The organism is Paenibacillus sp. P13VS (genome assembly GCF_015143645.1).
GTDB classification, from domain to species: domain Bacteria; phylum Bacillota; class Bacilli; order Paenibacillales; family Paenibacillaceae; genus Paenibacillus; species Paenibacillus xylanilyticus_A.
Map to the genome: position 1 here is coordinate 865,072 of NZ_WYEV01000004.1, position 57,671 is coordinate 922,742.

Genomic DNA, 57,671 nt, shown 5'->3' on the forward strand with positions numbered 1-57,671 from the left:
AATCTGGGAATCATCCGTATCTTGAAACTCGTCAATAAATAAATAAGAAATCCGTTTAGCGGTATTTATAAACGCCTCTTCTCGCCGGCTTACAAGTTCTACCTGTCGGGTCAAGTCGCTGAGGGAAACCGCATTTGCATCGCTTTTGAGCCGATGAAATTCATCTTCGCATCTTTCAAATAAGCCGGTAAAGAAATCATGCAGATCCGAACTGTCCCCTTTCGCTTCTCCCCAGGCAATGTGAGCTGTTTCCTCACGAGTCAGCCCCTTGCGTTCCAGCTCCGTCCAAAAACTGTCTGTAATACTGATCATTTTATATAAAGGAATCTCTTTAAACTTATCCATAATGGCATGGTGATCCAGCCACTGCCTGGCTTTGGCATCTATCTGTCTTTCAATAATTTGTCTTCGCTCCGTACGAAAACTACGGATCTGCACATTTTGTCCATAACCGAGTTCTGACCCCAGTTCACGTATAAGCTGTCTGGCAAATGAATGTATGGTGCTGATACTCATAAAGCGAAGATCTTCCATTAACTGCAAGTAACGAACAGCCCCCGTTGCTTGAAATCGCTGAAAGAACGCTCTGCGCAGCTTATGAAACATGTTTTGTGCCGCTTCACGCGTAAACGTAATCATGGTCATTTCACTGACAGGTACGGATGCCGTATGTATGAGAAATAATATGCGGTCGATCATAACCGTCGTTTTTCCTGTCCCCGCTCCCGCCTCTACGCACAAATGTGATTCTGGCGGGGCATGCTCTACTACGTACTGCTCTTCATTAAACTCTGGACATTCCTGCGCAAGCTGTGAAAAAAACAGTTGCTTGTTATCCTGAATGTTTCCATCCACGATAAAAAGCCCCGAAAGCTGATGCGATATTCCGGACGGCACTTTATACTGCTGGAACAGCCGAGATGACTGAAAGCTAGTCAGGACTTTAGGAATTTCTTCAGCTGCTGCATCCGTAAAAAGAAGGACTTTGACACCTTTTTTTAGCAACGTTGCCAAAGAGGATGCAATTATTTCGATTTCTGTCTGATTGTAAACGGCAAGCAGGGAGTGTTTCGGTTCAGCATCATTTGCGAACATGTTAGAATCTAACCTTTCAGTATTAATTTCCACAGTGTTTTTAGTTCGACGAAATGTGGCAAAATCCTCCATAGATCCGTTGTATTCCAGGGTATCGGGACCTAGTTTTTCAGACACTGAACCTTGTTTACCTGTGTGATTCATCTCTGCGGGTACTGCTTCCCGCCGCAATATATCCGTAAAATCTCCCCATTCCCGTCTACTGCTTCGCAGCCAGCTGTGAGGCAGACCTAAATTCATCTTGCAATCCAGCCGCGGCCCAATAAATTTTTGTTCTTCTGGCATTCCGGATAAAAGAAGACTTAATTTTTCATGATACTCACTAGCCGGAACCTGGCAGATTACGTCTTTTAATGGGGTAAGTATGTGAGGGTTGAATAGACGGTCTCCCTTTTTAAACTCAAACCACCCGGTTTCGCTGTAAGTCTCCATTAAATCTGAAACCAAAGCAAACCCTTCAACTCTTGCATTCCAAGGTCTCCCCCTATAAGTATACGGATCATTCTCAAACTTTTTCCCATTTGGAAGATCCATCAGACGAACGACGACATATGCATGTGTTTTAAAACTTGTAGTTTTATGTTTTTCCACAACCAGCCATTTGGCATGTTGTCGGGTCCCTTTGATATCTACTTTGAAAGGCAGATGATGTGGTTTCCCGTTCAAATAAATGACAGATAAATCATTGCCCTCATCATGAACCAGCGGATCATTCCAAACGTTCAGGTCAACTTCAAACAGTATGCCAAAAAAACTGCTTAAAAATCTGCTTAATGCATATTCTGCGGCTTTCCCAAGCACGTGATCGGCAATGAAATCATTTTTCTGGCGTATGATATCTCCGCGGCCAAACTGTTTTTGGCTGGCAGCCTTCTTGTCATAAAGTTCTTCAGCGAAAGTAAAACAAGATTCAATTTCTTCCGCTGTCACTATCTGGGCAGTGTTTAGCTCCATCTTCATTCTTCTCCCGCACTGTCTATTTTTGTTAGGCATCTTGTTCAAATTTCTTATAGTAGTTAAGGCCTATTTCCCTGGGACATCTCTCTTATTATATCGGTTGCAGGCCCTGTTTTTGAAAATAAAGCAACCGTGCAAAGCCTTAACTCAAACAAAAATATCCCGTACGATGATTTATTAGCTAAAAGTTTGGTATATTTAGAAAAAAATAGGTTAACGCTGTTAAGAACCAGCTCATGGCTTATTACGACAAAGTCCGCTATAATAAGAACATCTACCAAAAAGCGCTTCAGTCCTTATCTTACATGTACAAGCATATTTCACAATGGGAACGCACGTTCTGAAAAATATCGATTTTTTTTGTAGAAGATGCTATAATGTATTCAGGGTTTGTGCAAACAGGAGGACTTGTTTATGATCTTTCGTAAAGGTGAATTGTTTAATGGCCCGGGCGGATTTGCCCTTGGTGCGAAAATGGCAAGTGTGGAGGTAAATGGCCAAACATATACGGTACAGCATGAGTGGTCAAATGACTACAGCCAGGAAGCGTGTGAAACATATATTGCAAATATTTGTCCCGACAAGCCAGAGTCCGTTTATCATGGGGATATTCGCCAGTTTAAAGATTTGAAAAACTTGGGCGAAATCGATGCATTTATTTATGGGTTTCCCTGCAACGACTTTAGTCTCGTTGGTGAAAAAAAGGGGTTTGATGGTGATTTTGGCCCGCTATACACGTATGGCATTCGGGTACTCGAACATTACCGACCCCAGTGGTTTATTGCAGAGAACGTCGGTGGACTGCAGAGTGCTAATGAAGGCAGAGCATTTATCAAGATTTTGACAGACATGACAAATGCCGGTTACCGAATTACGCCGCACCTATATAATTTTGCTGATTACGGCGTCCCTCAAAGCCGTCAGCGTATTCTTATCGTTGGTTACCGTAACGATCTAAACATGGAATTTAAAGTGCCGGCTCCAACCCACGGACCCGGACGTGAAAATCCATACAAAACAGCATACGAAGCGATTATGTATCCCCCGATTCCGGAGGACGCAGACAACCATGATATGCCTGTCCACCATGAAAGGGTAAAAAAATTCCTTTCCTATATTCCCGAGGGACAAAACGCCTGGTATGAAGGCATCCCTGAGGAGCTTCGTCTAAATGTAAAAGGCGCAAAAATGAGCCAGATCTACCGCCGGCTAGATAAAAACGCTCCTTCCTATACCGTCACAGGCAGCGGCGGTGGCGGAACTCACATGTACCATTGGTCTGAGGACCGAGCTTTATCAAATCGGGAACGGGCCCGTCTCCAAACCTTTCCTGACCATTTTAATTTTAAAGGTAAAAAGGAAAAAGTCCGTCAGCAGGTTGGAATGGCCGTTCCACCGGAAGGAGCGAAAGCTATTGTTGAAGCCGTTCTTAAAACCTACGCTGGTGTAAAATACGATTCCATCCGCCCCAAATGGGATATTGATCAGTTGCTAAACCAGCAGACGATGGAGTTGGTCACTGTCTAAGTAATGTTAAAAAGTGCGCTTCTCTTTTCTGAAGCGCACTTTTGTTATATTCTGACCACTCTTGATGCACATTAATTACCACCCACACTTTAATGAATCGCTGGTAAGGGGGATCTTATGGATAATTTATCACCGGAAGACAGACGAAAAAATATGCAGAATATTCGTTCCACTGGTACTAAAATGGAACAGCGCGTACTCCATGAGTTGTGGAAACTTGGACTGCGATACCGCAAAAATGTACGCAACCTGCCTGGAAAACCTGATATAGCCATAAAAAAATATAAAATTGTCGTTTTTTTGGATTCCTGTTTTTTTCACGCCTGTCCTCAACATTTCATCATGCCAAAGAATAATCGGGAATACTGGGAGAAAAAGATCAAACGGAATATTGAGCGCGATTATGAAATTAACCAATATTATTTAAATAACGGATGGACCGTGAAGCGTTTTTGGGAGCACGAAACCAGAAAAGAACTTGATAAAGTAGTAAATCATATCATGGAGACCATTCAGGAAAAAAAAGAGTTCACCAAAAAATAAAAAACTGACCAAAAAGCAAATATTTGCTTCAAGAGCTAATCCGCGGCCCGTTATCGGGATGAATCCCAATGCGTTGCTTCCTCCTCTAAAAGAGCTAGGCTATCACAAGGCCCGCTGAATCAACCCGGATGCATGCTTGCCCTAGAAGGACGGCCCCATCTGGAAGTCAATGACTTCACGGTCTAATCATCAAACACGAACAGCAAGTAGAAGAAGCCTAGTTTTCCTTCGAAATACCCGTATTTAATGTCCATTTCCCATAGCTCGTTCGAAGCTTAACTTCAGGGTTATTCGCCAATTTGCGCGGGTATTCCAATCTGCTTACGACGTCGCGGTTGCAGCCTCTCAATCTCATCGATCATTCGATCTCTTGAGATTCTTGAAATACTTGCCGTTTAACTCGATCCTAAACCGTATCCGTTGAATAAAATACCCATCCGCTGGTTCTACATCTAGTTACTACGTTAAGTAAACTAAATCAATTTCTGGCTTAAGAGAAAGCACATCATCAGGATCTAGACACGTCAACTGTTTCATAGGTAAGTTATTAATATTTTGTACGTAAAGTCCTGTTCATAAAGCACCAACCATATTATGTTCAACTAAATAAAATATAGGTCATTGAACAATAAAGGAACACATGGAGCGTAGTGAGCAATAGAGAAGTGTAATAGGTCTTCATAAAAATTGGTTTTCATGAAGAAAAACGGGGCATAAGCAAGCTAAGGAAATTGAAAGCTTAAACGATGGTATCTAGGAATAATCAGTCGTTGAGATGAGGTGGAGGTTTTATGATTAGGGGTACTTTCTAAAGCATTTTATTTTGATTGGAAGAAAAAGTATATTATCTATCCTCATGTTAATAATTGAACCATCACGCTCCTTATCTTGCCCCACCGATATGGTTGGGGCTTTCTTTGTGCGTACAGAAGATGTTCGCTAAAATTTCAGGCGGGTATTATAAGCCTTAACATCGTCTGTAACGTAATGACTAATACGTCTGCACTGGGGTGGGGTACAACAAAGGACGGCTGTCAATAGCCGCCCCTGACCTGAACTCATGATCAAAAAAGAAGCGAGACTAAACCCGCTCCTTTGCTATATACGCCAATACACCTCAACTATGGGTCTTTCCAGACCAACGATGAGTGGTTAATGCGGAATATTCCTGAATAGGCATTATTGGGTAAACCTTCTAACTATCACTCTTCATCTATATCAGTATCGCCTATTTCTCCGTATACTGGTATTTTGTATAAAGCTACTTTTATTCCCAGTCTTCTAATAAGACTAACATGATGCAAAAGATTAACTTTACTAAAGAACGGCAATGTCATTCTAATATCAGACGAATTCGCAGAAGAAATTGCATAAACTAGGGTACTTTCGTTGTAAGGAAAGTTTTCGATGCTGTAATTTTCCTCGGGAAATTTCTGTGTAGCTTGGCTTACCACATACTGCCGATAATCAGACGAGTCCTTTAATAAAACCATTGACACAGAACCTTGTGCAAAAAGATGACTTAAAGTCGCTGAACGTGTACCTCTTTTAACGCAAACAAAATGTTTATCCTTCGACAATAGATCACAAACTTCAATTTTGCTTCTCGTATTTGTTACCTGAAAATTACGCTTATCCAAACATAGAAAATATTCTGAGTCCTGTCGTTCGTTATAGCTACCTTCCGACTCATTAGGTTGAATTACAGTAAGAAAATTATTATTTTCAACTAACGGTATTTCCATTATTTCATTATCAATTCTTGCAATATAATCAGTGTCAATCTTATACCAATTATTAAGTGAAAAAATATAGGTGTTCTGATCATGCTCAGTTTGATAAATCAAAAAATGATTTAGTGATACTGGGGTAGTAACGGGACTGTTCGCATCGTCAAAACCTATTATTTTTATTTTCTCAATATCATTCGGTGAATCGAATCTAACATTTTGATCATCAAGTAGTGCATACAAATCTTCTAAGGTAACCTCAGTAGTATCCGTTTTCCTATATCCCCGTTTAATTTGGTAAGAAGAGCACCTTTCATATTCGATCATATCTGGGTAAGCCAAAGAAAGATTATCACCTTGGCGATTACGAATAGCAGTAAATAAGTTATCATTTAAAACATTAACTATTTCAGGGTCTTTAATTATTTTAATATTATCAATAAATCCGAAATTCTCCTTGTAATCTTCGCTTAAATATAAATCCAATATTTGCAGACATTTCTCACCTAGCCTCGAAAAAGTTATATCACTATTTAAACTTAAAGACGATGTAGAACCCCTTACTGAAGTGCCGAATTCCTGATCTCTTGATTTTCCCGAAACCAGATTTATAAGGTCTTGCTCAAAATCCAAATCAAACTCTCCGATCTCACTCCCCTTATTAAAGAGTACTCTCTTTTGTCTCGTTTTCAAATCAATATTCCTTACATCAAAAGCCTTAAGTTCCTTAGTATCAATGGAATTTAAGGCTACCTTTAATCCAAAGTTGTTTTCTAAATTATTTTTATTTATTGCTGTAAACCCAAATCCACCAGTGATAGCGAAAAAGTATGACGTGTTATCTTTTAATACTTTAACTAAAATGACAAATGAGTTAACTGTATTTTTAATTTCATCCCTATTAGGAATTTGTAAATCCCTTTCAAGAAAGCTTATCCATTTTGGCTCTTTTGATCTATTTCTTTGAATAAAAACCTTAAACTCGAAATTCCTTTCTGCTTCTGTCGGTTGTAATTCAAAGTAGTTATTCTCCTCATTAACTTTATTAGGTAGAATCAACTGATTAAAATTCCTTACATTCTCATTAAAGAGATAGTATGATAGCTTCAAAACAAGTCCCCCCCATGAATTGGAAAATGTATATTTCTACAGTTTTCTACAAAATTACATAAATTCCTTTATTATAACTATCGTGAATTAACAAGAATGAGATTCAAAGAAAAAAATTACCCTCCGTACTTGCGATTCAAGTTGAAGATTACCCTTTTTAGGACTTTTAAGTTGGGTACAGAAAGGACATCTATCTGCACAGCCCAATTAAGCATAAAAAAAGAAGTGGGCTATTAACCCACTTCGTTTACTTTTCCCGCCAATACACCTCAACTATTAATCTTTTCTGATCAACAGTGAACAGCACTCCACATGCACGGTATGCGGGAACATGTCCACCGGCGTTACCTCAACCGTCCGATAACCGCCATCCTCCAATACACGCAGATCACGTGCCAAGGTGCTTGGATTACAGCTCACGTATACCACTCGCTCCGGCTTCATCTCCAGGATTGTATCCAGCAATCGTGGGTCACAGCCCTTACGCGGCGGATCGACAACGATGACGTCTGCTTCGATGCCTTGCTCCTTCCAGCGAGGGATGACATCTTCCGATGCCCCGACTTCGAACTTCACGTTCTTCATCTCGTTCAGCATCGCATTGCTGCGAGCGTCTTCGATCGCTTCGGGCACGATCTCTACCCCATACACCTGATCCGCATGCTGCGCGAGGAAGAGAGAGATCGTACCGATGCCGCAGTAGGCATCAATAACTGTCTCTTTGCCGCTCAGCCCGGCGTATTCTACTGTCTTACCATACAGCACTTCCGTCTGTACGGGGTTAACCTGATAGAACGAACGTGGAGAGATCGCAAACTGCACATCTCCGATATAATCGTAGATCACATCACGACCCCACAGGACGCGGGTTTCATCGCCGAAGATGACGTTGGTCTGTTTCTTGTTCACGTTCTGGCAGATGCTCTCCACATGCGGGATCGCTTCACGAATACTTCCAATCCATTCATCCTTATGAGGGATATCCCGGCCATTAGTGACCAGAACAAGCATCATCTCACCTGTGCGGAAAGCCTTCTTCACGACCACATGACGCAGCAGGCCGCGGCCTGTCTCTTCGTTATACGCGCTGATGCCCAGATGGCTGCCGATCTCCTTCACCTTCGCTACGACTTCGTCGTTATGCTCATGCTGAATAAGGCAGGTCTCCATGTCAATGATCCGATGGCTTCCTTTGGCATAAAATCCACCCACTAAGCCACCTTCAGTCACGCCAATAGGCACCTGTGCCTTGTTGCGGTAGCGCCACGGCTCGTCCATACCCATGGTAGGCAGTACACGAATACCTTCCTCAGCAGCTTCTTCGTTCATGACACCTTCCAGCCGAAGACGAATACGATTGCTGCCGTTCCCTTGTTCTTCTGTAATAGCTGATTCAGCTGCCTGATCCACTTTCTCTTCAGACAGTCTATTCAGGTTCGCTTCTTCATCACCCTGAACGTCTGCATCCTCCACCATCACGTTCAGCTTCCCGATCCGCTGCAAGTTATCGACCACCAGCTGGCGCTTCCACGCAAGCTGTCCGGCGTAGCTCATATGCTGGATCTGGCAACCGCCGCACTGATCATAGATCGGGCACGGCGCGGATACGCGATCCGGACTCGCCTTCACGATCTCCAGCAGCTTGGCGTAGCCGTACTGCTTCTTGGTTTTCATCACGCGTACGCGGACGGTTTCACCTGGGAGCGCACCTTGTACGAAGAGGGTGTATCCATTCGCACGGCCTACACCCTCACCGTCATGGTTCATGCCAATGATGTCGATGACGGTCTCTTCGTTTTTGCTGACCGGAAGTCCTTCGATTGGCGCGGATTCACGTGCACGTCCCTTCGGACGAACGGCAGAAAGAGATGCGCCTTGTGGCCGCACCTCTTTCCCTTGCTGACGTGATGATGGACGAGATGATTTACCTGGCTGACGGGATGCCATCGCATTCCCTTGCCCCTGAGAGGCAGCCGAATTCCGGCGGTTTTTTCCACGACCGCTGCGGTTCGTATTAGACAACGTACATTCACTTCTTTCTTCTTATATATCACCCCACGTATGGGGAGTTCATTCCACTTCATCTTTTCAATTTCACCCTGAGATTATACGTGATCCACACGCAGACGGCAACTGGAAAAACGCACTGCCACCAGCGCCATCACCTATTCTCTTAACGATACAGCAGCAGGTGATGCTGCAGGTTCTGGAACGTCGCAGGCAAAGTACCGCCAAGCTCCCCATCCAGATTTAGCTGTACATAGCCCGGCGATGTCACTTCCATATAATCCGTCTGGAAATGAAGCACTTTCTTATCATTCAGATGTTCCCCGCGCAGCGCGAGCGTAACGAGGCGGATCATGTCGGCCAGATTACATTTGCGCACACCGATGACATCGAACATTCCGTCGTCTATCGTTGCTCCTGGTGCAAGCTTCTCGAAGCCCCCGACAGAATTCGTGTTAGCGATCAGGAACAGCATGAATTCGTCATGAATCTCTTCCTGGCCTGCAGCGCGGATAATCAGCTCCTGCGGAGACAGGCTGGCCATCTTCTCGATACCCTTCATATAATAGGCGAGCTGTCCGATCATCGTTTTCAGACGACTTGGCACCTCATATGTCAATTCGGTCAACGAGCCGCCGCCTGCGATATTAATGAAGTATTTATCATTTGCCTTACCCAGATCGAGCGGACGAGTCTGCTGATTAATGACCAGATCCACATAATCCTCCCACTGTCTCGGAATCCCGAGCGCACGCGCAAAATCATTCGTTGTTCCCAAAGGGAATACACCCAGCGGCGGACGATTCTCCCGCTCGGCCATGCCGTTGATGACTTCATACAGCGTACCATCGCCGCCAGCGGCAATAATCATGTCATAACCACGCTCGATTGCGAGCTCCGCTTCACGGGTTGCATCTCCCTCGCCCGTTGTTGCGTGTACTGAAGCTTCGATGCCACCTTGATCCAAACGCTGCAGCACATCAGCCAGACGTTTCTTCATTTCTTCCCGGCCTGAGGTCGGATTATATATTAAGCGAGCCTTTTTCATCTCATACGCCACCTATTCCACATTATCCATGAGTCTGAACGACCTCATTCTCTTTCACTTGCGAGCGTCCACAACCGGGGAACCTTTAACATGATCACCCACGTCCGTTAATCCTGCCCGAATCTTCATCCATACTTATATCTATGCATAAGGAATTCCATCTCATTCCAGAGCCTTTATATTCTATCATATCATCAAATGTGAAGATGTCCTAGCCTGTAACGTATTTACGCCATCCGGCAAGCAGGTTCCCTCTCATTTTACACATTCAGCGATTTTCTCTTCAACTGTATTTAACCCATTTCATAGACACCCATTCTGCCCGTCTGACAGGAATTTAACCTTTATCTCCTTCAAAAAGCACAAAGAAACGGCTCCGAATCACGAAGCCGCATCCACGTTACCTTATATTTTACATTCATCCATCCGTTTAGAAGCCGATTCGTCTGCCTGCACGAAGCTGTTTGTACCAGAAATATACGGTGCAGCCCACACAATAACCGAGCAGAGCGGCACTTGCTGCAAGCAGGAGCATTCCGGAGAACAGATAACCGGCTACCTGCCAGCTCAAGGAGAATGAGATGAGAGCCAGTGACAGGAACATAACAGCCAGAATATTATTGAAGCGCTGCAGCTCTACTGCTTGGGTTTCCGTACCTTTTCCCTTAAGCACAGCCTTCCCGATCTGGACAAATAGATTCAGCTTCCCGCCAGAGACGAGCCCGACCACCTGAATGATCCACAACGCACCCAAGATCAGCGGTTGATTGAACCCAAACGATAGGAGTACAAACAGCACGATCCCGACCTGATTCGCTTTGACATAACGCATAGGCACTTCCCGCATCCTCATATCTCCTTATCCCCATTTTATTAGTTGGTTTTATTGTAATCGGGATTGAAGTTTTGAGCAACAGAAAGATGATTTTACCATGTACATATCTTATTATAGGATGGTAAAATCCCTTCGAAGTGCATCCCAATGGGGGGTAGGTACATTCGTGATGCTTTTCCAATCGGTAAATGCCCGGTCCATTGCCTCTATTTCGCCATAAGAACCTGCAACCAGTTTATGCACCGGAAGCATGCTGTAGATCTTCAGCAAAAGATACAGCAACCGCTTATGCTTGCGGATCAGCTTCGCCTGTGCTCGGGGAATCATGTCGATGCCCATCGCCTCCAGTACGGCAATCCCCTCATCCATGGCACCGATCATATGCAGGAGCTGCTCCCGGTTTCCCTCCAGCTTCTTCAGCTCTCGCTCTTCATCGAAGCTCACCGCATTCAGCATCAGAATCGGGATGAGATGACTCTTCAGCCAAGCGTCGATATCCTCAATCACATCCAGCTTATACTTTGCTTTTGCAAAGGCCTGATCCAGCAGAGGTTGAAAAGGGATCTCACCGTCCAGTGCGCCAATCACCATCAGTCCCTTCCCCCCACCTATGGACATCATCCGATCCTTGTGACGCTTCCCGCCGCTAACGTGAAAACCAAACGCGACTCGCTTATCCACTGGGCTGTTGTCTTCGAGATAAGTCTGCATGCTTCGTGCATCTGCATTGTTGCCTACAATCACGATGTTGGTGCTCCGGTTATTCGCGAGAATCGGTAACACCGATGGAAAATCATTATATTTCATGACCACGAAAATGAGATCGTAAACATCTTCCGCTCTTAGTTCTCTTGTTACCCGAACCGAATCAACCGTCGTTCTAAACTGAAATACATGCCGAATGACCACCCCATCCCTCTCCAATTCCTCAGCTCGTTTCCCTCTCGCCAGAACGGTAACGTCATTTCCTCCACGTACCAGAACATGGGCCAGCTGACTGCCTAGCACACCCGTACCATAGACCAATATTTTCATTAGATTCCCCTCAGTTTCGTTATTTATGAATAATCGTTGCTTTATGAACAGTTGTTGATAAAATAAGAGTATCAAAGCCCCTTCCGAGCTTCAATCGCTAAAAAACCCGCTTTCGTTGAATAATCAACGAAATACTCCTTTTTGTTGAAAAGCGTAAGCCATTTATAGAGAGATATACAGAAAACGAAGAAGCAGGTAGAGGAGGCGCCATGGACAGACGCGTGCTTAAAACCAGAAAGGCTATCATGGAGGCTTTTGTCGGATTGCTGAATGAGAAGGATTTCGAGCAAATGACGATCAATGATATCGCAGATCGCGCCAATGTTAACCGGGGAACGATCTATCTGCACTATACAGACAAATTCGATCTGCTGGACCGCTGTATCGAGACGTATTTGCAGCAATTGGTGGACACCTGCATGATCGATCATTATCCAACACCTATGACGGCAAAAGACGCGCTGCTGCGAACCTTCCAGTATCTCGAGGAACATGCAGCCATCTATACCACCCTCCTCACGAAAAAGGGGATTCCCGCGTTTCGAAGCAAGCTCATGACGATCATGGTTCAGGGCGTTGAGGAACAGATGGATGCGTGCGGCGTTCAGGGAGGCATGAGCAAAGAGGTCACTGTACAGTTCCTCGCTTCTGCTGCCGTGGGTCTGCTGGAATGGTGGATTATGAATGCCATGCCTTATTCTGCAGAGGATATGGTCGACCAATTAATTGCATTATTGGAGCTTCATCTGAACTTGCCTTCGTTAGTCGATTAAATTAGTTATTATTATGAGACAGACTACATAACTGTGCTCTTGCATTTGAGTTTTCTCCTATATTCAATTCAAAAAAATAAAGTCCATTTCATCAGTAAAAATAGTTCTTAAGAAATAATTTACAAGCCTAATTCAACAAAAGGCACTTCCGCCTTGAGCGGAAATGCCTTCGTTAAATTAAAGATTTAAGAATGAAAATTGTCGATAATGTTATAAAGATCATTAATTGTAAAATCTGTAGGTGCTTTTTGAATCATTTGATAGACAGCGGTTATTTTTTTTATAAGAGTGTGTTTATTCTCCATAATATAACTCTCACTAATTTTATCTAATAAAATCCATAAAAAATAAAAGTTTTGATCTGTACGACTAGAATTCGATTTTGACTTATGGCTAAATATAACATTAATAAGGCTGTTGTCATTATCAGTAAGTTTATTTATTTTATCAATAAATACCAGCACTTTTTCTACAGACTCTTCAAATACAGTAGCATCCTTGTTAGTTATATCACTAAGGATTTTAGTTATATCTGCTTTTTCTTTAATTCTCGCACTAACTCTTCCTGATCTTATATAAACAGTTAGTACGCTTCTTAATTCATTGCCTGTTAATTTTCTTTTGTAATCCATATACGCTAGAGAAGTTATCAGTTCCTCATTTCTCATTCTTGTGTCTTGTGCTCTAAAAATTTTTCCGGAATACTCATTAGAAATTTTCCGAATTGACATAATTATATCCTTATCCACATATGCATTCCATAATTCAAATGTATTAGGTTTGATTGGATAAGGTTTAGTGTTCAATCTTAGGAATAGATCAATATTATTGAAATGTGGGTTTTGTTCCGCATCAATTTCTACTACATCTAATTGAAAATCAAGTATTTTGTCAATAAATTTTGCATCAATACTTTTAGAATCACCTTCATTCAGCTCATCTAAAATTTTTAGCCCTTTTAATTTGTACATATTCTTTTGAGAAGTTTCTTCATTACCCTCTTCATTTAAATAGGATTGACCCAAAAAACCTATAATCGATAACAATCGTTGTTGCCCATCAACCACTTCACTTACTTTATCTTGTCTTTTATAAATAAAAATTGGTGGAACTTTGATACCTAGAATAATACTCTCCATAAGGTATGCAGACTTAATCGGATTTGTTACCTCAGAACGTTGATAGGAAGGTCTTATTAAAAATTTTGATTTTTTTATTTTTTGCATTATATCCTCTATAGTCATAGAGGTAGGGTCCGTTTTATTTAGTCGGAAATGTTTGATTTCATCGTTTATATCGAGTTTTTCATTCATAATTTTGTTAAAATCATTTGAATTCCTTAAATAATTCTCTAAGTGAATAGAATATTCTGCAGAAAAATAATTAGCTATAAAAGTATATCTGTTAAGTATAGATTTATAATAATGGCTACCAGATGTTTCGAAAATTTCTACACTATCTCTTGAAGGAATATCAATATCATTCCAGAAAAATTCAATTTCATTGCTGTTTTCTAGGTCTATGCTAAATTTTTCTAAATCAATTTTTTCAAAAGTAAGACGGTAATTAGAATAAAGAATAGAAAAAATCCAATAGCAACATTCATATAATAGACCTGAATCGAAGAATTTGTTTGCATTTTTGCTAAGTATTTTTTTCAATTTCGAAACATAACTCATAATAATCTCAAATTCTTTTAATATTGCATCCGTATCTTTTGTAGCAATCCTTTTATTATAGTAAACACTAATAACATCATTTTTATAGCTACTATGTGCATAATTTCTTATAGGTATAAGAGGTAGTGTTATTAATCTTCTTATCCTCGTCACAAGAATATTTAGTCTATCTCTTTTTTGAGCTTTGTTTTGACTTTTAGGAAGGAATATCTTGGAAACACTTTCGTATAAACTTTGCTTGTTTTTCAACAAATTATTTAGGGCTAAGGTAATGGGATCATCAATAAATTCTGCTCTATTAATTTCTTCTTTTTTTAGAGGAATTATTCCAGAGTTATATCTTCTGAAAATTTCTTTTTTAATTTTATCTTCTTTATCTTCTTCAAGGGTAGGTTCATTTACCACACTATATTGAAGGATTCTCAACTTTATTTCTTCGAACCGCTCCTTATCTTCGTCTGAAAGATCTACAAATCTTTTTCCTGCCAAACCTTTTAGAGATTTTAGTCCATCCTCTTTTAGAGTTATTTTATTGGTCAAAAATCTTTCAATTGTTTCGTAGCGTTGTCTCCCATCAATGACTTCATTTTTGTAATGGTTGTTAAATAGAACAAGGGGAGGAATTTCAGTTCCAATCAAGACGCTTTCTATAAAATAAGTCGCCTTCGATTCATCCCACACATAATTTCTTTGAAAATACGGTTTATAATTAATTTTTTGTGAGAAACGTTTATTATTAAATATTGAAGAGATAGATTTTAATGTATTTTCAATTTTTAAATTGTTTTTTAAGATACTACTTATATCTGAATAGTCTAATTCAATATCGTTATCACTCATAGAGGTCAACTCCTAATCGATAATTTCTCTATCACATATCTCACTATTTTCAAATCCAGGTGTTTCTTTAGATATTACGGAGCCTTGAAAGAAATACTCATTATTATATCTCATTCTTTGCTTTACAAGTCCATCTAAAGCAAATCTAAATACATACTGCCAACTTATATTTGTAAAAGCATGTTTGATTTGATGTAATGAAGGAAGCCATTCGTAAATATACCTACATTCATCTAAAACAATAACATCCATAAACATATCAGTTTGTTTAGCTCTATACTGAAATCTTTTAATTGCCCTACTATTATAGTGAAGCGGATATGCAAATTGATTTGTTATCACATCCACTATCAAGCCACTATTAGGTTTGTCTAAGAATTGATAAATATCTAATCCATGTTCGAAGTGGTCTATTATCTCCTGGAATTCTTTTTTCAAATTATAGCTGTTAGATTTATTTTTTGCTTGTGAAGCTAAGCTATCGTAAAGGCTCTTAGATAGTTCATCAACTCCCGAGAAACCTTTAATAAACGATCTCTTTTTCTTGTTCGGCTTAGTTACTAAATTTTGTAAATTAACAAAGTAAAAATATTTATAAATTGAATTATTTTTTATCTCATTCAAACCGTTTAAGGTCATAATTTCAGTTTCCTTTGAAACCGGATCGATTTCTACCATTGTTTTATAAAAACTTGAGTTAACAAATCTTTGTATTGGTACGGCTAATGCAGCTATATCTATTACCGAAGTTGTAATCAAATCACTATAATAGCTTTTAAATTCATTTTTAACCTTACTTTTAAAAGTATCATATTCTGTACTCTTTAACGGGGATACAGATTCAATTGAATCATTAGGATTCTGTTTAAAAAACAGATATTCTGCCACCAACTCCGAATACTCCTCAAGTATTAAATCTTTTGATAAGTCTGGGCATGCAAAATTCGTTACGATAATACCTGGTGAATTTAATCTATGGTACTTACAAAGAGTCGCGATAATTCTAAGACATTGTTGCTCTGAAGCAATAGTTCCACATGCGTCAATATAAACAATATCAAATTTTTTCGGGGTGTGTACGAAGAATTGCTCTATAGATTGTTTAACTATTTTAGGCTGGGGATATTCATTTTTAAAATTTAAAAGAGCAGTATTATAAGTATTTTGATCAATCTCAAATGCCCAGATATTTTGGGGATGGATCCCCAATGAGATAAGTTCTTTAAAGTCATTTTGAGGTTCCGGACCAGAGAGGTAACATACGACTAGCTCTTCAATACGTTTAATGCCAACACAAGAATCGTGAAGCGACTCCCAACTTTTAATATATTCTAAATCAATTTTCAAAGCCTCTTCTTTTTCTTTAGAATCTTCTAATTCCAAAAAGTAGTCCACCATTCTTCTAACATACGACCGCTCTACACAACAAGATTTGTTTCTATTTGTTGTTAGTAAGTCTACTACATAGGAGAACATCTTATGTCTCGCATTGATTTTACTAGCCTGTGTATATGTATACATAAACTATCGCCTACCTAATCATAGTGTTAACTTAATTTTTAAAATATATTTTTAAAGAAAAATTATACAAGTACAACCAAGAAAAAGATTCATAAAAAAATGTAAATCAAAATTATATTGTTATAGTTTTGATTTACATTAAGGTAGGATATTATTTTAATTGATGCCACAATAAATACTTTACTAAATTACTCGACCATTATTACATTTGTCCAGTAAAAGTTGAATTTGACGCTCCAGCCAGTTCCCCAGAAGCGGATGCGGCAGCAGCGTCTCACCGCTGTACGCATAGTCCAGTTCCTTCAGCCTGCCTGGAATGACGTTCATGGTAAAATAGCCGGCACTCAAAAACAGCGGCGCCACAATAACGCGGGTTCCCTGCTCCTGGCTCCAGTATTTCGCCTTGTCATATACACTCTCCGGATTGAGGAGTGCATAATCCGTATGGGCAACGCCACTGACATCCTGTACCCGCTGTGCGAGTGAGGAGATGCCTGTCTCCCAGCGCTGACGGAATCCATCGTGAATGCTCCCGTGCCCAACCAGTAGAATCGTCTCCTGCTTCGGCTCCCGGGACAGCGATTTCACCTTATCCCACACCATCACGGCAATATCCGGGTCGTTATCCACAGGATAACCGAAATGTACCCTTGCAGTTACCTGAAAGGGTTCCAGATCCGTTTCCCGTTCCGGTGCTTCCTTCGCGCCGATCGCATATTCAATTTCATCCACATGAGTGCTACCAGATGAAACGAATAGCGGTACGACCAATATATCGGTTACGCCCTGTGCTTCCAGTCGGTTGATACCGTCCTGGATCAGGCGTCCTTCCACAAGTTCAAGAAATGAAGCTTCAACAGGCAGATCGTCAGGCAGATTAAGCCGGGAGACCGCGTCATCGACGGATTCTACCCAGGTCTGCTCCTGAGAACCGTGACTAATGATCAGTACACCCGGTTTCTTCATCTTAGCGACCCAGACGTTCTAATGTCATTTTATAACCATCATTGCCATAGTTCAGGCAGCGCTTCACGCGGGAGATCGTAGCTGTACTAGCTCCTGTCTCTGCTTCGATCTGATTATACGTGTTGCCTTTACCAAGCATACGGGCAACTTCCAGCCGCTGGGACATGGATTGAATCTCGTTTACCGTGCAGAGGTCATCAAAAAACACGTAGCACTCCTCAATATCCTTCAGAGTGAGAATGGCCTCAAATAGTTGTTCAATACTTTTATCATTTAGCTTTTTCAGCTGCATTTCATCATCATCCCCTAGCGGTTACTGTGTACCTTCATTGTACTCACACTGAGTTGGTATTTCAAGCGTTAACGATTTCACGCACTACAGAATAAAAATACATGTTACCGCTTCCATTAGGTACTATTGTCCTCCACACGTGGACACCTACCATAATTCCTGCGATATATCCCATTTTCCACCTGTATATTCCCGATTACTTATGTAGGGATTTAACCCTTCTAATTGTTACAATTTTGTGTACACGCTTCCCTTTTCTATGATTATGATCCTCCCTTGTCCCCTGCGCCCAATTCCGCAAATATCCCGTTTTCCGTGACACCCGCCTACGCCGTCTCTCCGCGAATGACATACAGTATAGCAAAAGGGAGTTCCATCAAGGTCTGTTCATGCCTATTTGGACCTGACAGTTGAAGGAACGCATTTCCGAAATCCACTATAGAAGGAACGTGATCGTTCATGCCACAGCATTATTATCATCGCCCGCCCACACCACGGCAGCGTCCGTCTTCCTCTTCACAGCGACAGGCGCACACTTCTGCCTATGCTCCACCCGGTGCGGTACAGCGTTCATTGAATGAAAACCCGGTTCAGCCGATGTACCCCGGAGTAGAACCCTACTATCCGGTCTACGGTGAAGTGGAGGCATCTGCACTTGTACCTTACGGGCAAGGCGCACCTGGAGGTAACCTGTATGGCGGCGCCCCTGTTGCGCCTCCATTACCTGTTGAGACACCTGCGGCTTCCAGCAGTTCCGGGTTCTCACTGGCCAATCTTGGTGAATTAAAAGGAATGATCGACCGCTTCGGCGGAATCGACGGTATTATGAGCGGCATTGGTAAAATGCAGAAGGTTGTCGGCGGCATTCAGCAAATGGCCCCCATGATGAAGCTTGTTATGGGCATCCTGCCTTTTGGAAAAGGGAAAAACAAGAGCAGCCCTGCTGAGACCGACTATGAGGAATACACACCGCCCCGGCCGCGCAAGCGCCGCAAGAAGTCTACTACGACTACACCTCGTCGCCGCAGCAGCAGCACCACTCGTCGCAAAACAACTTCCACCAAGCGCCGTCCCTCAAGCAGCAAACGTTAACCATCTCCCCAGGCACCTCTCCCTTGAATAAGGAAGGTGCCTTCACCTTCTTTGCGAGCAGGCCCGGTTATTGCCTTAGCTGTACAATCCTATCTGATATAAAGTATCTTAAATAAAAAAATTCAGGAACCTATGTTCTTATTTCTGTAAATTAAGGTATACTGTGTAGTAGATAAAGGAGGCGGACCATGGAACTGTTTAAGGATAAATATACGCCCGGATTAATTGATCGGACCGGCGAACTGCTGCATCAATATTACCCTGCCCTGGATAAGGCTCATTTTCGTGATCTCGTGTTTGCCGAAGGCTGGGAACAGGCAGAATTCAAGGCACGTATTCGCCGCATTACACAGGCCCTGACTGAAGTACTGCCCTCTTCCTATGAGGAAGCGCTGCATGTCCTCGAACAGGCGGCACCACAGCTGCGAGGTGTTGAGTATTTGTTTGTCCCTGATTATATCGAGGTGAACGGACTAGCGCCTGAACATTATGAATTGTCCATGAAGTACCTGACGGTCTTCACACCTTATTCCAGCTCGGAGTTTGCGGTGCGCCCGTTTATTGAACGGTATCCGATCGAGACGTTGAGACGGATGATGGAATGGACAAGTAGTGACAACGAGCATATTCGCAGACTTGCCAGCGAAGGAAGCCGCCCTATCCTGCCATGGGGTTCCAAGCTGCGCAGTTTGATTGCAGATCCAACACCAACACTTCCCATTCTCCATGCCTTGAAACAGGACGAGTCCCTCTATGTACGGAAAAGTGTAGCCAACCATCTCAACGATATCTCGAAAGACCATCCTCATCTGGTCCTGGATCTGGCTTCCACCTGGTACGGTCAGCATCCACATACCGACTGGATTGTCCGCCACGCAAGCCGCTCACTGCTCAAAAAGGGGCATCCCAAAGCCCTCGCCCTCTTTGGTTATGTTGAGCAGGATGCCGTGCACGTTGAGCAGCTTCAGCTTGCACGGGATACGATTGCCGTTGGTGAAGAGCTGGAATTCTCGTTCGATGTGGTCAATGAGAGTGGGCAGCCTCAAATGCTGCGGATTGAATATGAGATTGGATATATGAAGGCGAGTGGCAAGCAGGCCCCCAAACGTTTCAAATGCTCGGATAAAACATATCCTGTGGGGAGAAGCAAGGTCGCTACGAAGCAATCGTTCAAGGTGATTACCACCAGACGTTACTATGCCGGACTTCATACTTTGACGATCGTGGTCAATGGACAAGCTACTGCTTCGGCAACTTTCGTTCTTGAAGAATAACAACCGGATTGCGTCAATGAGTTATTCACAGCCCATAACCCCGGATAAAAAGATATTCACATGTGGATATCGTTGATATCCCCCTTAACCGAATGCCTGTCTGTCATAGACTCGCTTCGTTTCATGATCGTTTTCGGTACACCCAACTATAGAAGATACGTTCTGCAACCACAGTACTTGAGGCTTCAACACTCACTTTCTTGAACAGACAACAAGCGATGATCTCTTTGGCCCGGTTAAAACAAGGCACAAAAAGATCATCGCTTCGTTACATCCTATTTCTGTATCCTTATTACCACTTCTACGATTAATCTTTTATTTAAACCATCCGCGCTTCACAAACCAGGCCACCATGCTCCCTCCGAGCACAAACATCAGCAGCAGTACGGCACCATACCCGAACTTCCACTGAAGCTCCGGCATATAGGCGAAGTTCATGCCATAAATGCCGGCAATCAGCGTCAGCGGCATAAATACCGTTGTAATAACGGTGAGTGTCTTCATGATCTGATTCATCCGGTTGGAGTTCAGGGAGATATAACTGTCCCGTAGGTCCGAGGTCATCTCCCGGTCCGCCTCGATCATGTCCGTCAGCTTCAGCAGATGGTCATAGATATCTGTAAAATACGCCGTATGCTCCCCCGTCCGCTGCACATGCTGTGAGTTAATAACCCGGTAGAGCAGATCCCGCATGGGTACCACGGTTCGTCTAAGCTTCAGCAGCCGGCTGCGCAGGTCAAACACCTGATTCATCAAGTCTTCCACGGATTCCTGCCCGCCCCGGTTCTCCAGTTCTGCGAGCTCATCCTCAATCGCAAACAGCGACGGGAAGTAATGATCGACAAGCTTGTCCATCACGGTATAGGCAGCAGCCACCGGTCCACGTGCCCAGATGGTACGTTCATGTGCATGATGCAATATGCGCTCCCATGCCTCATCCACCTCTTCCAGTACACCATGATGAAAGGAAACGAGGAAGTTGGCCCCCAGGAACAAATCCACTTCTTCCGCTTCCAGTGTAGTTGGATTAAGCGCATGTAACACAAGAAACTGTAAATTATCGTAGTAGTCCAGCTTCGGGCGCTGCAGCACATGCAGACAATCCTCGATCGCCAACGGGTGAAAATGAAAATATGTATCCAGCAATCGGCTTTCTTCCTCCGAAGGCTGGTTGAAATCTGCCCAGACCCAGGCATAATCCTGCAGGTCCAGCTGTGTCAGGGGAGTATTGATGGAGACCTGATGATCTCGTGTGATGGCGAGTGTACGAATCATAAATTAGACCACGTCCTTGTCCTATATCCTTTACGCTATTGTATAACTTAATCCTCGAACCGTCTCCTGCCAACACATAACATCCATATTATCCACACAATTCGATTGCTGCAGAGACAACAAAAAAAGCCAACCCTGTTGGCTTCTCTCATTCCCTATCCACAGTTCCCTGTATCCACAGGATAATCTAACGTTTGGTTTATCATTCCACGGATGGCTATCCACATATCCAGCCTGTCCACACGTTCATGCACAGGCTTCTCTATCTTATGATTAAAAAATTGTCCACATATCCCGATATTCACACAGTTATGAACAGCTGTGCCAATCTGTTTCGAATGGCTCTTCAGATCACTTTCTTAGAAAATAATCCAGTACAGCAAGCCTGCGAGTACAGCTGTAATCGGAATGGTAATGAACCACGTAATAATGATACGTCCGGCCAAGCCCCATTTGACAGCAGAGAAACGCTTCGCGGAACCTACACCCAAGATGGCGGATGTAATAGCGTGCGTTGTACTTACTGGAAGATGCAGCAGTGTTGCCGTGAATATAACGGAAGCCGCGGACAAATCGGCAGCAAAACCGTTAATCGGTTCAATTTTGAAGATCTTGGTCCCCATCGTTTTGATGATTTTCCAACCACCAATGGAAGTACCCAGTGCCATCGCCGTTGCCGCAGAGATTTTAACCCAGAGCGGAACTTCAAGATGATCCTGCACACCTGCTGCGACGAGCGCAAATGTAATAATCCCCATGGCCTTCTGCGCATCATTCGTACCATGCGTGAACGCCTGCAGTGCAGCCGTGAAAATCTGTACCGTACGGAAACCCTTGTTCACGGTGTGCGGACTGCGTTTGGCAAAAATATATTTGAGAATGGTCATGACCACATAACCTATGGCAAATGCAATCAGCGGGGATAACAAAAGCCCCTCGACGATCTCGATGAATCCGCCCCATTTTACTTTATCGGAACCTGCACCAACAAATACTGCGCCGGCAAGTGCCCCGATCAATGCGTGTGAGGAAGAAGAAGGAATCCCAAACCACCAGGTCACGAGGTTCCAGATAATCGCGGCAATCAAGGTGACTATGACGACCTCTATCCCGTTATCCAGCTTCGTGGGGTCTGTAACACTTCCTCCGATCGTCTTCGCTACTCCCGTAAACATCATCGCACCGACAAAGTTCATGACCGCTGCGAGAATGATCGCCCGTCGCGGGGTTAGTGCCCGAGTGGAGACCGAAGTTGCAATGGCATTCGCCGTGTCGTGAAAACCGTTGATGAAGTCAAACGCCAGTGCAAGGAAGACGACTATACCTAATACCCAAATCGTTGTTTCCATTATTCTCTGGCTCCTTAAGAATTACGCATAATGATGGATTCCAGCATGTTGGCTACATCTTCACAAGCATCCGTAGTTGTCTCAAGACGCTCGTAAATTTCCTTGCGCTTGATCAGTTCAATCGGATCAGACACGGTAGCGAAGAGATGCTTGATGCACATGCGCAATACTTCGTCGCCCTGGTTCTCCAGATCGTTCAGACGAATTGTATATTCGCGGATCGCCAGCAATTTTTTCTGGGACAGCAAATGGATCGCTTTTTGAATTTCGTAAGCCGATTGGCGCAAAATCTCAGCGAACTGCACGATGAATTCATCCGGGTCAGTCAGTTGGTACATATAGAAACGGGAAGCTGTTGCTTCAAGCCCGTCCAATACGTCATCAAGTGTTGTTGTCAATTCCATGATGTCATCACGCTCGATCGGCGTAATGAATGTTTTGTTGAGCTCCATAATGATCGTATGCACATAGTCATCGCACTTGGACTCATATTTTTTCATTTCATTGGTAAACAGAGTTACATCCTGAAGGTTGGAAACATGCTCAGAGAAATAGTCAGCCGCCTGTACGACAGTATCCGCCATATTCTCTAATGTTTCGAAAAATATATCCTTCTTCTTTATCTTCATCGTCCTATCCCCTTTACGAGAAATTGCTGATAACCGTGAAACATGAAATGACAACCTTTGATATCTTATCATATTTGTTTCATGGTTTGTACAAAAGCTGCGATCCTTTTTTATATTCTTATCACATTAATCTGAAATGAATCTTAATTATTTGGAATGGATGGAAAAATGATGCTCAGATTTTACACTGCGTTTACAAAACACGAACCGACAGGATCCGACTTTCGATTTTGGTCCGCTTATTAATGAAGCAAGCGAAGGAATTTGCTCTTGCATTCAACCTTAATTTTGAACTTGATTTTGGACTTCAATATGACTTGCAAAGTCAGGTTGGTTCGGAACGATACTGATAAAGGTCTGGCCTGGAACCAGGGCTGCCTCTGTCCCATTTTGCATAAAACGAATAATATCACCTGGTTTCTTCACCCACTCACCGCGAACCATCCTGCCTTTTTGAAACAAAATTGCTTCCCCGCCCTGGTTCACATTGACGGACAATCGGCCAACGCTGTCGAGCACCTTGTGATCTGCACCCGCTACAATAATATTCGCTGCTCCAATCTGCTCTCCATTATCCTGATCCTGATCGGGCTTGCCATTCACCAGTCTCATATATCGTCCGCTAACTTCATCATAATCATACGTCACCCGGTAACTATCCAATAAATAATGAATATCGAATTGAGCTGCAGGTTCTCCTGCTGTAGTGGAGCCTTCCTCATTATAGATGTAGACGGGAGACTCGGTATCGTGGCTGTACCCTTTGATGTCTGCTCCCTCTCTAAGCTTGTCCACTGAAGTATAAAGATTGTGCGGTGCCTTCCGATCCGAAGATCGCCAGAAGTAAGGTCCGCTGTTCGAAATTTCATCCATGTGCTGCTTCTGCTGCTTTTGCAAAATGGAATACGCCTCTGGGCTGCCGCCCGCATGTACAAGCACACCATCATAACTCTCGCCCAGTTCAATCAGATACGGACGAATACTCCGTACGGGTCCTACGGTCTCTGCACCACCCTGACTCTGGAAGATCGCTATGAACCGGGTAATTCCCCCCTCTGCGAGCACCTCAATAATGATATCTGCCGAGCTCAGACCGGACTGGGGCCGAGCCGCAGGTGCATTGTTAATCATGACTGCAAGCGGTCTCTGCGTAACAGCCTCCTCAACCGGCAAGCCAGTCAGCGGTGCGGTGAACTTCGGAACTGCCGGTTCTTGGTTCTCTTGTTCCACTTCTACAGGCGCAGGGACCGCTTCCTGCTCCGGCGGCTGCGGTGCTTCCTTACTTTGACAAGCTACCAGGCTTATGGCGAGAATCAGTAATGATGCAGCAGTTGCTACCTTCTTCCATTCGAATGACTTCAATCGTTGTACCTCCTGTACAATGGCCCAGGTCTAAGGTGTGGTTGTTTCTGGATGCGGATAACCATTTCACGTTTTTCTTTCCATTTAATCACACGTACCACCATTTGTCTTTGATATAAGGGCATTTTTCTACCCCACGAATAAGAATTTGAAACGATGAATTGGTCATCATATATGTCTTAAATGTGAACTCATCAAAGCTTACTTAAAATTTGAACTAGATTGTGATTTTTATCACAAACAAAAAGACTGTTGAACTATACAATAAAGACATCAAAGGTGATCACTTAGAAAAACCAAAACAAACAACACACACTAGATTCCATGAAGGAGTGGTTTATATGTTCAGCTTCAACCAATGGCTTAGAGAAAACAAAGTGGCAATGTGGATTTTGACAGTACTTCGGGTATACATCGGTTATGATTGGATGACTCACGGATGGGGCAAATTGACAGGCGGCTTCCAGGCTGGCGGTTTCCTCGCTGGGGCAGTTGAGAAAGCAACAGGCGAAAGCCCAACCGTTCAGGCTTGGTGGGGAACGTTCCTTGAGAAATTCGCAGTACCAAATGCCGGATTGTTCGACTTCATCATCCCGCTTGGTGAATTCCTGGTAGGTGTCGGTCTCATCCTTGGCTGCTTCACCACACTGGCTGCACTGATGGCCCTCGTGATGAACTTCGCGTTCCTCTTCTCGGGTACAGTGAGCACGAATGCACAACTGGTTCTGATGCAGATCTTCCTCGTCGTTGCTGGTGCTAATGCTGGTAAAATCGGTTTGGATCGTTGGGTACTGCCTTACCTTCGCGGATTGTTCAGCCGGAACAAAGGTCATCATCCCAAAGATACACCAACCATAAATACAGCTCGAAAAACAGCGTAACGTCCAAAATACCTTATCGGCCCTGCTCCCCATCCCCCGGGGAACAGGGCATTTTTCATGCCTGACTTGCCCCTGCACAGAATCACGTATTATGATGGAACCAGGAACGAAAGTACATGATTAAAAGGAGTACCCCACATGCCGACCAACCGCCGTCTTGAGACCGAGGCTGACTTCCAGGAAGCCATGGAGCTGCAGCACAAGATCCGGGTATTTAAAAATAACCATCAGATTGATTCCGGTGGTGTCATTATCCGTTTTGACAGCCAAACGATTGTAGTGCAGTCCAGTGTCAGTGAACTTGCCTATCATTCCCGCACCGACTGTGAGTTCTTCGAAATTCGAAAATAGATATAGGCTTACACCAAAAAAGGTTCCTCTGCCCAGAATATTGCTGGGTAAAGGAACCTTTTGTTTTTATTATTCAGTAGCGGTTCATGTCTGAATGTCATCGTATATTGAGGGCCTTACCGTAAAGCAATACTTCGTGTCTGCTCCAAGTTACACGCCGTCACCGAATTGCCAGCAGTTTAAACTAAGTGTTCCATACGGATAAGACTGGAACAAGCGCTTCGCTTTTCGAGACATGTCTGCTGTACCCATGGCATAGAACAAGGGAGCCAAGTGTTCCGTTCCATAAGATGGTACCGCCGTCCGGGCATTCGGAGCTTTTTTGTCATATTGAAACAGCTCTCTCGTGTTCCACTTCTCCAGCCGCTCTTCCATCCAATCATCGAACTCTACGGCCCAATCCTCGGGTGCATCTTCGTCACTACCGAGTAGTCGCAGATTATGAACGGTACCGCCGCTGCCTATGATCAGTACATTGTCATGACGCAGCTGTTCAAGCATCCGGCCAATATCGTACTGCTCCTGCGGTGAACGCAGCGAATCTACAGACACGACAACGACAGGGATATTCGCCTGCGGATACATATGCAGCAGCGGCACCCAGACTCCATGGTCCAGACCTCTGCCTCGAATAGGCTGATGCGGCAGATTGCTGCGTGTAAAGAGGGCGCAGATCTCACTTGCGAGTTCCGAGTGCCCTGGAGCTGGATAATCAATGGTATACATATTAGAGGGGAATCCGTAGAAATCATGCAAGGTCTGATGTGTATCGTCCATCGTCACGGACGGCTCGGGACAATCCCAATGCGCCGTAAATACGACAATGGCTTTTGGAGCCGGCAGCCTGTTTCCAAGCTGTTTCAGAAATTGAGTGTAGTCATTGCTCTCTACCGCCATAGCGGGAGAACCATGCGCAATGAAAAATGCGGGTAATGTCATTGCTGCCAACCTCCAGACACGGATAGAATGGTTACGCTTCTATACTACTCCTCTATTCTACCGCGTAGAAGGCGCTTTTCCAAGCTGACATCCCGAAACGGCCCATCACGCCGTTCCGTCCTCCACTTTATCGTTCTGTTCCCCATACCATTATGTGTTTATGTGCTTAATTGCCTCAAGCGTCCTCCAAGCCATTAAATCATCCAGTGCTGCCAATCCTGTTCGATCTTCTGACGTTCGCCGAGCCATTCCCGGGTACGCGTGATCAGCTGCTCCCGCTCTTTGCCGGAGGAGAAGGTATGATCCCCCTGGAAAATAATCTCCTTGTCGCAGCGCCCTTCCTGACGCATCCAGAATACCTTCTGATACAGGAAAGCATAGTCTACAGGAATAATGTCATCCGATGTACCGTGCACGACCAGAACATCGCCGTTAAACTTAACGGCTTCCTGGAATGGTTGATGCTCAGCCAGAGACTCGAAGAAAGCCGGAGTGAACTTGTAAGCGAGATAATCGGCAGAGCCCTGCTTCACACCCAGATCGTACACCTCACGCCCCGTAATCTTCACAATGTCATTGAACGGATATCCCACCGCAGACCACATGACCAGATTCTTGACGCGTTTATCACGGATGGCCGTCAGAAGAGCAACTGCTCCACCCAGACTGTGACCGATCAAGGTCACACGGGTTGGATCCACATCACTGCAGTTCACTGCGTAATCCAGCACGGAACGGGTCTGGGCGATCATGGAATCCAGCCCTTCAGCTCCATATTCACCACTGCTCTCCCCGCAGCCGATGTAATCGAAGCGCAGTACCAGGTATCCATCCTCAGCCAGTTCACGTGCGGTCTTCACGAACAGGCGGTCCACGCCAATCCGGCTCCCGACAAAACCATGGCAAATGACCGCCAAAGGCACACGCTGCTGGTGATTCCCCTCCTTGATATCCCTGACTACGGGATAATGAATTGTAGCTGTTAATTCTTCCTGTCCATGACGGATACTGATCTGACGCTCCATGCTAATTTCCCCTTTCCATTCTTGCCGTTACTCGTTCATTCATTTGATTGTATATAAATCCGATAAGTTTAATGAGTATTAAGATGTTATTAGTATAATATCATCCCGGGAACCTCAAGTCAACGTGGGGAAACGCCTGTGCAGCAGGCAATTTATGATTTATAGATGGAACGTTATAAAATCTTTAGAATTCGTGTGTATCTTCAATGTATCGGCAAAGTTATGCCTGGATTGAATGAAAAAAATCGAATTCTTCTTGGCATTCTTGTTTTTACGAACATGGAAATTTTAGGTACAATATAAACTCAACTATTCGAAGGAAACGGAGACGGCAGTAAGGAGTAACAGCCTTGAATACGACTGCCAGGAAATCATCATGAACGAAAACATTCTGATTGTAGATGACGAAAAGGATATTGTAGCGCTGATTCATCAGACACTTGCACAGGAAGGGTATAACGTGTCCACGGCATCAAGCGGCACCGAGGCTTTACAGCTTCTCGGTAATCCGCCGGATCTGATTCTGCTGGACATTATGATGCCCGGCATGAGCGGGTTCGAGCTCTGCCGGCTGATTCGGGATGAGGTGAGCTGTCCCATCCTCTTTCTCAGTGCGAGGCAGGCCGAAATGGACCGGATTCAAGGGTTATCCATCGGCGGCGATGATTATATGACGAAGCCGTTCAGTCTTGGGGAATTGAAAGCAAGAGTGGCTGCCCACTTGCGCCGTTCCCGTCGCGATGGCGTTCAGCCGCGCGAGAATGAGCCTGCGTTTTACAGATACGGATCTTTGCAAATGGATCTGAAGGGGCGCACGGTCATGATCATGCAGCATGCCATCCCGCTCACCCTCAAGGAATATGATCTGGTGGAACTGCTGGCCACGCATCCCGGGCAAGTTTTCTCCAAGGAACAGCTGTATGACCGCATCTGGGGTCTCGAGGCAACGGGGGATACTACCACGATTACGGAACATGTCAAAAAAATAAGGGCCAAGCTGGCAGCAGCTGACCCGGATCATGCCTATATCTCGACGGTATGGGGTGTCGGGTACAAATGGGAGCCCGTACGATGATTAAGGAACGCTGGCCGATCAAAAAACAACTCGTCTGGGCATTTGCACTCGTGATGGGGATCAGCATCGTATTGACACTCCTGACCTGGGCCGCCGGGATATCATTTCTCTTCTCCAACCAGTGGCTGCAGCCTGCCAACTATTATGAGTCTCGAATCCCCGACATTCAGCACACTGTGCAGGAGCAGGCGAAGCAGCAGATCAAGTGGACCGACACCGCCAATCAGGCCAAGCTGGAACAGCTGCTGCCTCCGGAAGGCATCACCTATCAGGTTGTGGATACCCATGGAAGCAGAAGATACGGAACGATTCAGGAGCAGATCGTGGAGAACGAAACGGACCTGCTGAGCAGGCTGAATAGCAAAACAATCACAGATAGTACACTTGGGTTAGGCGGACTGGTTACGCTCATCTCGCCACTAAGCGGAGATCACGGAATGTATTCAGGGGCTCTTGTGCTCCAGTACCGATTGGAAACCAGCCCTTCTCCATCCATATCGCCCGTCTGGACGAATACGTTTCTCGTGCTAATGCTGGCTTCTCCCTTCGTATACATTGCGGCAGCAACCTGGTTTGTAGCTGGAAGAGTGGGTCGCAACGTAAACCGGCCGATTCAGGACCTCATTCTGGCTTCCAAACGCATCAAGGAGCAGGATCTGGACTTTATTTTGGATAACCACGCGCCTAATGAGCTCGGACTTCTCTCCGCCTCCTTCGAGGACATGCGCAAGGAACTGAAGAGCGCCCTAACCCGGGAGTGGAAGCTTCAGCAGGAACGGAGTGAACTGATGGGCGCGATCAGCCATGATTTCCGCACACCAATGACGGTGATTCAGGGTCATGTGGAGCTGCTTAAGGATTCACCCGCACATGTTGTTCATACAGCCGAAAGTATGAGCAATCATCTGGACGTCATTGACCATAATGTGAAGCGAATTAATCGGCTCATTCAGGATATGACGGTAGCCGCAGGCACCGATTTTGATTATTTTCCGCTTCGCCGGGAAGCTGTTGATCCTTCCTCCTTCTGGGAAATGAAGCAGCGGGAGATCGGTTTCCTGTGTTCCAGTCAGCGTGTACATTTGGAATTCAAACTCGTGGATCGAAGGGCGGACAGTTCTCCGCCCCTCCAGCTGGATGTACAGCGGGTGGGACAGGTGCTGGATAACTTGGTGGCTAACAGCTTGCGTTATGTACCCCCGCAAGGGGAGATCAGACTACATGTGGATATACAGGATGTTCATATCATGCAGGTTACTGTCTGCGATACAGGGCCAGGCTTTACAGAAGCGGATCTGCCGCATTTGTTTGACCAGTTCTATCATGGCCACCGGGGACAGACCGGACTGGGCCTGTTCACGGCCCAACGCATCGTGGAGAAGCACGGTGGAACCATTTGCGCCAGTAACCTGCCTGAAGGTGGTGCATGCATCTCTTTTAAACTCAATACTGCAGGGTGATCACGGATTTAATGTCCTATTCGTAGCTCCGGCGAAACATCTCATGGGTCTCTACTTGACCTTCCCAGCGATGCTCACGGGCAAAATCGGAACTCTCCCAGAAGCTGCCCGTTTTATCGGGCCCCTCTCCAAGCTCGACTGCAAACTCGGTATCCTCTGCAGGCCCTTGTCCCATGGGAACCACTTCATCCTTCACGCCACGGGAGTTGCTGTTCAGCAGCAGCTTCCGTGTTAATTCGTTGTTATTATGATTGGCTTGATTCATGTCTGCACACTCCCATTACTGTTTTTTCATTTGAAATGCTACTATTGTGTTGGAATCGGCCAGCCTTTATTCATCCTTCACACAATCGTTGGATATGAGCTCGGCCTATGAATATTTCACAGGAAAAATGGGGAAATTAACCGATAATATGTACATGCATAATGACCTCGGATTCCTTCCGGCGAAAGGGATAGAATTCATGGAACATCTTATCGAATGGATACGTGATCATGGCAAGCTGGTGTTGTTATGCACCTGTGTCATTCTGGCCTGCGTAGGGCTATGGCTGAATCACAAGCAGCTTTTTTATAAGGAATGACTTTGCGAAACGAGAGCCCTTCCCGTATACTAAAATACCGTCAGGGTCTTCAGGAGACTGGGGACCTGTAACGTGTTCAGACAGGGGGAGCAATCATTGGGGATTTCCTATAAAAAGCTTAAAGAAATACAAAACCGGCAGATGACCGAGATGAGCCGGATGACGCCTGAAAATGTAAAATTGTTCGACCAGATTAGCGGCATTGCCCGCCGCACCGACGCAGATGAAAGAACGCAGGAAGAATGGATTTTGGCTGAAGGAAAAGCCATTGTACAAGCCCAGCGGGACGGACAATCTGCCCGGGAACGATATGGAGCGGACCTGGAACAGGATATCCATACACGCCTGAATGCAGGTGTAGGAGCATCAAGTTCTTCGTCCGTATTTGTGGGTAGGAACTCATCGAAAAAAACGAACGCCGATAAACCAGCTAAGCCAGCTGCAGCATCTAAGGACAATGAAGATATGAACGGAGAGGATTCCGGCCCAGTTAAACGTACACCCAAGTGGTATGTGATGATTGCCTGGGCAGCCATTTCCTTTGTCATGCTCATTCAGGGCGCAGCCGGGCTATTTATCGGCTGGAGCGGTGGAGATACGGAACCATTCAGTCATATCAGTCTGTTTTCGATTATCATTTCAGCGGTTGGCGGGATTGCTCTAGTAGAGATGCTTCGCCGCCTGGCGGAAAGGCCGGATGATCAAGGCAAGGATATGACCACCAAGCCCCAGGTTAACCTGAAAGGCATTGCGATCTATATCGTCATTGTTGTGCTTGTCCTGTTCGTCGGTTATCCGCTGCGGGACAGTCTTCCGGTATTTTACTTAGCCCCGTGGGTTAGTCTTGTGATTGGTATCGTGGGGCTTGCTCTACTGAGACCGCTCTTCGGGCAGAAAAAGAAATAAACCAAAAAGGGGCCATGATGGCCCCTTTCTTCATTACTCGTCTTTTTTTCAAACCTATCCTCGAAAGTACCTTTCAAAGCGTTGGTGTCACATCGGGTTCGCCTTTTTCAGTACTGGACTGGTTCCGCTGTTTGATCCCCTTGCCAGGCGTTTCACCGAATTCGCGTTTGAACATGCGGATAAAATAGTTAACCTCCATGCCAACCATCTCTGCCGCCTCTCTCACACTTGCACGTGGATGCTTGTCCAGCCATTCGGATGCTTTTTGCAATCTCAAATGCTGCATATATTGATGCCCGGTCACACCCTGGCGCTGATGAAACAAACGATTGAGATGCTGCACGGAGTATCCCACGGCTTCAGCTACATGCTTTAATAACAGATCATCCTGGTAGTGGGCATGCATCAATGCAACCGCACGGGTAAATGCCTCACTTCCCGGATCGGACTCGCGCTGATCAGACACCACAGAGATACGACTCGTTTCAGATAAATCCGCTCTCTCCTGCGTCGATACGGACCTGGCGATGTCCAAAATGAACTGGTAGACGATAAGTGACGTATCCCAGACACCAGACTTCCCATCGTCCAGCCCATGCCAGAGGTCCGCCATTCGCGACCAGAACTGTTCAAAGTCGGATAGGGCTCTCGGCCCCTCATGCAATAACCCGGCTGATTGGAGCACCGATCCGGCTGATCTGCCGCCAATCCCGATATACCCGAGCTCCCCGTTCGTCCTGGAATGCGGGTAAAACTCATGGGCTACTCCCGGTTCGCCTACCCACAATTGGCCAGCTCCTACAGGCCACGAACCCCTCCCCGGAATTTTAAGTTCGCCTGCGGCGCTGCGCGACAGGAAGAGCTGATGCACCGGAAACCCTTCCGGCCTGAGCTGCACTTTCTGCTCGTGTGTTCCAATACAATACAGATACAGAGGCAGCCGGGAATCCGGCAGCCCGGTCAAGCGAAATGCAAGCATCCCATCATTCCTTTCCGGATCATGCGCTTCTTCCCTCCATTATCCTCCTGCTGGCCCGGCCCAGCAATGGCCTAGAGAACCTTTTTGACGACAAAAATTGTACAGCGACCTTTGTATCTTTCCATAATAAAATAATCCCTCTCTCTGTCCGAGAAAGGGATTATTTATGAGTTCATTCGTATGCTTGAGAGTTAACTCTGTTTGTTGCCTATCAGGCCGGATTGTTGGTAGACGATTCATTTCCAGCAGGTGCTTGAGTATCACCTGAACCATTCGTACCGCTCTCCGGATTGGTTATTGGTGTACCGGGATTGCCGCTCCCTTGATCGGTGCTAGGTGCCGGAATGTCAAAGCTGGATTCGTCCGACTTGGTATTAGTATTCATTTTCGAATCACTTGCTACGGACACGACCAAAATTTTGTATTTCCCTGTAGAAAAAGCAGCTCCATCTGAATCTAGAGTTCCCATATCAAGGGTCACTGATGCGGGGTTACCTCCACCAGTACTTACACTTGTTACTGCTTTCCCAGCATCCACTTTATCGTTCGATGCTTTAACAATGAATACATCATAACGCGAAATTCCAGACTCATTGCTAGGCTTGTTAAAATTAACATTAATGGACGAACCACTCACTGTGGCTGACACACTCGTTACTTTTTCAACAGGTACTGGTGTCTGCTTCTTCGCATTTATCGTGAAGGTTGGCGATGAAGCCAAGCTGGATTCACGTTTGGTGTCTGATGATTCAGAGAGAATGTAAGCAGTGTATGCTTTGCCTGCTACAATAGTTTGGCCGTTGATATCAAGTAAAGCATTTGTAAGCAAGGAAGGACTTCCGTTAATCTCTACCGATCTATTGTTATTGCCTTTTGCAATGGATTTTGCTGTGTTAAGATCAAATGCGCTGCCCGTAGGAGCAACCATCAAAACATAACGCCCAATTCCTGTTTTTGAAGAAGGTTCACTATAATTTACGGTTACATCCGTTGCATCCCCAGCTGCTTGCTCTTCTTTTTTAACTTCGACTTTCACATTATTCACTGCGCCAACAGCTGTATTGGATGCGAGTGTAATTACATTGGAGCCAGATGACAATGCATTCGCAAGAGAAGCATTACCATTCACCGCCATGACATACACCCGATAACCCACACCGTTTACAATTGGACTACCATCCACTGTTTTCGAGTTGCTTGTGAAGTTCACCGTCTGATTGCTTCCATTCTTGCTGACATACGTATAATTCGCACTGCCCACAGCATTTGCAGCCGACAGATTGAAGCTGGTATTCGTGGATTTCACGACAAACACCCGGTAGTGATTCACATTGGTCTCATCCGCCGATTTGGTGAACGTTACGCGCAGATCGCGTCCGTCCTGATTATCGCCGATATCGCTTGCCGCTACGTTACTCGGAGCTGTTATCGCTGCATTTGGAGTCAATGTAATCTGTGACGAGTACGAAGACAACGCGTTCTGACTGGAGTTGCCGCTTGTGCTTACCGACAAGACGAACACACGATAAGTCACGTTATTGGAAACTCTGTATCCATTCGTATCTACCATGCTGCTTGGCAGTGTAACCGACAGGTTGCCACCCGTTTTGTTCACTTGGTAGTAGTTGTTCGAAGCATTAGCCGCGCTCAGGGTGAAGCTTCCTGCGTTACCGGAACGAACCACGTACACCCGGTAAGCCGAAACTCTGGACTCATCCGATGCTCTGTTGAAAGATACCCGCAGATCCCGTCCATCACCATAGTCACTGACATCCGAGACTGCCAGGTTATTAACAGCTCCTGCATTTCCATTCGTCGTCAATCTCAGTAAAGTGGAGGAAGAGGACAACGCATTGGTGTAGTTGTTTTGCTGATTGCCCACAGCCATGACGTAAATCCGGTAATCCTGCAGATTCGTTACGTTATAACCGCTTGTATCTTTCATTGATGAAGGCAATGTTGTGGTAATATTGCTGCCTGTTTTGTTCACGGTATAGTACAGGCTCGAAGACAGATTGCTTGCCGTCGCCAGATTGAAGCTGCTGGCCACCGAGTTGCGCACAACGAAGATGCGGTAGCTCGCTACCTTGGATTCGTCGGAAGAGCGATTGAAGCTCACCAGAATGTCACGACCATCTCCATAGTCTGAATTATCCTTGACTTGTGTAATGACTGGCGCCGTTGCCGTATTCACGCCAAGTGTCAGTGAAGAGGATACGGAAGACAGCTTGTGGTCTGCAGCGGCCGCATTGGAGCTGACCGACATGATGTATACGACATAGGCGGTGCCGCTGCGAATTAATTCCCCGGACGTATCACGCGTGGAAGAGGTGAGCTGACTTTTGACCGCTGTGTTGTTTCCTTTATAGATGATCGTTGAATTCGAGCTGGATACTTTATTCGCCGCAGTCAGATTGAAGGATGAAGCATCCTTCGCTTTGACGACAAATGCACGATAATAGGTAATATTCGACGTGCTGCTTGGCTGATTGAAGTTGATCTCCAGGTCACGACCATCTCCGTAGTCACTGATATCGGCAATGCGAAGACTGGTGACCGGCTGAACTGTTGTTTTCACATTATTTAATTTCAAAGACTGGGCAGACCAAGCAAGTACATTTTTGTAACTATTGCTGCTGTTGCCCATGGTCAGGACATACAAACGATAGGTTTCACTCGTATTCAGCAGATCTCCGTTAACGTCACGTGTCTGCGCATTCAGGGTCAATTTCGGGTTACTGCCATTTGGAGACACCGAAGTGTAGTTGCCAGATGGCACCACTGAAGCAGCAGACTCGTTGAAGCTGTTCACATCACGGGTTTTCACCAGCATAATGCGATATTCGGATACAGCCTTTTCTGATGTTGGGCGCGTGAAGCTTACCGTCAGATCCCGACCATCTCCGTTACTTCCCGAAACGGATCCGTAGATGTTCCAGGCCGCAGCTTTCGTGTCATCGACAGGAGGCGTGGACGTTGTTTTGATATCCACCCGCTGTTGGCGGGAGTTCCAGAATACTTTCTCTCCAAATGCTTCACTCACAAAGCGAATAGGGACCATCGTGTTACCCTTGATCGTACTCGCAGGCACGTCCAGCGAGACCGCTTCTCCGTTAATATAAGCTGTCTTGGAACCCAGTGTCAGTGAGACCTCCTGATCTCCGCGAGTCGCTGTAATGGTTTTGGTTTTGTTCGTATATCCCACTTTAGCATCCAGTCCTTCAAAAATGGACCTTAGCGGAACCAACACCCGTCCGGCTTTCATGACAGGCGCTTGCGCAGAAGAGAGCTCGGCATCATTGATATAGATACTGATTCTTGCTGCTGCATCGATTACTGTTGCTGGCAAGGCTGACATCAGCATGGCTGATACGGCCAGTGCGGACATGACCTTTTTAACTTGACGTCCTCCGGCTTTTTTCATATTGAATATCCCCATTCTCTTTTTAGATGATGAATTGAATTGTATTAGAGCGGATTTCACTTGATTTTATTCCTGTAATTTCCTGTGCACATCTAAGACGTCTGAACCTGATCAAAAGTTTCCAATCGCTCAAAAAATATTTTCGCAGAAAAGTTCTTCCACCATCTACCTGCGAAAGGTTAAAAATAACAGAACATTTTGTCATTATTCCGAAACAACATCCGCAGAAAATTGGGTTAATGTATAAACAATCAATCCGTTTCATTTTCAAAATTCACGGGAGGTTTACAACAATGACATCATTGTACTCATCTGCCAGACGCCAAGGGCTCCGCATGTTCATGACGGTCACAGCTGTTGCTGTATTAATGCAGACCGGTGCCGCTGGGATCACGGCAATGGCTGCTGCAGCCCCATCCGATTCCGATGTGAAAGTAACCACCAGTAGTTCGACCGCCATTTATAACACATTTCAATCCACACTCCAAAAAAAGAACGGCTTATCCGCTGCTGACACCTATCTGGAAGCCAATATCGATAAAGTAACTACCCATCACGCGACCCTAATTGTACTGCAGTTGGAGAATGCCCGCATCAAGGGATTAACTGCCATGACGGACCGCATGCTGGTTCCCAATGTTCAGGATAAGATGATCAAGGCCTACAAGTGGAAGGACAGTTTCACCCAGCTGATGGAGCGTACCAAAGACTCGGAACTCCGCGCATTGCTGAAGGAAGCCCGGGACAGCGGTTACCGCCTTGTGATGCTGGAAGGCTCCCTCTATCCGATCATGAATTATATGGCTTTTCAAAAATATAATTCGCATGTCAAACCGGATATCAAACAGTACATCAACATCATGGCGGTCGAGACTGGCAACCTGGCTGCTGAGGATGGCGCACTCATCATTGGTTATCAGGAAATGCTGAATCGGGCATTGAATCAGGAACGTTTCTTGCAGGATTATCCGAAGTCTAATCGGGTCAAGCAGGTACGAACTTTGCTGAACAATTATACGCTGTATACCTTTTATGGCCTGAACAATACACCATTGTTTGATTACGAAACCAACTCCATGGTGGCGAATGCCCAAAAAGGGTACATGGCTGTGCTGCAGCGGAATCCATCCGAGGATAGTGACTTGCTGGCTAAACTGGGTGCCTTCATGGACGTCGTAACCGATGCCAAATACCAAAAGACTTCCGCTGTAGAAAAGTGGCTGGATCAGAAAGTTCCTACCGGCAGCTACACCGGATTCTAAAACCATTCATCCCATTAAAAATGCATCCGCTGCAAAATGAAAAACCGCCACAGGATACGCTCCCATGGCGGTTTTTCAGTGTGATCAACCCTGCTGAATCGGCTTGATCATATGGTTATATTCATGTCCTGCAATGACAATGACATCATCCTTCGTATAGCCCTGCCGTTCATACAGCATCAAGGCACGTCCATTATCACGTTCGACAATAAGAGCCACCCGTTCATGCCCGAGTTCCCTTCCCTGCTGCTCAAAAGCAGCCATCAGAGCCCGGCCGATCCCCTGTCCCTGATAGGATTCGCTTACCGACAGCGTATCCAGATAATATTCGCCGGGACGAGTTTCTTTGATTATTGCATACTTCTCATCCTGACTGCGTCCTGGCCGATCCAGAATCGGCTGGTCCAGACGATCCGCTTCACTACCGTCGTAGGCTACGAGAATACCGGCAATGTCCTTATCATGTTCCATCACCGTTACATGGCGATAGCTGATCCGGTTGTCCTCCTGCATATAAAACTGCTTCAGAATCTGCATTGCCTGCTCGTGATCGGACTCGCCCGCCAGCGCATAAGCAATGTCTCCTATCGCCTGATAGAGCAGTGGAATGACTTGATCTGCATCCTCCCTGCGTGCTGGCCGCAGCTGGAGATGGGGTTCATTGCTGCCCGGTTGCTTCACCTGATCACTCATCAGATTAACATGTTGAAGAGGTTCAGATTTTTGTTCAGCTCGGTATAGGCAATGCCTTTGCGATTCATGCGTTCAATCAGAGGCTGATAGTCTTCCTTGTACATGAGCTCAATGCCTACCAAGGCAGGACCATTCTCTTTGTCATGCTTCTTCGTATATTCAAACCTGGTGATATCGTCATTCGGTCCGAGCACTTCCTCCAGGAATTCACGCAAAGCACCGGCGCGCTGCGGGAAATTCACCATAAAGTAATATTTCAGACCTTCATAGATCAGGGAACGTTCCTTGATCTCCTGCATCCGGTCGATGTCGTTGTTACCGCCGCTAATTACGCAGACTACGGTCTTGCCCACAATTTGCTCACGATATTGCTCCAGTGCAGCAACAGCCAGTGAACCGGCGGGTTCAACCACGATTGCATTTTCATTATACAGCTCAAGGATGGTCGTACAAGCCTTGCCCTCAGGCACCTTCACGATGTCATCCAGCGTGCTGCTGCAAATGTTGTAAGTCAGGTCTCCTACCCGCTTCACTGCAGCGCCATCCACGAATTTATCGATATCATCAAGCGTGACAACCTGTTTGCGGAACATGGCCTCACTCATGGAAGCAGCGCCGAGAGGCTCCACACCAATAATGCGCGTTTCCGGGCTGACCGTCTTCATGTAGGTTCCGACGCCAGCAGCGAGACCACCGCCGCCAATCGTAACGAATACATAATCTGCATCCTCATCGAGGCTTTCCATGATCTCCATCGCAACCGTACCATTACCCGCAATAATTTTGGGTTGGTCAAACGGATGAATGAACGTCATCCCCTGTTCATCACATGCACGCATAGCTTCTGCATACGCATCATCATACGTATCCCCAATCAGCACGACTTCTACGTTGCTGCCGCCGAAGCGTCGTACCTGTTTGACCTTTTGATTCGGTGTTGTGCTCGGCATGAAGATTTTGCCGTGTATTCCGAGGGCGTTACAGGAAAAGGCAACACCCTGTGCATGGTTCCCTGCGCTTGCGCAGACAATGCCCTTCTCCATTTCAGCCGGAGTCAGACTGCGGATCATATTGTAGGCACCACGAATTTTGAAAGAGCGCACCACTTGCAGATCTTCCCGCTTGAGATACACATTGCAATTATATTTGGTCGACAATACAGCATCCCGCTGCAGAGGCGTTCTTACAATAACTTCACGCAGCACATGATGTGCGCGTACGATATCTTCCATGCCAACACCGGCATGGCCGGAATTTTTATTTTCCGTTGATTCTTGTTCCACTGGTTTCATCTCTTCTCCACACTCCGCTTTGTCTTGGTTGGCAATGCAAGCATTGCTTTTTCTGTTATTGTATCACTTTTGACCTAAGCTTGCGCCAAGGCCTCAACGATTTGCCATCCGCAAAATTTCATCAATAATAATCTGCGGGTCGGTAAAGGTGACCATATGTCCCGATTGACCTGCTTCGATCCAATGTCCGTTCGCGAGCTCTTGGGCTGTCTTGCGGTGAGCCGACACAATGGCAGGTCTAATTTTATGCTCTCCCTGTCCTGCCTTAGTGCCAGAAATAATCCGGACTTCCAGATCTCCCAACTTAGGAGGAGTATTCCGCATTGAGGCCAAATCATCCAGAAACGCCACCGATTCAGCAGCCATGGTACGTGCTGCCTGTACAGTGAAGTCTTCCTCTCGGTGATCTCGTGCAACATCGTCCGGTTGAACCTGGCCCGGTTTGCTGCCCATTTTCCGATACAGCCCTGTACGTGCCATCCAAGGAAGCAGCCAACGGTTCACGGCAAAACTGGTTTTGGCCAGAGCGGAGAAATACAAGTCACAGTTCTCGTCGGATGGATCGACCAGTATCAGTCCTCTAATGCGAGACAGATCCGCAGCTGCCGCAGCTCTGACGACTGGCCCTCCCCAGCTGTGCCCCACCAGAATGAAAGGGCCTGGCCCAAGTGCTGTCAGCAGATCGCCCAGATCCTCGGTAAGCCTGCGGAGAGTCCGCTGCTCCGTGTCGGCCTCACTCCGTCCCAACCCGGAACGATCATAGACCACAGACTTTGTATGTTCGGCCACTTGAGGCGCCACAAGTCCCCACGCCGATCTGGAAAAGCCCATGCCTGATTCAAAAACAACGATGGGGTGACCGGCTCCCTTCGACATATAATGAAGCTTGCGGCCATCTCGTGTGTGGATAAATGCACTTGAACCATACGAATGATTGGCATGAATAGCGTTCATAGTCCCCTCCTGCCCTGTTTACGAACGTTGTCATTTCTAGTCCTATCGCTCTAAATGAAAATGATTATCAATTACTTAAGTATAGGATAATTCCTCCTGTAAAAGCAAACCAAAAACCCGATCCATTCAAGGATCGGGTCTATATTAAACTGGAGAATTAAGTCGATTATATCGACTACCTTTGCATCTCACTTACTTACTATATCATTCGTGTGCTACGCTCGGATTCCATGATCTTTGCTGTTCAACTGATCGAGCAATTGATTCATGGCTTCTTCACTCATCGCTCCCCCACTGAAAGCAACCAAGGCACGCAGTGGCATATATTTCATCATGGCAGCCATCATATCTGCATGCTCACCCTCATCATCGCCACCCATGCCGCTGGCTTCCTGGAATTGCTGCATGGCTTGCTCCAACAGCTCTTTGTTGGCTGGATCGCGCTGTATGTCTCCGAGCGTGCTATTACGCGTGTATGTGGGAATGAATGTTGCTGTGGATTCCACTTTAACACGTTTGATCAGATGAATGTCCTTGGAGGAACTGCCCACTAGAATATCAAACTCTCCAGTCTCTACGTGCCAGTCTTTCATGTCCACATTGTAATAAGCAAACGACCGTTTGTTTAACGTAAAGCGAACCACCTCGGAAGCCCCCGGCTCCAGCTCCACTTTGGCAAATGCCTTCAGTTCCTTCACCGGACGAATCACTGTACTTTCCACATCACTGATGTACAGCTGCACGACTTCTTTGCCCGCCCTGTCTCCGGTATTGGTAACTTTCACGCGTACTTCAACTTCATCCTGGTCTGTCAGTTCAGTCCGGTCCACTGTTAGATCGGTATATTCGAATGTTGTATAACTCAGTCCATAGCCAAATGGAAATAACGGCTCGATCTGTTTCTTGTCATAATATCGGTAACCTACGAAGATACCTTCCTTGTATTCCACCCGATCTCCTTCACCCGGAAAGTTAAGGAAAGACGGATTATGACTCAGCTGTGCGGGGAACGTCTCTGCCAGTTTGCCTGAGGGATTCACCTCGCCGTACAACAAGTCAGCAATCGCTCCGCCAACAGCCTGCCCGCCCAAATAAGCTTCGAGTACAGCCTTCACTTGTGGCAGCCAAGGCATTTCCACGGGTGAACCATTGCTGAGCACAACAACGATACGTGACTGAACCTTGGCCACCTCTTCAATCAGGCGGATATGGTTATCCGGCAAGCGCAGATGGGAGCGGTCATATCCTTCAGACTCATAACGGTCTGGTAAACCGACAAATACGACCGCTGTATCCGCAGCCTTTGCAGCCTGAACCGCCTCTGTCATAAGCCGATCATCCACATCATCAGCTTCAATGCGGTAACCCGGAGCATAGGAGATCTCTGTCTCCGTTCCTGCAATCCGGGTCATCTCTTCCACAATATCATCGACTTGGGTCGGATTGATGTGAGAGCTTCCTCCACCCTGAAAGCGCGGTTTGCGGGCAAAGGCTCCAATCAGCGCAAGCTTGCCTTCACGTTTCAACGGAAGCAGCTGATCTTCATTTTTCAACAAAACCATACTCTCCGATGCAACTTTGCGGGCAAGCTGATGGTGTTCGTTCTTATTGTAGGTAGCGCCCTTACGTTGCTGATCCGCAGCCTTGAAGATAAGTGTAAGCAGACGTTCTACCGCCCGGTTCAGCTTCTCCAGTGACAGCTTGCCATTCTCGACTGCTTGAATAACCTTGCGCTCTCCGATCCCACCACTTGCAGGCATTTCAAGCTCCAGCCCTGCGGAAAGCGCATCTGCACGTTCATTGACAGCACCCCAGTCGGACACAACGAGACCCTCATGTCCCCATTCTTCCTTCAGAATATCGGTGAGCAACCACTCATTTTCACCTGCATATGTACCGTTCACCTTGTTGTAGGAGCACATCACTGTCCAAGGCTGACCATCCTTCACGGCACCTTCGAAACTGGCCAGGTAAATCTCACGGAGCGTGCGCTCATCTACCACCGCATCAATGGACATGCGCCGCTCCTCCTGATTGTTCACCGCAAAGTGTTTCAGCGATGTTCCCACACCCTGACTCTGTACACCCTGGATATGGCCGGTAGCCATGTGTGTAGATAGAAGCGGATCTTCGGAAAAGTATTCAAAATTCCGTCCGCCGAGTGGCGAACGCTTAATGTTAACGCCTGGCCCCAGCAATACGCCTACTTCTTCGGCCTGACACTCTTCACCCAGCGCCACTCCAACTTGGCGCGCCAGATCAGTATCCCAAGAGCTGGCTAATCCTGCTGCGGATGGGAAGCAGGTCGCTGGCACACTTGACGTCAAGCCCAGATGATCCGCGCTTCCATCCTGTTTCCGCAGGCCATGCGGCCCGTCTGTCACCATGATGGAAGGGATACCGAGACGCTCTACCCCTTTCAGATGCCAGAAGTCCAGTCCGGAGCACATGCCTGCTTTTTCCTCCAGTGTCATCTGCTGTACCAGTTCCTTGATGTTTCGTTCCATAATAACCCCTCCAGTTCATGGTGGTGCTTAAGTGCTATAGTAACTAAGCATACAAGCTTATGTAGTACGCATTCAAATGATTACCCGGTTAGTAACGTTTACATAACACCCTCAATTCATTCGGGTAGATCAGCAAAAAGAGGCAGCCCGATCCTTTCAGATCAAGCTGTCCCCTGTCTTGCCGATATAGTCTGGCTCCAGATTTATTACCCAGATGCAATAATCAGGTTTACGCCTGAGCTTTAAACCATGCTGCCGCCGCCAATGCCTCGGTGCGGGTCAACTGATGTCCCTGACGCTCCCAGTGCGTTTTCACATCTGCACCTGCACCACTAAGAAGTGATGCCAGTTCTTCCGTTTCCCGTCTCGGTACAATCGGATCGTTCTCTCCTGCACCGATGAAGACAGGCAATCCGTCCAGATTCGGCAGTTCGAGTCCGCGCAGAGGTACCATCGGATGATGCAAAATCGCGCCTTTGAATACGTTAGCCTGGTGGAACATCAAACTAGCCGCAATATTGGCACCATTGGAGTAACCGAGTGCATAAACATTGTTACGATCGAATCCGTACTCCGCTGCTGCTGCATCCACAAATGCACCCAGCTCCGCTGTCCGTGCAATCAGATCCTCTTCGTCAAACACGCCTTCGGCCAAGCGGCGGAAGAAACGGGGCATCCCGTTCTCCGACACGTTACCGCGTACACCCAGCATGGCTGCTCCTGGCGCAATCAATTCGCCAAGACCTACCAGATCATTCTCAGTTCCACCTGTCCCGTGAAGCAGCAGCAGTGTTGGGGAATCCGGCTGTGCACCTGCTTTATAAATATGTTTCATCGTATTGGTTGTGGTCATGATTTGGACTCTCCTTTCCATTCACGTACTTCGATTGGGGGAAGCAATTTTTCAATCTGTTCACGCTGTGGTTCATACCACTCAGGCAGCATCAGTTTCTCACCCATGCTCTCCTGAGGTTCATCGCGTGCGAATCCCGGAGGATCGGTAGCCAGTTCGAACAATATGCCGCCCGGTTCCCGGAAATACACGGCATTGAAGTACTGACGGTCGATTACAGGGGTTGGATGGTAGCCTGCTTTCTCCAGATCCCGCTGCATTTGCTCATGCTCGGTATAGTCTTTTGCACGCCAAGCAATGTGGTGCACCGTACCTGCTCCGCCAATGCCCCGCTGGAATCCGGTAGATTGAACGTCGATGATTTGCCCGATGTCACCCGTCGCACGAAGGCGAATCAATCCATTCTCTTCCCCTACCTGTTCCAGGCCGAGCATGGAAACCAGCACGTCGGTGGTTTTCTCAGGAACTTGGCTGAACAGAACTGCGCCGCCAAAACCTTTGATCGCATGCTCAGGTGTTACCCCGTTGTATGTCCATTTACTTGGCTGGCCCTCTTCACGTTCAACCAGTTCAAGCAGCAGGCCGCCTTTGTCGAAGAAGCGAATATATTGCTCACCGAATCTGGTTTTATTTTCAAACGGAATATCGAAGGAAGCGAGACGTTCTTTCCAGAATGGCAGACTTCCTACCGGAATCGCATATACAGTTACCCCAGTCTGTCCGGAACCAATGACACCTCTCATGGCATTTTGATGCGGGAAGAAGGTGATGATTGTACCTGGCGCCCCATCCTCATTACCGTAATACAGATGGTACACATCCGGTGCATCGAAGTTAATTGTTTTTTTCACCAGTCTCAGGGCCAATACCCCTGCGTAAAAATCAACATTTTTCTGTGCGTCATCTACAAAAGCCGTTACGTGATGGATACCTGAAGTTCTGAACATAATCTCCACTCCCTTGGTTTTAATTTTATCATGGTTGAATTTAGCGGTTTGTTATTCATTGTTGTTTGTTCGTTTGTTGTTTTTTATTTATCTTTAATTTAAGATTCTTTAAATTTATATTAATCCATTGTCGGTCGAATTGCAAGCTTTTTGTTTTAAAATTAAGATGGTTTCATCGTTGATGTTGTTAACTCCTGATTAGCAGAAAAAAACAATACAAAAACAGGTCTCCGAATGAATCGGAAACCTGTCTTTCTCAAGTCTGCTTTAAGTCAATTTCAATCGTTTGGGTGGATTCACCAGATCCTTATGCTCATATTCATCCTTGATATCCCCAACGATTTCCTCCAGAATGTCCTCCATCGTAACCAAACCAATGGCAGCACCTTCATCATTATTCACAATGGCCATATGCACACGACTCTGCTGCATTTGGATCAGAACGTCCTTGATCGGGGACTTCTCCGAAAATCCAGGCATATCATGAATGTAGGCATCCATGCTGAACGATCGTCCTGCAGCCACACTGGTCAGCATTTCTTTTGTATTAATAAAGCCGATAAAGCGAGCCGCATCCCCGTTCGCAATGACCGGATATCTCGTATACTCGTGCCGATTCAGCACTTCAATCACCTGATTCAGCGGCATTTCCTTATTCAGCGTAACGATTTTTTCTTTGCGAATCATAATCTCCTGCAGCAGGCGCTCATCAAACGCAAAAATGTTTTTCAGATAGTCCAGCTCGGTCTGATTGATCTCCCCGCTCTCGTAACTCTGGGCGACAATCAGCTTCAGCTCCTCTTCGGAGTGGACGGTATCGTGACCGGCAGGCTTGATGCCAAAGATTCCGAGCAGCACCCGTGCTGCACCATTAAGCGCGTAGATGAACGGATTCATGATCTTACCAAACCAGTACAGCGGTGGTGCAAGTAAAAGCGTCATTCTCTCTGCAAATTGGATCGCCAGCGTTTTGGGTGCGAGCTCACCAATAACCACATGCAGGAACGTAATGATCGCCAAGGCAATCCCGTAGGATAATACCGTCGACACGGCTGCCGGCACTTCAAGTCGCTCGAACAGCGGATGAAGCATTTTTTCAACCGTCGGTTCACCCAAAGCCCCCAACACGAGAGCCGTAATGGTGATCCCCAGTTGACATGCCGACAGATAGTAGTCCAGATTGTGTGCGACTTTCTTGGCCATAACCGCTTTTTTGTTGCCTTCCGAAATCAGCTGATCAATTCGTGACATCCGCACTTTCAGAATGGCGAATTCAGCACCGACGAAGAAGGCGGTAAGCCCTATAAATACGGCTACCAAAAATAAATTCAATGCTATTATTCCGTCCAATGATTTCCCTCGAGTGAGGGATTCACCTCCAAGTTGAACATTTTAATGGTTATTTTAGATGACTACGAAAGGTGGTGGGTGGCCGTTCCGGTTACGGATCGTTCTTTCGATCGCTGTTGTCTCCAAATTTTTAATGAACTAATCTCTTCAAAGGTTCAAAATTTGTTTACAAACGCGAACGCTCCGCTTCTCCAGAATCGATTCCGTCCCCTACACTACTACCAACCAATCTATTCAATTCTAGTTAGGCCAGATCGCTTGTAGCTTCCTCCACTGGGGCTGCGTTCACGCGCTCCAGCAGGACCTGCTTGATCTGATAGTTTTCGGTATCCACTACGGTCCAGACATAATCACCGTGGGCAACCGTATCACCATTTTCCACACGCACACCCTTCTGGAACTGAATCCAGCCGGCGACGGTGTCCATCTCCTCATTCCCTTCGAAAATCAATCCGAACTGACGCTCCACTTCGTCCAGAAGCACCCGGCCGTTAATCAGATATTGATTCTCCCCGGTCTCCTGAATGTCAGCCACTTCATCGGCATCGAATTCGTCACGGATCTCACCGACAAGCTCCTCCAGAATATCCTCCATCGTAAGAATACCCGAGGTACCGCCGTATTCATCCACGACCACGGCCATATGCACGCGTTCCTGCTGCATTTTAATCATGGCATCCTGGATGCGGGTAATTTCGGAAACAAATGGAATCTCACGGACAAAGTCAGCAAGTTGGTATTGCTTCTGAGCAACCATGTCCGGCAGGATCTTTTTGACATTGACCATGCCGACAATGCGGTCCTTATCCCCTTCCTCAATGACTGGATATCGGGAATAGTTATGCTCATCAAGCACGGGGATGATATCGTCGTAGGTCATCTCCTGGTCCAATGTGACAAGTTCCGTCCGCGGAACCATGATGTCTTTCGCGACCCGTTCATCAAACACAAACACATTTTCCAAGTAAGACAACTTGGTTTGATTCGTCTCGTCACCTTCATAACTCTGGTTCATGATGATTTTGATCTCATCCTCGGAATAGGCCTGATCATGTCCTGCTGGCTTCACACCGAACATCCGCAGAAGAACACGGGATGCCCCATTGAGTGCCCAGATAAATGGGTACATAATCTTTCCGAACCAGTAAAGCGATGGCGAGAGCATCAGCGTCAATTTTTCCGAAAATTGAATCGCCATGGTTTTAGGTGCCATCTCACCGACAACCACGTGAAGGAACGTCACAAGGATAAAGGCAATCGCATAGGAGGCAACCGACGAAATGGCTGGTGAAATACTCAGGTACTCAAATACCGGATATAACAGCCTTTCGACGGTCGGCTTACCTAATGCACCAAGTCCTAGAGCCGTTACCGTAATACCAAGCTGACATGCAGACAGATAGTAATCCAGATCGGAAACGACCTTCTTGGCGAGTACAGCCTTTTTGTTACCTTCGGCAACCAGTTGATCCACTCTTGATGTACGAATCTTAACAACCGCAAATTCGGATGCCACAAAAAACGCGGTCAAAGCAATCAAGAGAACGAGTAATGCTAAATTTAAGATGGTAATTATGTCCAATGATTTCCCCGATTCTCAGGGATTCACCTCCAGAAATAGTTACAGCAGCGCTCGTTAACCCCGTTAACGGCTGCACAGCTGATTGTAGTTAAATTGGGCGTATGCATATATAAAATCAAATTCAATAAAGACCAGATTGCTATATGCTGCACACAGACCTTGTAAGTTGCAAAACAGGAATCCAGGATGAAGTCAATCACATTAAGAAACCAATTCACTATAATTAGGGCTAACCCTCATGCTGTCAGATTGTTTCTCCGATCTACTCCACCTTAATTCTCCATTTGGACAGTTTACAATATCGCCTTCCCAATAGATATCCACCTCCCCTCTTGTTCATTCCTGTTTCAGAAAAGTATACCATGTTCCGAATCAAACCATCCAGTTGTACGTCATGGTTTGGGTTATCTTGCACGTAAATTCATGAATATTTTGTTCACAAATGGCTTAATTCATGTAATAAGTTACTTATATGCCTAACAAAACTATGTATAGAAACGACCGATTTTATAACACTACTACCCTCGGAGTTATCCAGCTGAAACATATTTTCAGTCGAACAATCCCACGCAAAAAAGGCCCGCCCGATGAATGCCATGCTTCTAATCTGAATGCATTCGTCGGGCGGGCCCCATATTCGATAATAACTGTTTACACTAAAGCTTTGGCAGCAATGTCAGATCGCTGATGCTTGCCTTCGAAACGGATCCGTTCCGCCTCTGCATAAGCCTTGTTTCTAGCTTCGGCAATATCAGCGCCTAGACCCACAACCCCAAGAATACGTCCACCATTCGTAACCCATTCTCCGGATTCGCTGCGTGCCGTTCCTGCGTGGAAGACGACAGCATCGCTGACCTGATCCAGCCCTTCGATGGCTACGCCTTTTGCATACGGCCCCGGATATCCTCCCGATGCCAGGACCACGCATACAGCAGACTCTTCGCTCCACTCAATCTCCATATCTGCCAGCTTGCCATGCACGGTAGCCCAGAAAATGTCGAGCAGATCCGTTTTGAGGCGTGGCAGTACAACCTGCGTCTCGGGATCACCAAAACGGGCATTGAATTCAATTGTTTTTGGTTTGCCGTCCGGCGAGATCATGAGTCCGGCAAACAGTACGCCGCGGAATGGACGTCCTTCGGATACCATCGCTTTAGCCGTTGGCTTGATAATGGTTTCAACAGCCTCTTCAATAATTAAATTCGGAATATGTGGCAGTGGTGAGTATGTACCCATTCCACCTGTGTTAGGCCCCTTGTCATCGTCGTAGACTGGCTTGTGATCCTGTGCAGCGGCCATCGGACGAACGGTCTCGCCGTCGACAAATGCCAGAATCGACATCTCCTGTCCTGCCAGAAACTCTTCAATAATTACTTTGGCTCCTGCTTCCCCGAAAACTTTCTCCACCATAATACTGCGTAGTGCCTGATCCGCTTCCTCGCGGGAATAAGCAACTGTTACTCCTTTACCGGCTGCCAGGCCATCGGCCTTGATAACCACGGGAATTGCCTGTGCATCAAGATAAGCCTGAGCCTGCTCGTAATTGTCGAATTTCTCATAGGCTGCTGTTGGGATATTGTACTTGTGCAGCAGATCCTTCATGAATGTTTTGCTTCCTTCGATCTCCGCTGCATTGCGACGCGGTCCAAAGACCGGAATGCCTGTGGAATCAAATGCATCTACAATCCCGTCTGCCAGCGGATCATCCGGACCAATGACCACCAGATCCACCTTGAGTTCCACGGCAAGCGCCTTTAATTTATCGAATTCATTCACTGCCACCGGGTGACATTCGGCAAGCTGTGCAATGCCTGCATTTCCTGGCGCACAGTGAATCTTGCCCGCCTTCGGACTTTTCGCCAATGCCCAGATAATCGCATGCTCCCGGCCCCCGCCGCCTACTACCAGAATATCCATTCGTTCCGTTCCCCCTCATGAATTCCAGAATTGGCTCATTCATCATTTAATGTGCTGAAAATGAGGATGAACAAGCCTATTCGCTTGTTCATCGACGTGTGAAGCTTTGATTTCGACTCCTAGTGTTTGAAATGGCGAACGCCTGTGAAGACCATGGCAATACCATACTCATTCGCTACTTTAATGGACTCTTCATCCTTAATGGAACCGCCTGGTTGGATAACAGCTGTAATTCCAGCCTTAGCTGCCAGTTCCAGTGTATCGCCCATTGGGAAGAATGCATCCGATGCGAGAATAGCACCCTTTGCTTGCTCGCCAGCTTGTTCAATGGCAATTTTGGCTGCACCAACGCGGTTCATTTGTCCAGCGCCCACACCTACGGTCATGTCATTCGCTGCAAGCACGATCGCATTGGACTTCACGTGCTTAACGACTTTCCAGCCAAAGAGGAGCTGTTTCAATTCTTCTTCGGAAGGTGCACGATCTGTAACGACTTTCAGTTCACTCGCTTCGATGGAATGCACATCGCTCTGTTGTACGATCATGCCGCCGTCGATAGAGGTCACCGCGAATTGGCTCGCCCGGTCACGAGCTGCATTCAACTCACCCGTTTTGAGCAAACGAATGTTTTTCTTCTTCGTCAGGATATCCAGTGCCTCTTGCGTAAAGTCAGGAGCCAGCACGATTTCCAGGAAAATCTCGCTCAGTTTGGCAGCTGTGTCGCTGTCGATTATGCGGTTCGCTGCCACAATGCCACCGAAGATGGATGTTGGATCCGCAGCATATGCTTTGCTGTAGGCTTCATAGATGCTTTCACCAATGCCCACGCCGCAAGGGTTCATGTGCTTAACCGCCACAACAGCAGGCTCTACAAATTCCTTAACGATCTGCAACGCTGCGTTTGCATCGTTGATGTTATTGTAAGACAGCTCTTTGCCGTGCAGCTGCTGGGCTGTTGTCAACGTATCTTGAGCAGCAAGCGGTTTACGATAGAATGCCGCTTGTTGATGCGGATTTTCGCCGTAGCGTAAATCCTGGATTTTTTCGTAAGTCACCGTCAAACGCTCTGGCAGTGGATCACCATTTAGGTTGGAGAAATAATCAGAGATAACTGCATCGTAAGCCGCCGTATGACGGAAAACTTTTGCCGCAAGCCGTTTGCGTGTTTCCAGCGTAGTATCCCCACTGCTGCGAACTTCCTCCAGCACTTTGCCATAGTCTGCCGTGTCGACAACAACACTAACAAAAGCATGGTTCTTGGCCGCAGAACGAAGCATGGTAGGACCACCGATATCGATGTTCTCAATCGCATCTTCATAGGTAACATCCGGCTTCGCAATGGTGTCCTGGAATGGGTACAGGTTTACGACTACGAGGTCGATATAATCCAGTCCGTTCTCTTCCATCTGGCGTTTATGATCTTCACTGTCACGTACAGCCAGCAAACCGCCATGAACGGCTGGATGCAGCGTTTTGACACGTCCGTCCATAATTTCCGGGAATCCAGTCACATCCGAGATCCCGATCACAGGAACGCCTTCCTTCGACAACAGGCTGCTTGTACCTCCTGTCGAAATAATTTCCACGCCCATTTGCGACAGCTCGCGGCAAAAGTCCACGATGCCTGTTTTATCCCACACACTGACCAAAGCTCTTTTGATACTCACAATATGCTCCTCCTTTTAATGTCCCATGGCCCCGCGTTTCATGACGAAACACAGCCGATTTATTTCCCGAGAAATATCACAAAATGCGTACCAATTTTCGACTCTACCTAATAAGTTATACGAAATAAGTTAAACGAATGATTTTACACTGGACCACTACGAGGTCAGAACAAACTTCCGCCCTCTCCGTTAATTTGTAAGCGAAGTCCAACTTATATCAATCCGGTTTCAGCACCGTAACCTGACGGCCTTCCAGCCGAACCAATCCTTGAGCAAACCAGGAAACGACTTCCGGATACAGCTGCTGTTCTGCCGCATGGATGGAACGGCTGATTGATTCTGCCGTATCCTCAGGCAGAATCGGCACAGGATGCTGGGCAATGATAGGACCGGTATCCATGCCACCATCCACGAAGTGTACGGTTACCCCGGTAATTTTTACGCCGTACTCCAAGGCCTGTCCGATTGCATCCTTACCTGCAAATGCTGGCAGCAAGGACGGATGGATGTTAATCAGCCGTCCGGCATACCGATCCACTACGACTGAAGTCAGCAATCTCATGTATCCGGCAAGAACAACCAAGTCAATGTTTTTGGATTCAAGCACTTCCACGATCTCGGCCTCGTAGGCCTCGCGGGATTCGTAATTTTTGGGAGTAAACAGATGGCAGTCGATGCCTGCATCCTTGGCCCGCTGCACAACGCGTGCAGCAGGTTTGTCACACACCAGCAAGTCTACGGTTGCATCCAATCCTCCGTTTTTCGCTGCATCCACCAATGCCTGAAAGTTCGACCCTTCACCAGAGGCAAATACGGCAATCCGGTAGTTCGCCATTAAACATCCGCTCCCGTGAAGGTTACTCGCGCATCTCCTTCAGTCACACGTCCAATGATGTACGCTTCTTCACCAGAAGCTTTCAGCTGTTCCAGAGCTTCGTTTGCATCTGCTTCGTTCACGACAAGCACAAGTCCGATTCCCATGTTAAACGTGGTGAACATATCCCGGTTCGAGACTGATCCTTTTTGCTGCAGCAGGTTGAAGATTGGCAGGATCGGCCATGAGCCGTAATCGATATCTACATTCACGCTGCTTGGCAGCATACGCGGGATATTTTCAATAAATCCACCACCTGTAATATGAGCCATGCCTTTTACTTTCACGTTTTCCAACAGGGACAGAAGTGGTTTCACATAGATTTTTGTCGGTTCCAGCAGGGCATCACCCAGCTTGCCGCCCAGTTCAGATACTTCCTCGTGCAGATCCAGCCCGGCTTCCTCCAGCAAAAGTCTGCGAACCAGCGAAAATCCATTGCTGTGTACACCGCTGGAAGCTAGTCCAATTACAGTGTCACCTGGAGAGATGGTCGTGCCGTTAATGATTTTGGCTTTATCCACGATTCCCACGGTAAATCCGGCAATATCGTATTCCCCTTCGCTGTACATGCCCGGCATTTCTGCCGTTTCTCCGCCAATCAGCGCACATCCGGACTGGTGACATCCTTCAGCGATTCCGGCAACGATGGCTTCGATCTTCTCAGGGATGACTTTGTCACATGCCAGGTAGTCGAGGAAAAAGAGCGGCTCCGCACCCTGCACCACAATGTCATTCACACACATGGCCACAGCGTCGATTCCAATGGTATCGTGACGGTCCATGGCAAACGCGATTTTCAGCTTGGTTCCTACACCGTCAGTGCCGGAAACGAGCACCGGCTCATCATATTTGTCTTTGTTCAAACCGAACAGGGCTCCGAATCCGCCCAGATCTGTCATCACTTCCGGACGGAAGGTACGCTTCACGTGTTTTTTCATCCGTTCAACCGCTTCATTACCTGCCGCGATATCGACGCCGGCCTTTTTATATGCTTCTGACACTACCATCGCACCCTTCGTATCTTGTATAAATTGAACTATGGATAGTCCACTTTATTGATTTTTGCTCATCTCTAAAAGATGATTCTGTACCAATTCGAATCCAGCTACACCCATTGTAATGTACTGACTGTACTCTTCTGGTGGAACCATTCGAATGAATTCGTCACCGTTGTATACCCCACCGGCGCACTGGAATACTTGCAGTTCTTTTTTTGCAGGAGTCAGCGGGATGTTACCAACAATGCTCCATGTGCCATCTTTCAGCAGCTTGGGTGACGTGAAGATCACGCTGCTCTTACGTTTACCATAAGAATAGACAAGGAACTCGCCGTCTTCCAAGCTTACAGTTTCGTCACGCTGAATGCTCATCACGCCAAACGAAAATGCCTTTTTGAAGCGGTCTCTCAGAGCACATATAACCTGACAAACGGCGAACCGTCCATCATGCATTGGAATCAGAAAAACATCGCCCTCATTATAGCTTTTTCTTCCCATAAGCCTGACCTCCTAACAGCTGCAGCCGAACTTCTCTTCACCGTCGAAGTCAAGGCGAGTCGGATAATCATTATCGAAGCATGCCAGACATAGTCCGCCCTTATAGTCATCCTGATTATCTCCCTGAATGGATGCAATCAGTCCATCCGGACTGAGGAACGCCAGAGAGTCTGCATTGATCTCACGGCAGATCTCATCTACTGACAAGGATGAAGCAATCAGTTCACGGCTGTCAGGCGTATCAATTCCATAGAAACATGGGTTTTTGAACGGAGGCGAGGTTATGCGTACATGCACCTCAGTTGCACCGGCATCACGCAGCATGTTCACAATCCGTCTCGAAGTTGTCCCCCGAACGATGGAATCATCAATCATGACAACGCGCTTGCCTTCTACGACGCGGCGCACCGCGCTCAGCTTCATCTTCACGCCCTGTTCACGCAATTCCTGACTAGGCTGGATAAACGTACGTCCGGTGTATTTGTTCTTGATCATGCCCATTTCATACGGAATTCCGGTTTGCTCAGCGTATCCTATTGCCGCGGAAATACTGGAGTCCGGCACACCCGTTACCAGATCTGCATCCACAAAAGATTCAATCGCCATGCGTCCACCCATCCGTTTCCGGGCAGCATGCTGGTTGGCCCCGTTCATGTCACTGTCCGGACGAGCAAAATAAATATATTCCATTGCACACAGTGCCTTGCGGTGTTTGTGATGATCGAAGCGATCCTCGTGCAGACCATCTGCGTCAAGCACCAGCAGTTCACCAGGTTCAATATCGCGAATCAATTCTGCGCCGATCGTTTCCAGTGCACACGTCTCGGATGCGAACAGATATGCATCTCCGAGCTTGCCCATCGTCAGCGGACGCAGACCGTGCGGGTCAGAAGCCACCAGCAGCTTGTCGTTGGTCATGATCAGAAATGCGTAACCACCCACAATCCGCTGGAATGCATCTTTTGCAGCTTCCACCAACCCCTTCGATGAACGTGCAATCAGATGCGCAATAACTTCCGTATCGCTAGTTGTCTGGAAAATCGACCCGCTCTGCTCCAGCTCACGGCGAATCGTTGGTGCATTCACGATATTCCCGTTCGTGGCAACGGCCAGATCCCCGTCACGATACTTGAAAACCAGGGGTTGTGCATTGGTCAGTTTACTGTCGCCGCTTGTGGAATACCGAACGTGACCGATGGAAATATCACCAGACAAGGTCTGCATCAGGTCTTTGGTGAAGACTTCCTTCACCAGACCCATACCACGATGGTAGTTAAACTGGGTACCATCACTCACACACATGCCTGCACTTTCTTCGCCCCGATGTTGGAGCGCATGCAGTCCATAATAGGAGAGCGAAGCAGCATCAGGGTGTCTGAACACCCCGAATACGCCACATTCTTCCTTCAATTTATCGAGTCCTTCCTTACCGGACCCTTCGTTATAATAATCGCCTGTCCACCACTGTCCTGTCGTCAGTTCATGAGACATGGAATCGCATCCTCCCAGACCTGAGCCAAACCTCCTACGGGTTCGTTCACGGCTGATGTTCCGTTCAATTCGATCGTCAAGTTGCTTCCTTCCACACGTCCAATAACAGCTACAGGTACACCGCGCTCACGTACAAATGCTTCAAGTTTACCTGCTTGCTCCGGCGAAGCGGACAGCAGTATGCGGGATTGGCTCTCACTGAAGAGTGCATGATCCGCACGCAGTGCAGTTTCCACATTCACCTGTGCACCCACGTTGCCGCTGATGCAGGACTCTGCCAAAGCTACAGCCAAACCGCCCTCAGACAAATCATGTGCAGAACGAACAAGTCCGGATTGGATGGCTTCCAGTACAGTGCTGAGCAGTGCCTTCTCCGTATTCAGATCAAGCTGCGGCGGACGGCCTTCCGTTTTGCCATGAACTGCATATTGCAGCTCGCTGCCGCCCAGCTCCGCTTTGGTCTCGCCGAGGAGGATGATTACATCACCTTCGGATTTGAATCCCTGTGTCGTGATATGATCCGTATCATGAACGAGACCTACCATACCGACTACTGGCGTTGGATAGATTGAGCCTTTGGCGTTTTCGTTATAAAGACTCACGTTACCACCAATAACCGGCGTATCCAGCACGCGGCAAGCTTCCGCCATACCGTCTACAGCTTTTTCCATTTGCCAGAAAATGTCCGGCTTCTCCGGGTTACCGAAGTTCAGGTTGTCCGTAATCGCCAGTGGCTCCGCACCGGAACATACAATGTTACGAGCAGCTTCACTAACCGCAATGCGGCCACCCACTTCAGGATCCAGATAGACATAACGTCCGTTACAGTCCGTTGTCATCGCCAGACCTTTGCGTGTTCCGCGAATCGTTACCACGGCAGCATCCGAACCCGGACGAACGGCTGTACTTGTACGAACCATGTAGTCGTATTGATCGTAAACCCACTTTTTGCTTGCTACCGTTGGCGAAGCCAATACCTGTTTCAACGCACCGCCGAGATCCGACACTTCATCGTAACGCAGCGTGTCGATTGAAGCGCTTTGCTCGTAGTAAGCCGGTACAGAAGATGGCTTGTTGTACACCGGACACTCGTCGACCAATGCCGTCACTGGCATATCCCCAACCACTTCGCCGTGGTGGTACAGCTTCAGACGTCCATCATCGGTAACTTTACCGACTTTTGCACAGATTACGCCCCAACGCTCAAAGATCTCCATCGCTTGGGCTTCATCCTTCGGCTCAACCACGAACAGCATCCGTTCCTGAGACTCGGACAGCATCATCTCATAAGGGGTCATGCCTTCTTCGCGCTGTGGCACCTGATCGAGATACAGTTCCAAACCATTACCGGCTTTACTTGCCATCTCCGCACTCGAGCAAGTCAGGCCAGCCGCACCCATATCCTGAATACCAAGTACGATACCCGTGTCGATCAGTTCAAGGCAGGACTCCATAACGAGCTTTTCCATGAACGGGTCGCCGACTTGAACCGCTGTCTTCTTGGATTCAGATTCTTCTGTCAGTTCCACCGATGCAAACGTTGCACCGTGAATTCCATCGCGGCCCGTTGGAGGACCAACATAGTACACTGGATTTCCTACGCCTTTGGCTACACCGCGCTGAATTTTGTCATGATCGATTAAACCTACGCACATGGCATTCACGAGTGGATTGCCTTCATAACTTTCGTCGAACATCACTTCACCGGCTACCGTTGGAATCCCGATACAGTTACCATATCCAGCAATACCGGATACGACATGTTCAAACAGGTATTTCACGCGATCGCTCTCCAATTTCCCGAAACGAAGAGAGTTCAGCAGGGCTACCGGTCTTGCACCCATGGAGAAAATATCACGAATGATCCCGCCCACGCCTGTTGCTGCCCCTTGATAAGGCTCTACAGCGGAAGGGTGGTTATGGCTTTCAATTTTGAAAACAACAGCCTGGTTGTCGCCAATGTCAACGATCCCGGCACCTTCACCTGGTCCCATCAGGACACGCGGTCCACTGGTTGGGAAACGGCGCAGCAGCGGCTTGGAGTTCTTATATGCACAGTGCTCGGACCACATAACGCTAAATACACCAATTTCCGTGTAGTTCGGCTTGCGTCCCATGAATTCACAGATCAGCTCATACTCACTGTCCGACACGCCCATTTGTGCGTAAAGTTTATGTTCTGCGACCTGTTCTGCCGTCGGTTCCTTAGCGGATAGCTGCTGC

46 protein-coding genes (3 of these 46 cut by a window edge) are annotated in these 57,671 nt (G+C 46.6%); 11 read left to right on the top strand and 35 right to left on the bottom strand.

Annotated features, from left to right (window positions below):
- Positions 1-2,049: the 5' portion of a UvrD-helicase domain-containing protein gene (locus GUA98_RS13590; RefSeq protein WP_193723356.1), read on the bottom strand. It extends 1,383 nt beyond the left edge of the window; only the first 2,049 of its 3,432 coding nucleotides appear in the window; its start codon is at positions 2,047-2,049; its stop codon lies off the left edge, out of view.
- A 417-nt stretch (positions 2,050-2,466) separates the two neighbouring features.
- On the opposite strand from GUA98_RS13590, the gene GUA98_RS13595 reads away from it, so the two are divergent.
- Both GUA98_RS13595 and GUA98_RS13600 read left to right on the top strand, forming a co-directional pair.
- Entirely contained in the window at positions 2,467-3,579 is a 1,113-nt protein-coding gene (locus GUA98_RS13595) for a DNA cytosine methyltransferase (protein ID WP_193723357.1), read from the top strand.
- 117 nt (positions 3,580-3,696) lie between these two features.
- Positions 3,697-4,122: a very short patch repair endonuclease gene (locus tag GUA98_RS13600; RefSeq protein ID WP_193723358.1), complete on the top strand. Its 426-nt coding sequence runs from the start codon at positions 3,697-3,699 to the stop codon at positions 4,120-4,122.
- Positions 4,123-5,324: 1,202 nt separating this feature from the next.
- Here GUA98_RS13600 and GUA98_RS13605 read toward each other — a convergent pair.
- The 5 genes from GUA98_RS13605 to GUA98_RS13625 form a co-directional block, all read right to left on the bottom strand.
- The gene (locus tag GUA98_RS13605; protein ID WP_193723359.1) at positions 5,325-6,962 is read right to left on the bottom strand and encodes a DUF6119 family protein; all 1,638 of its coding nucleotides are present in this window, start codon (positions 6,960-6,962) and stop codon (positions 5,325-5,327) included.
- A 276-nt stretch (positions 6,963-7,238) separates the two neighbouring features.
- On the bottom strand, positions 7,239-8,984 hold the full coding sequence (gene rlmD / locus GUA98_RS13610; RefSeq protein WP_193723360.1) for a 23S rRNA (uracil(1939)-C(5))-methyltransferase RlmD: 1,746 nt from the start codon (positions 8,982-8,984) through the stop codon (positions 7,239-7,241).
- A gap of 151 nt (positions 8,985-9,135) precedes the next feature.
- Positions 9,136-10,017: a diacylglycerol kinase gene (locus tag GUA98_RS13615; protein WP_095288492.1), complete on the bottom strand. Its 882-nt coding sequence runs from the start codon at positions 10,015-10,017 to the stop codon at positions 9,136-9,138.
- Between the two features lie 430 nt (positions 10,018-10,447).
- Positions 10,448-10,864 carry a DUF4395 domain-containing protein gene (locus GUA98_RS13620; RefSeq protein ID WP_193723361.1) on the bottom strand — a complete coding sequence of 139 codons (417 nt, stop codon included), beginning with the start codon at positions 10,862-10,864 and terminating at the stop codon, positions 10,448-10,450.
- 99 nt (positions 10,865-10,963) lie between these two features.
- On the bottom strand, positions 10,964-11,887 hold the full coding sequence (locus tag GUA98_RS13625) for a ketopantoate reductase family protein (RefSeq protein ID WP_193723362.1): 924 nt from the start codon (positions 11,885-11,887) through the stop codon (positions 10,964-10,966).
- A gap of 209 nt (positions 11,888-12,096) precedes the next feature.
- Here GUA98_RS13625 and GUA98_RS13630 point away from each other — a divergent pair, with 209 nt between their 5' ends.
- Positions 12,097-12,660 carry a TetR/AcrR family transcriptional regulator gene (locus GUA98_RS13630; protein ID WP_193723363.1) on the top strand — a complete coding sequence of 188 codons (564 nt, stop codon included), beginning with the start codon at positions 12,097-12,099 and terminating at the stop codon, positions 12,658-12,660.
- A gap of 185 nt (positions 12,661-12,845) precedes the next feature.
- On the opposite strand, the gene GUA98_RS13635 is transcribed toward GUA98_RS13630, so the two are convergent.
- From GUA98_RS13635 to GUA98_RS13650, 4 genes are all read right to left on the bottom strand, one after another.
- Positions 12,846-15,179 carry a DUF262 domain-containing protein gene (locus GUA98_RS13635; RefSeq protein WP_193723364.1) on the bottom strand — a complete coding sequence of 778 codons (2,334 nt, stop codon included), beginning with the start codon at positions 15,177-15,179 and terminating at the stop codon, positions 12,846-12,848.
- 12 nt (positions 15,180-15,191) lie between these two features.
- Positions 15,192-16,562, bottom strand: a complete 1,371-nt coding sequence (locus GUA98_RS13640) for a hypothetical protein (protein ID WP_227779614.1) — start codon at positions 16,560-16,562, stop codon at positions 15,192-15,194.
- Between the two features lie 321 nt (positions 16,563-16,883).
- On the bottom strand, positions 16,884-17,666 hold the full coding sequence (locus GUA98_RS13645; RefSeq protein WP_193723365.1) for a sirohydrochlorin chelatase: 783 nt from the start codon (positions 17,664-17,666) through the stop codon (positions 16,884-16,886).
- Position 17,667: 1 nt separating this feature from the next.
- Positions 17,668-17,958: a YerC/YecD family TrpR-related protein gene (locus GUA98_RS13650; RefSeq protein ID WP_017690665.1), complete on the bottom strand. Its 291-nt coding sequence runs from the start codon at positions 17,956-17,958 to the stop codon at positions 17,668-17,670.
- 459 nt (positions 17,959-18,417) lie between these two features.
- Between GUA98_RS13650 and GUA98_RS13655 the strand changes: the two genes are divergently transcribed.
- Positions 18,418-19,050, top strand: coding sequence for a tyrosine protein kinase (locus tag GUA98_RS13655; protein WP_227779615.1), 633 nt, complete (start codon positions 18,418-18,420; stop codon positions 19,048-19,050).
- A gap of 188 nt (positions 19,051-19,238) precedes the next feature.
- Positions 19,239-20,324 (top strand): DNA alkylation repair protein, encoded by a 1,086-nt coding sequence (locus GUA98_RS13660; protein WP_193723366.1) that lies wholly within the window; start codon positions 19,239-19,241, stop codon positions 20,322-20,324.
- Between the two features lie 315 nt (positions 20,325-20,639).
- Here GUA98_RS13660 and corA read toward each other — a convergent pair whose 3' ends face one another.
- The 4 genes from corA to GUA98_RS13680 all read right to left on the bottom strand — a co-directional run bounded on the left by corA (position 20,640) and on the right by GUA98_RS13680 (position 24,939).
- Entirely contained in the window at positions 20,640-21,599 is a 960-nt protein-coding gene (corA, locus tag GUA98_RS13665) for a magnesium/cobalt transporter CorA (RefSeq protein ID WP_153976901.1), read from the bottom strand.
- Between the two features lie 359 nt (positions 21,600-21,958).
- Positions 21,959-22,948: an inorganic phosphate transporter gene (locus tag GUA98_RS13670; protein ID WP_095288483.1), complete on the bottom strand. Its 990-nt coding sequence runs from the start codon at positions 22,946-22,948 to the stop codon at positions 21,959-21,961.
- Between the two features lie 14 nt (positions 22,949-22,962).
- Positions 22,963-23,577 (bottom strand): DUF47 domain-containing protein, encoded by a 615-nt coding sequence (locus tag GUA98_RS13675; RefSeq protein WP_095288482.1) that lies wholly within the window; start codon positions 23,575-23,577, stop codon positions 22,963-22,965.
- 282 nt (positions 23,578-23,859) lie between these two features.
- On the bottom strand, positions 23,860-24,939 hold the full coding sequence (locus tag GUA98_RS13680) for a DUF3048 domain-containing protein (RefSeq protein ID WP_193723367.1): 1,080 nt from the start codon (positions 24,937-24,939) through the stop codon (positions 23,860-23,862).
- A 341-nt stretch (positions 24,940-25,280) separates the two neighbouring features.
- Here GUA98_RS13680 and GUA98_RS13685 point away from each other — a divergent pair, with 341 nt between their 5' ends.
- Both GUA98_RS13685 and GUA98_RS13690 read left to right on the top strand, forming a co-directional pair.
- Positions 25,281-25,820, top strand: a complete 540-nt coding sequence (locus GUA98_RS13685; protein WP_193723368.1) for a DoxX family protein — start codon at positions 25,281-25,283, stop codon at positions 25,818-25,820.
- 138 nt (positions 25,821-25,958) lie between these two features.
- Positions 25,959-26,171 (top strand): hypothetical protein, encoded by a 213-nt coding sequence (locus GUA98_RS13690; RefSeq protein WP_193723369.1) that lies wholly within the window; start codon positions 25,959-25,961, stop codon positions 26,169-26,171.
- A gap of 150 nt (positions 26,172-26,321) precedes the next feature.
- Here the strand turns inward: GUA98_RS13690 and GUA98_RS13695 are convergent, their stop codons facing one another.
- Together GUA98_RS13695 and GUA98_RS13700 are read right to left on the bottom strand one after the other, a co-directional pair.
- A complete protein-coding gene (locus GUA98_RS13695; RefSeq protein ID WP_193723370.1) occupies positions 26,322-27,110 on the bottom strand; it encodes a DODA-type extradiol aromatic ring-opening family dioxygenase in 789 nt (262 codons plus the stop codon).
- 194 nt (positions 27,111-27,304) lie between these two features.
- Positions 27,305-28,135 carry an alpha/beta hydrolase gene (locus GUA98_RS13700; protein WP_095288477.1) on the bottom strand — a complete coding sequence of 277 codons (831 nt, stop codon included), beginning with the start codon at positions 28,133-28,135 and terminating at the stop codon, positions 27,305-27,307.
- A gap of 376 nt (positions 28,136-28,511) precedes the next feature.
- On the opposite strand from GUA98_RS13700, the gene GUA98_RS13705 reads away from it, so the two are divergent.
- Complete coding sequence (locus GUA98_RS13705; RefSeq protein WP_193723371.1) at positions 28,512-29,210, top strand: response regulator transcription factor; 699 nt, start codon at positions 28,512-28,514, stop codon at positions 29,208-29,210.
- The gene (locus tag GUA98_RS13710) at positions 29,207-30,670 is read left to right on the top strand and encodes a sensor histidine kinase (RefSeq protein ID WP_193723372.1); all 1,464 of its coding nucleotides are present in this window, start codon (positions 29,207-29,209) and stop codon (positions 30,668-30,670) included. The genes GUA98_RS13705 and GUA98_RS13710 overlap by 4 nt, the downstream gene beginning before the upstream one ends.
- Positions 30,671-30,686: 16 nt before the next feature.
- On the opposite strand, the gene GUA98_RS13715 is transcribed toward GUA98_RS13710, so the two are convergent.
- Positions 30,687-30,935: a hypothetical protein gene (locus GUA98_RS13715; protein ID WP_193723373.1), complete on the bottom strand. Its 249-nt coding sequence runs from the start codon at positions 30,933-30,935 to the stop codon at positions 30,687-30,689.
- Between the two features lie 415 nt (positions 30,936-31,350).
- Here GUA98_RS13715 and GUA98_RS13720 point away from each other — a divergent pair, with 415 nt between their 5' ends.
- Positions 31,351-32,160, top strand: coding sequence for a hypothetical protein (locus GUA98_RS13720; RefSeq protein ID WP_193723374.1), 810 nt, complete (start codon positions 31,351-31,353; stop codon positions 32,158-32,160).
- Positions 32,161-32,233: 73 nt separating this feature from the next.
- Here the strand turns inward: GUA98_RS13720 and GUA98_RS13725 are convergent, their stop codons facing one another.
- Both GUA98_RS13725 and GUA98_RS13730 read right to left on the bottom strand, forming a co-directional pair.
- Entirely contained in the window at positions 32,234-33,139 is a 906-nt protein-coding gene (locus tag GUA98_RS13725) for an AraC family transcriptional regulator (RefSeq protein WP_193723375.1), read from the bottom strand.
- Between the two features lie 211 nt (positions 33,140-33,350).
- Entirely contained in the window at positions 33,351-36,563 is a 3,213-nt protein-coding gene (locus GUA98_RS13730) for a copper amine oxidase N-terminal domain-containing protein (protein WP_193723376.1), read from the bottom strand.
- 293 nt (positions 36,564-36,856) lie between these two features.
- Between GUA98_RS13730 and GUA98_RS13735 the strand changes: the two genes are divergently transcribed.
- The gene (locus GUA98_RS13735) at positions 36,857-37,825 is read left to right on the top strand and encodes a hypothetical protein (protein ID WP_193723377.1); all 969 of its coding nucleotides are present in this window, start codon (positions 36,857-36,859) and stop codon (positions 37,823-37,825) included.
- 84 nt (positions 37,826-37,909) lie between these two features.
- Here the strand turns inward: GUA98_RS13735 and GUA98_RS13740 are convergent, their stop codons facing one another.
- Positions 37,910-38,518, bottom strand: coding sequence for a GNAT family N-acetyltransferase (locus GUA98_RS13740; protein WP_193723378.1), 609 nt, complete (start codon positions 38,516-38,518; stop codon positions 37,910-37,912).
- Entirely contained in the window at positions 38,518-39,810 is a 1,293-nt protein-coding gene (gene ilvA, locus GUA98_RS13745) for a threonine ammonia-lyase IlvA (protein WP_127538332.1), read from the bottom strand. Before ilvA ends, GUA98_RS13740 begins: the two co-directional genes overlap by 1 nt.
- A gap of 93 nt (positions 39,811-39,903) precedes the next feature.
- Positions 39,904-40,764, bottom strand: a complete 861-nt coding sequence (locus tag GUA98_RS13750) for an alpha/beta fold hydrolase (protein ID WP_193723379.1) — start codon at positions 40,762-40,764, stop codon at positions 39,904-39,906.
- Between the two features lie 215 nt (positions 40,765-40,979).
- The gene (locus tag GUA98_RS13755; RefSeq protein ID WP_193723380.1) at positions 40,980-43,271 is read right to left on the bottom strand and encodes a beta-glucosidase family protein; all 2,292 of its coding nucleotides are present in this window, start codon (positions 43,269-43,271) and stop codon (positions 40,980-40,982) included.
- Between the two features lie 229 nt (positions 43,272-43,500).
- A complete protein-coding gene (locus GUA98_RS13760) occupies positions 43,501-44,106 on the bottom strand; it encodes an alpha/beta hydrolase (RefSeq protein WP_193723445.1) in 606 nt (201 codons plus the stop codon).
- Between the two features lie 14 nt (positions 44,107-44,120).
- Positions 44,121-45,071, bottom strand: a complete 951-nt coding sequence (locus GUA98_RS13765; protein ID WP_227779616.1) for a ring-cleaving dioxygenase — start codon at positions 45,069-45,071, stop codon at positions 44,121-44,123.
- Positions 45,072-45,338: 267 nt separating this feature from the next.
- Positions 45,339-46,421 (bottom strand): hemolysin family protein, encoded by a 1,083-nt coding sequence (locus GUA98_RS13770; protein ID WP_193723381.1) that lies wholly within the window; start codon positions 46,419-46,421, stop codon positions 45,339-45,341.
- Positions 46,422-46,665: 244 nt separating this feature from the next.
- Positions 46,666-48,003 (bottom strand): hemolysin family protein, encoded by a 1,338-nt coding sequence (locus GUA98_RS13775; protein WP_193723382.1) that lies wholly within the window; start codon positions 48,001-48,003, stop codon positions 46,666-46,668.
- A 651-nt stretch (positions 48,004-48,654) separates the two neighbouring features.
- A complete protein-coding gene (purD, locus tag GUA98_RS13780; protein WP_193723383.1) occupies positions 48,655-49,920 on the bottom strand; it encodes a phosphoribosylamine--glycine ligase in 1,266 nt (421 codons plus the stop codon).
- Between the two features lie 119 nt (positions 49,921-50,039).
- Complete coding sequence (gene purH / locus GUA98_RS13785) at positions 50,040-51,587, bottom strand: bifunctional phosphoribosylaminoimidazolecarboxamide formyltransferase/IMP cyclohydrolase (RefSeq protein ID WP_193723384.1); 1,548 nt, start codon at positions 51,585-51,587, stop codon at positions 50,040-50,042.
- A gap of 217 nt (positions 51,588-51,804) precedes the next feature.
- Entirely contained in the window at positions 51,805-52,422 is a 618-nt protein-coding gene (purN, locus tag GUA98_RS13790; protein WP_193723385.1) for a phosphoribosylglycinamide formyltransferase, read from the bottom strand.
- Positions 52,422-53,462: a phosphoribosylformylglycinamidine cyclo-ligase gene (gene purM, locus GUA98_RS13795; protein WP_193723386.1), complete on the bottom strand. Its 1,041-nt coding sequence runs from the start codon at positions 53,460-53,462 to the stop codon at positions 52,422-52,424. The genes purN and purM overlap by 1 nt, the downstream gene beginning before the upstream one ends.
- 51 nt (positions 53,463-53,513) lie before the next feature.
- The gene (locus GUA98_RS13800) at positions 53,514-53,957 is read right to left on the bottom strand and encodes an immunity 26/phosphotriesterase HocA family protein (RefSeq protein ID WP_193723387.1); all 444 of its coding nucleotides are present in this window, start codon (positions 53,955-53,957) and stop codon (positions 53,514-53,516) included.
- Positions 53,958-53,969: 12 nt separating this feature from the next.
- On the bottom strand, positions 53,970-55,448 hold the full coding sequence (gene purF, locus GUA98_RS13805; protein WP_193723388.1) for an amidophosphoribosyltransferase: 1,479 nt from the start codon (positions 55,446-55,448) through the stop codon (positions 53,970-53,972).
- Positions 55,433-57,671 carry the 3' portion of a phosphoribosylformylglycinamidine synthase subunit PurL gene (purL, locus tag GUA98_RS13810; protein ID WP_095288458.1) on the bottom strand. The gene runs 5 nt beyond the window's last position, so only the last 2,239 of its 2,244 coding nucleotides appear in the window; its start codon lies off the right edge, out of view; the stop codon is at positions 55,433-55,435. The genes purF and purL overlap by 16 nt, the downstream gene beginning before the upstream one ends.
- Positions 57,654-57,671, bottom strand: partial view of a phosphoribosylformylglycinamidine synthase subunit PurQ gene (gene purQ, locus GUA98_RS13815; RefSeq protein ID WP_095288457.1) — the 3' end only. The gene runs 672 nt beyond the window's last position; 18 of the gene's 690 nt are visible here — the last part of the coding sequence; its start codon lies beyond the right edge, outside the window — the gene reads right to left on this strand; it ends in the stop codon at positions 57,654-57,656. The genes purL and purQ overlap by 23 nt, the downstream gene beginning before the upstream one ends.

Coding starts and splice junctions, on each gene's coding strand:
- GUA98_RS13630 (WP_193723363.1), top strand. CDS start 12,097: ATGGACAGACGCGTGCTTAAAACCAGAAAGGCTATCATGGAGGCTTTT.
- GUA98_RS13660 (WP_193723366.1), top strand. CDS start 19,239: ATGGAACTGTTTAAGGATAAATATACGCCCGGATTAATTGATCGGACC.
- GUA98_RS13710 (WP_193723372.1), top strand. CDS start 29,207: ATGATTAAGGAACGCTGGCCGATCAAAAAACAACTCGTCTGGGCATTT.
- GUA98_RS13800 (WP_193723387.1), bottom strand. CDS start 53,957: ATGGGAAGAAAAAGCTATAATGAGGGCGATGTTTTTCTGATTCCAATG.
- GUA98_RS13725 (WP_193723375.1), bottom strand. CDS start 33,139: ATGCTTGCATTTCGCTTGACCGGGCTGCCGGATTCCCGGCTGCCTCTG.
- GUA98_RS13755 (WP_193723380.1), bottom strand. CDS start 43,271: ATGGAACGAAACATCAAGGAACTGGTACAGCAGATGACACTGGAGGAA.
- GUA98_RS13730 (WP_193723376.1), bottom strand. CDS start 36,563: ATGAAAAAAGCCGGAGGACGTCAAGTTAAAAAGGTCATGTCCGCACTG.
- GUA98_RS13760 (WP_193723445.1), bottom strand. CDS start 44,106: ATGAAACATATTTATAAAGCAGGTGCACAGCCGGATTCCCCAACACTG.
- GUA98_RS13735 (WP_193723377.1), top strand. CDS start 36,857: ATGACATCATTGTACTCATCTGCCAGACGCCAAGGGCTCCGCATGTTC.
- corA (WP_153976901.1), bottom strand. CDS start 21,599: ATGATTCGTACACTCGCCATCACACGAGATCATCAGGTCTCCATCAAT.
- GUA98_RS13620 (WP_193723361.1), bottom strand. CDS start 10,864: ATGCGGGAAGTGCCTATGCGTTATGTCAAAGCGAATCAGGTCGGGATC.
- GUA98_RS13600 (WP_193723358.1), top strand. CDS start 3,697: ATGGATAATTTATCACCGGAAGACAGACGAAAAAATATGCAGAATATT.
- ilvA (WP_127538332.1), bottom strand. CDS start 39,810: ATGAAACCAGTGGAACAAGAATCAACGGAAAATAAAAATTCCGGCCAT.
- GUA98_RS13690 (WP_193723369.1), top strand. CDS start 25,959: ATGCCGACCAACCGCCGTCTTGAGACCGAGGCTGACTTCCAGGAAGCC.
- GUA98_RS13695 (WP_193723370.1), bottom strand. CDS start 27,110: ATGACATTACCCGCATTTTTCATTGCGCATGGTTCTCCCGCTATGGCG.
- GUA98_RS13675 (WP_095288482.1), bottom strand. CDS start 23,577: ATGAAGATAAAGAAGAAGGATATATTTTTCGAAACATTAGAGAATATG.
- GUA98_RS13700 (WP_095288477.1), bottom strand. CDS start 28,135: ATGGAGCGTCAGATCAGTATCCGTCATGGACAGGAAGAATTAACAGCT.
- GUA98_RS13715 (WP_193723373.1), bottom strand. CDS start 30,935: ATGAATCAAGCCAATCATAATAACAACGAATTAACACGGAAGCTGCTG.
- GUA98_RS13625 (WP_193723362.1), bottom strand. CDS start 11,887: ATGAAAATATTGGTCTATGGTACGGGTGTGCTAGGCAGTCAGCTGGCC.
- GUA98_RS13705 (WP_193723371.1), top strand. CDS start 28,512: ATGAACGAAAACATTCTGATTGTAGATGACGAAAAGGATATTGTAGCG.
- GUA98_RS13655 (WP_227779615.1), top strand. CDS start 18,418: ATGCCACAGCATTATTATCATCGCCCGCCCACACCACGGCAGCGTCCG.
- purD (WP_193723383.1), bottom strand. CDS start 49,920: ATGGATATTCTGGTAGTAGGCGGCGGGGGCCGGGAGCATGCGATTATC.
- GUA98_RS13645 (WP_193723365.1), bottom strand. CDS start 17,666: ATGAAGAAACCGGGTGTACTGATCATTAGTCACGGTTCTCAGGAGCAG.
- GUA98_RS13650 (WP_017690665.1), bottom strand. CDS start 17,958: ATGCAGCTGAAAAAGCTAAATGATAAAAGTATTGAACAACTATTTGAG.
- GUA98_RS13765 (WP_227779616.1), bottom strand. CDS start 45,071: ATGTTCAGAACTTCAGGTATCCATCACGTAACGGCTTTTGTAGATGAC.
- GUA98_RS13750 (WP_193723379.1), bottom strand. CDS start 40,764: ATGAACGCTATTCATGCCAATCATTCGTATGGTTCAAGTGCATTTATC.
- purF (WP_193723388.1), bottom strand. CDS start 55,448: ATGTCTCATGAACTGACGACAGGACAGTGGTGGACAGGCGATTATTAT.
- GUA98_RS13615 (WP_095288492.1), bottom strand. CDS start 10,017: ATGAAAAAGGCTCGCTTAATATATAATCCGACCTCAGGCCGGGAAGAA.
- GUA98_RS13740 (WP_193723378.1), bottom strand. CDS start 38,518: ATGAGTGATCAGGTGAAGCAACCGGGCAGCAATGAACCCCATCTCCAG.
- GUA98_RS13635 (WP_193723364.1), bottom strand. CDS start 15,179: ATGAGTGATAACGATATTGAATTAGACTATTCAGATATAAGTAGTATC.
- GUA98_RS13670 (WP_095288483.1), bottom strand. CDS start 22,948: ATGGAAACAACGATTTGGGTATTAGGTATAGTCGTCTTCCTTGCACTG.
- purN (WP_193723385.1), bottom strand. CDS start 52,422: ATGGCGAACTACCGGATTGCCGTATTTGCCTCTGGTGAAGGGTCGAAC.
- GUA98_RS13685 (WP_193723368.1), top strand. CDS start 25,281: ATGTTCAGCTTCAACCAATGGCTTAGAGAAAACAAAGTGGCAATGTGG.
- GUA98_RS13595 (WP_193723357.1), top strand. CDS start 2,467: ATGATCTTTCGTAAAGGTGAATTGTTTAATGGCCCGGGCGGATTTGCC.